The organism is Metabacillus indicus LMG 22858, from assembly GCF_000708755.2.
Taxonomy (GTDB): domain Bacteria; phylum Bacillota; class Bacilli; order Bacillales; family Bacillaceae; genus Bacillus_P; species Bacillus_P indicus.
Genome location: NZ_JGVU02000001.1, coordinates 1 through 57,223 on the forward strand (window position 1 = coordinate 1; position 57,223 = coordinate 57,223).

The window sequence follows — 57,223 nt, forward strand, 5'->3', positions numbered from 1 at the left end:
CCCGCAAGCGCAGCGAGGAGGCTCCAGGCACTCCCCGCGGAAAGCAAGTGACTGGAGCGCAAGGGAACGGGTATATCTTGAATTCATTTATGAAAACAGCCAGGCTCCCGTTCCTTCCCGCGGTAATCCTGAAGCGAAGAGGAACGGGTATAATCAAAAACAACAATCCATTAAAGACATTTTTCTGTTAAAATAAGAGAATGTATGCTGAATTCAGCAAAAACAGATAGAATAAAGGAGTTTTTCAGATGGAAAAAGTATTGATCTTTGGTCATAAAAACCCGGATACAGATACGATTTGCTCTGCAATTGCGTATGCTGATCTTAAAACAAAGCTTGGCATGAACGCAGAGCCTGTCCGCCTTGGAGAAATCAACGGCGAAACAGAATTTGCTCTGAATACATTTGGAGTTGAAGTCCCTAGACTGATCGAAACAGCTGCAAATGAGACAAGCCAGGTCATTTTAGTCGACCATAACGAACGCCAGCAAAGCGTCAGTGACATTGACCAGGTTCATGTCCTTGAGGTCATTGACCATCACCGCATCGCTAACTTTGAAACAAGCGATCCGCTTTATTACCGCGCGGAGCCTGTAGGATGCACAGCTACAATCCTGAACAAAATTTACAAAGAGAACGGCGTGAGCATTCCAAAAGAAATTGCGGGCCTTATGCTTTCTGCCATCATCTCTGATTCATTATTGTTTAAATCACCGACCTGCACAGAGCAGGATGTAGCAGCTGCGAAAGAACTTGCTGCTATTGCCGGCGTTGATCCGGAAGTATACGGACTTGATATGCTGAAAGCAGGTGCTGACCTCAGCGGCAAAACAGTATCTGAACTCATTTCTCTTGATGCAAAAGAATTCTCAATGGGCGATTACAAAGTTGAGATTGCACAGGTAAATGCGGTAGATCCTAACGACATTCTTGTTCATAAAGAAGAAATCGAAGCCAAGGTTTCAGCTGTTATCGCTGAAAAAGAATTGGACTTGTTCGTATTTGTTGTAACAGATATCTTAATCAACGATTCCGTTGCAATTGCCCTTGGCCGTGAAACACGCGCGGTTGAACAGGCATACGATGTTAAGCTTATTGATAACATGGCGGTGCTTAAAGGCGTTGTTTCCCGTAAAAAACAGATTGTACCTGTTCTTACAGAAGTATTGACAAACGCACTTTAAATTTCATAAGAAAAACGGCCTGCACCGCAGGCCGTTTTATTGTTTTTAGCAGTAGCCAGGTCCAGGACCATAACCAGCGCCGCCGACAAAAGAAGCACCAATGATAATCAGCAAAATAAACAATACGATAATTAGCGCGAATCCATTATTGTATCCGCCGCCGCATCCATCTTTACTCATGGTTGTGTCTCCTCCAATCATGAAATCGTGAGCTTTTCTCTTGCTCAAATTTAGGGTATGCGGAAGGGAGAATTATGTTAGCCTATTTATCTGCTGCACACTGATCTCTCTGACGGAGAGAAAGCGGAGAGATATTGGAGAAACAGCACAAAAAAGACCGGAGAAAAAGATCTCCGGCCTTGAATTCAGCTACTTATTAAATAAGCTTTTGACGCCGTGGAAAATTAAAACGAAAGAAAAAACTAAGATTGCTAAAACGCCAACGACTGTCGTAAAAGGTGCTAGGCTTGCAAGGAATGTTCCGGCAAGCGGAAGTTCAACTAGAGCAAAGCCTGCAAGAATGGCTGCAAGGAATAAGAAAATTAATCGATCCATCATTATCCCCTCCTTCCTAATACAGTATATGTAAGCGTTTTCTTAATAGTATAGGTCACATGCACATTTTCTTTAGAATCCATAAAATATAAGCACAAAAAAAGCCCGTTTTTCATACGGGCTTTCTCTGCTGGCGGTAAACTTATGAGATTTTTGTAATTGTCAGGTCTAAACCAGCGATTCCGCTTTTCGTGGTGTCCAGCTCCATCAGCCAACTCCTCCGTCAGAACAAAATCCCCCAAAAAGGCGGGAACCGGACTTTTTGGGGGATTTCTTTTCTGCCTGTCAGGTCTAAACGGTCGGCTCCGCTTTTCTTATTAACCGTTTATAATCTTCCCGCCATTCACATGAATCATCTGTCCGGTGATGTAGCTTGAGTCGCTGCTTGCAAGGAATACATAGCTTGGTGCAAGTTCATCAGGCTGTCCGGGGCGTCCCATTGGCGTATCCGCGCCGAACTCTGAAACTTTTTCTGCATCAAACGTTGAAGGGATAAGCGGTGTCCAGATTGGACCAGGAGCTACTCCGTTTACCCGGATGCCTTTTTTCACAAGAGACATGGAAAGGGATCGTGTAAACGTTGTAATAGCGCCCTTAGTGGCCGAATAATCAATCAGCTGTTCGTTTCCTGCATAAGCTGTGATGGATGACGTGTTGATGATGCTGCTTCCCTGCTTCAGGTGGGGAAGGGCTGCTTTTGTCATATAGAAAAAAGAGAAAATATTGGTTTTGAATGTGCGTTCAAGCTGCTCTTTTGAAATTTCCTCAATACCGGCCTGCGGATGCTGCTCGGCCGCATTGTTGACAAGAATGTCTATTTTACCGAACTTGCTGACGGTTTCGTTTACGACCTGTCCGCAGAAAGCCTCGTCTCCGATATCTCCGGGAATAAGCAGGCACTGTCTGCCTTCCTGCTCCACAAGGCGCTTTGTTTCATTTGCATCATCATGTTCATCCAAATAGGAGATGACAACATCTGCGCCTTCTCTTGCAAAGTGGACGGCAACTGACCGCCCGATGCCTGAATCACCGCCTGTGATGATCGCTGTTTTATCCGAAAGCTTTCCGCTGCCTTTGTATTGATGGCTGTCAAACTCGGGTTTAGGATTCATCTGATCTTCATGCCCGGGCTGCACATCCTGATGCTGCGCAGGCATCGTTTTTTTTGTTTGGCTGTTTTGACTCATTTACAATCCCTCCAGGTTTTTATCAAGTTTAGTATGGTGAAAAATCCGATAAGTATGTTGGATATGCTGTTTATATTCCCTGTCAGTCCTTGATAAAACACTTGTTTTTGCGCAAAAAAAAACTGAGACAGAAGTCTCAGTTTAAAACGTTGAAATAACGTGCTTCAGGATGGGCAACGACTATGGCTGTAACAGATGCTTCAGGTTCCATCATGAAGCCTTCTGTCAGATTCACTCCAATGTCTTCAGGACGTATCAGATCAAATAATTTGGCCTGGTCATCAAGGTTTGGGCAGGCCGGATAGCCGAATGAAAAACGCTGGCCCTGATACTTGGCTGAAAAGCGCTGATCCATTGTGAAATCCGGAGGATCAGGGAAGCCCCACTGATCACGGATCAGCTGGTGCGTCCGCTCGGCAAGACCTTCAGCAAGCTCAAGGGCGAGTGCCTGAACAACATGGCTTTTCAAATAGTCGCCCTGTTCCTTAAATCGGTTTGCAATCTCTCTGACTTTCTTTCCTGCCGTAACAGCAAAGAAGGATACATAGTCTCTTGTGCTGCTTTCAGGTCGAACGTAGTCAGAAATGCAGCGGTGCGGCAGTTTTGACTGTCTTGGAAAATCAAAGGTCTGCAGCTTTTCTTCTGTTTCCGGATCCAGAATGTGCAGAGAATTTCCCTCTGATACAGCAGGGAAGAACTGATAAACCGCAGCAGGTTCAAACCATTTTTCCGCTTCTCCCTGCTTCAGGAGCACATCAATGGTTTCTTTTAGAGCAACCGCCTTTGGATCATTGTTTTTCAGCATTTCCTTTACTTTTCCCTTGAGGCCGAGGTGATGGCCGATCAGCATCTGCATGTTGATATAAGGGATGAGGTGCTGCAGATTGAAATCTTTAATGATATGGCGTCTGCAGTCCTCAGGCACAAAAACAGGGGACGGTGCAAGCTCTGCTCTTTTTTCAAGCAGTTCTGTCACTGCGGCAGTCGGTTTCTTTTCAGAAAACTGTTCAGACCGCACTTCTTTCTTTTTAAACTGGGCCGGGTCGACTCGGATTCGGTTTGCAAGTGAAAGGCCGTCCATCGCATCCTTGGCATACACCACCGGTCCGCTGTATTGCGGAGCAATCTTTCCGTCTGCAAACTTTCTGGAAAGGGCAGCGCCGCCGACCAGGATCGGAACAGAAATGTCAGCTTCACGCAGATCCTGTGCGGTCAGAACCATTTGCTGGGCTGACTTCACAAGCAGGCCTGAAAGTCCGACAATATCCGGTTTCTCTTTTCTGACAGCTGTAATTAAATCCTGCGGGGTCACTTTAATTCCGAGATCCACTACTTTGTAGCCGTTGTTGCTCAGGATAATATCCACAAGGTTTTTCCCGATATCATGCACATCGCCTTTAACCGTTGCAAGCAGGATTTTTCCTTTTCCGCTGTCATCCTTTTTCTCCATATACTGCTCTAAAAAGGAGACCGAAGCTTTCATCACTTCTGCACTTTGAAGAACTTCGGCGACGATCAGCTGGTTTGTATTGAACAGCTCTCCGACTTCAGCCATTCCAGCCATGAGCGGACCGTTAATGATATCAAGAGGTGCATCATATTCCTTAAGGGCGATTTCAAGGTCTGAAATCAGTCCTTCTTTTGTGCCCTCTACAACATATTGGGCGAGACGCTGCTCAAGCGGGAGGGACTGTACAGGTTTTTTGGCTGTCTTTTTCTTTCCCCGGTAATGATTTGTAAAAGCGGCCAGTGTTTCGTCATTTGTGTTAAAAAGAAGAGTCTCCGCCATTTTAACTTCTTTTTTCGGAATGGAAGCAAAACGCTCAAGCTTTTCCGTGTTGACAATCGCATAGTCGAGACCCGCCTGTGTACAGTGATACAAATAGACGGCATTCAGCACTTCGCGTCCTACAGGCGGAAGCCCGAAGGATACGTTGCTGACGCCAAGCATAGTAAGACATTGCGGAAGGCGCTCTTTAATCAGGCGGATGCCCTTAATCGTTTCTTCAGCAGAACCAATATACTGCTCGTCTCCTGTGCCCACAGGGAAAACGAGGGGATCAAAAATAATATCTGACGGACTCAGGCCGTGCTTTTCAGTAAGCAGTTCAAACGAACGGACCGCAATATCAAGCTTTTCCTCAGCTGTAAGAGCCATGCCCTTTTCGTCTATGGTTCCAACAACAACGGCGGCACCATATTTATGAATCAGCGGAACAACTGCGTCAAAGCGTTCTTCGCCGTCTTCCAGGTTAATCGAGTTGATGATGACTTTTCCCTGGGAATAAGATAGTGCTTTTTCAATGACAGCTTCATCGGTTGAATCGATGACAAGCGGCGCCTTTACTTTTTTGGTCACTTCTTTTATGAATGCTTCCATATCTTCAAGTTCATCGCGGTCAGGGTCTGCAAGACAAATATCAATGACATGTGCTCCGTTTTTGACCTGTGCTCTTGCAATTTCAGATGCTTCTTCAAATTTCCCCTCGGCAATCAGACGCTTAAATTTTCTTGATCCAATAACATTTGTCCGTTCCCCGACAAACAGGGGTCTCATGGAGTCGTCATAAATAAGCGGATCAATACCGGAAACGGTATGTGCCGGATCACGTTCCGGGACGGTGCGGGGATTCAGTTCGCTGACTGCATCTGCGATAGCCGTGATATGTGCGGGTGTGGTTCCGCAGCAGCCGCCGACAATATTGAGCCAGCCCTGTTCCGCAAAACCTTTCACTTTCTGCGCAAGCGAACGCGGTGATTCATGATATTTTCCTTCCTCATCAGGAAGGCCGGCATTCGGATAACAGCTGACAGCTGTATGAGCCATTCCGGACAGGGTCCTGATATGGTCTGTCATAAACTCAGGCCCTGTCGCACAGTTCAGGCCGACAGAAATAGGCTTCATATGTTCAAGAGAAATAAAGAAAGCTTCAATGTCCTGTCCGGCAAGGGTCGTGCCCATTGGCTCAATCGTGCCTGATACCATAAGGGGAATTTCTTTTCCGGTCTTTTCAAACGCACGCCTGATACCTAAAAAGCCAGCTTTTACATTCAGCAGGTCCTGGCTCGTTTCAAGGAGAAGCAGATCGGCTCCGCCTGCAAGCAGTCCAAGTGTCTGTTCTTCATAGTTTTCAATCAGTTCCTCGAATGTGGCTCCTCCCGTTACAGAGAGCGTTTTTGTTGTCGGTCCCATTGAACCGGCTACAAAGCGGGGCCATTCGGATGTTGAGTATTTTTCAGCTGCTCTTTTCGCAATTTCAGCCGATTTTTTATTCAGTTCGAAGGCAAGGTGCCCAAGATCGTATTCATCCAGAACGATTTTCGTAGCTCCGAACGTATTTGTCTCAATAATATCTGCTTTTGCTTCAAAATAAGCTTCATGGATCGATTGAATGACCTCAGGTGCAGTTATAGTCAAATATTCGTTGCATCCTTCGTAGGCTTCTCCGCCGAAGTCATCTGCAGAAAGATTTGCGTCCTGAATCATGGTGCCCATCGCCCCGTCAAGAACGAGGATTTTTTTCTCAAGCTGTTTTCTTATATCAGACATGCGTAATCTTCCTTTCGGTGGCCTCAGACTCTTTTTTATGGATATAATTCGTTAGCTCCACTGTCAGTTCATAATTCAAAAACGGTGTGATCAAGTAAATGCCGTTGAACAGATCAAACGCAGCATCAATCAGGTTTTTGGCAATGGCCAGACCCTCCTGATAGGATTTTTCCTTATCATCTCCGGCATTGGCCATTTTTTCGCGGATGCTGTCAGAGAGGGTGATGCCAGGTATCTCATTATGAATAAATTCAGCATTCCGGCTGCTTGTGAGCGGCATAATGCCGATATAAACGGGTACAGTTAAGTGTTTTGTTTCTTCATAGACATCAATCAGCTGTTTTTCGGAATAAATCGGCTGGGAGATAAAATAATCAGCTCCGCACGCCATTTTTTTCTCCAGCCTTTTGACGGCTTTATCAAGATACTTCACATTCGGGTTAAAGGCGGCGGCTACAGAGAAGTTCGTCTTTTCGCCAAGCGGTTTTCCTGAGTAAGAAAGCCCGTCATTAAATTGCTTAATCAGACTGATCAAATCAAAGGAAGAAAGATCATAAACAGAAGTTGCCCCCGGGAAATCCCCGATTTTGGACGGATCTCCTGTTATGGCTAAAACATCTGTTAATCCAAGGGTGTGCAGCCCCATTAAATGTGACTGCAATCCGATTAAGTTGCGGTCTCTGCATGTGATATGAATCAGTGAGCGAATCCCGTGAGTCTGCTGGACAATGGATCCCATGGCTGCATTGCTGATTCTTGGTGAAGCAAGGGAATTATCCGCAAGTGTTAAGGCATCGATTCCAGCCTCCTGCAGGGCCTTTGCTCCTTTCAAAAATTTATCAATCCCGAGCTTCTTCGGCGGGTCAAGCTCTACAATGATGGAGCGTTTTTCTTTGACAATATCCTGCAGCGGAGGATACTTTCTCTCTGCAGCTGAGGCAATAGAGATTTCTTCTTTCCTTGCTTTCACCTTCTTTTCAGTCACCGGAGGCAGTCCTTTAAGAGCAGAAGCCATTGCCCTGATATGATCAGGAGTCGTTCCGCAGCAGCCGCCTATTAATCTCGCACCCTGATTTCTAAAAGCAAGTGCGCTTTCAGCGAAGTATTTTTCACCGGATCCGTAAACAAGTCTGCCTTCCTCGATAGTCGGTAGGCTGCTGTTTGGATAAACGGACAGGAAGGCCTTTTCTGGAAGAGGAACTTCCTCCAGAGATGAGAGCATATGATACGGCCCAAGCCTGCAGTTCAGCCCGACAACATTCGCCCCGAGTTCCTCAAGCTGAGACAGGCCGTCAGAAAGAGGAGTGCCGTCCTGGAGAACGCCGATTTCATGGAGGGAAATGTTCGTTATGATCGGCAAGTCTGTTTCTTTTCTTGCAATCTCGAGAACGGTCTTCATTTCTTCAAGATCATAATACGTTTCAAGCAGGAGGCCGTCGGGTTCTTCGTTCAGCAGAAGATAGAGCTGCTCCCTGAAATTTCGCCGCAGGTCTTCTGGCGAATAAGCCCCCTTTTTAAAAGCACGGACCCCGCCGATTGTGCCGAGAACATAGGCTGAGGTGCCTTCCGCAGCTTGCTTTGCAATCTGCACAGCCTTGCGGTTAATGGCGCGCACCTCATCTTCAAGCCCGTATCTGGACAGCTTGATATAATTGGCCCCGTACGTATTTGTCTGAATGACATCAGCGCCGGCATCAAGATACGCCTTATGAACATTCAGGATGTCATCCGGTTTTGACAGGTTCAGTTCTTCAAAACACCGGTCCACACCGTGGGAATAAAGCAAGGTGCCCATTGCTCCGTCCCCGATCAGAATTTTTGTCTGCAAGTCTGTTAAAAGTGCCAAAGCTATAAACCTCCTAAAATACAGCTGATAATGGAAAAAAGAAAAAAGCCTTCCAAGAAGAAGACTTTTGAGTATGCGCGGCTTCTTCTTATCGTCCGATGGATGCATCGCTGGAATTAGCACCTTGGATTGCGCCAGGTTGCTGAAGCTTCGACGGGCCAGTCCCTCAGCTTCTCTAGATAAGAATCGAAAAATATGAAATTGGCTAAATGATATTATATCTAATTTACATGTTTTTTTCGGGAGATTCAAGTGCGAAAAGTAAAAGTTTTCTGAATTGATGAGGAATTCTTGCCCCAGTCCGGATAAAAAAAGACCCAGCAGGAAAAACTGCTGAGTCCTCTCGTTTATCTGAAATTAATGAATTGAACATCGATCGGCAGATCCGCACCGCGGACAGCTGCAATCACCTGCTGCAGGTCGTCTTTGCTTTTGCCGGTAACGCGGACCTGATCATCCTGAACCTGCGTTTTCACCTTAAGTCCTGCATTTTTTATGATCGCGTTAATCTTTTTCGCATTGTCCTTATCAATACCCTGGACAAGCTTTGCACGCTGGCGGATGGTCCCGCCTGATGCGCCTTCAATTTTTCCATAGTCAATATTGCGCGTCGCCACGTTGCGCTTGATCAGTTTTGAAATGAACACATCCTTCAGCTGATCCATTTTAAACTCATCATCAGAAACTAAAACAAGCTCCTCTTTTTCAAGCGTAATGCTGCTTTTGCTTCCTTTAAAATCATAGCGTGTGCCGATCTCTTTCATCGTCATCGTGATGGCATTTGTTACCTCAGGCATATCCACCTTCGACACAATATCAAACGAACTGTCCTTGGCCATAAGAATCCTCCCAAAAGTTTGTATTATCCTTAGATTATAGTAGAATGTACATGATATAACAACTAACGGCAGTTCAGCTGCAAAGGAAGGAACGAACAAATGAATCCCGGAACGTTTATGACGCTTAAAATAGATGAAAAAGTAGATTACGGATATTATTTAACAGATGGAGAAGACCGAGTGCTGCTTCACAAAACGGAAATCACTGAACCGATTGAAGAATTGGACGAGGTTGAAGTGTATCTGATTGTTGACCATGAAGACCGCCTTGCGGCAACGATGAAAAAGCCGACGATATCAGAAGACCGGTTCGGATGGGTAGAAGTAGTCAGTGTCAGGGAAGACATGGGGGCATTCGTCGACATTGGCCTTTCAAAAGATGCACTTGTCGACAACGATATTCTCCCGGCTTACGTCAGTGTATGGCCAAAAGACGGCGACAAACTCTACTGTTCCCTGAAAGTGACGAAAAACGGAAGATTCTTCACAAAGCTTGCAACGGAAGATGTCATGCAGGAAAACATCGTCCCGGCTGAAGGAGTTCGGAACAATCAGGCCGTTACAGGAAGAGTCTACCGAATCATCATTGCAGGAACTTTCATCATAACTGAAGAAGGCTACAAAGGATTCATCCACTCCTCCCAGCGCAAAAGAGAGCCGCGTCTTGGCGAACTTGTAACTGGACGAGTTGTTGATGTGAAAGAAGACGGCACCCTTAACGTTTCTCTCCTTCCGTTCAAACATGAGGCATTGGATGAAGATGCACAAGTGATCTGTGATTACATGGAAGAAAGAGGAGGAGCCATGCCCTTCTTTGACAAGAGCGACCCGGATGACATCAAAGAACGCTTCAACATGAGCAAAGGTGCATTCAAGCGTGCGCTCGGCTCACTCATGAAAGCAGGCAAGGTTTATCAGGAAGACGGCTGGACCTATTTTAAAAAAGAACAACAGTAAGCGCATATGCGTTTGCTGTTTTTTTATGGGCAAAATTTGATTTTGGGCTTTTGCCGGGAGGAGGGGAATTGTTTTATGATGGATTTGAAAAAATGAAATTGTCTTATGATGATACTTGAAAAATGAAAGGGGATGTTTATTAGTTGAAGGACTTAAAAGAAAACCGGGAATTGCTAGTATACCGGAGTTTGAACGCCAGATCCGTTTTGGATGAAGAAGCTCTCACCTGCTTGCGGCAGCTTGAAAAAGGGTTCCAGGGAGAAAAGTATTTTGAGCAGTGGCTTAAGGAGAATGGAGGGGATGGCATAGTGTTAAGCGATCTGCTCTTTGAAATTGGCGGATCTTTCGTACAAATTGATTCCCTGTTTATTAAACCTGATAAAATGTACGTGTTCAACGTAAAGAACTCGGAAGGTGATTACTTCGCAGAAGGAGAAAGGTGGTCGACCCCGGCCAAAAAAGAAATGAAAAACCCTTTGCTTCAGCTCAAAAGAAGCGAAGCCTTGCTCACTCGGCTTCTCCAGGACAAGACCATTAAGTTCTCCCTCGAACCATTCGTTGTCTTTGTAAATCCCCGATTCCACCTTTACAACGCACCTCTTGACCAACCCATCATTTATTATCCCCAGCTGAACCGCTTTGCGGAAAAACTCAATCAAAAGCGGGGCAAGTTAACCGGCTTTCATGACATGCTCGCGAAAAAACTTCTGGATTCGCATGTGGAAGAATATCCGTTTTTGAAGCTTCCGGGGTATGGGTTTGAGGGGCTGGAAAAAGGTATTATATGTCCTCAATGTCTATTGCTGTATACCCTCTTTAATAAAAGGAATTTTATATGCTCTAATTGTAAAACAACCGAACCGCTTCTACCTGCAGTATTACGGGCAATAGGAGAATTCAGGCTTCTCTTCCCGGAAAAGAGGATCACTACAGATCAGATTCATGAATGGTGTAAGTTTGTTTTATCAAAAAAGACAATACGAAAGATTCTGTTCGCGCATTTTAAACACATAGGGCGCGGGAGGTCATCTCACTTTGTAGATAAATAAGATTAGTGACATTGAAAAAAGGATTTTTCCGTTTGATGGTTCCGATCACAGAGATAAGTGCTGTCAAAAAAGAAAATCCGCTGCTTGATGGGTCCGATCTCGTAGATAAGTGCCATCAAAACAGAAAATCCTTAGTTTGATGGTTCCGATCACAGAGATAAGTGCCATCAAAACAGAAAATCCTTAGTTTGATGGTTCCGATCACAGAGATAAGTGCCATCAAAACAGAAAATCCTCCGTTTGATGGTTCCAATCTCGTTGATAAGTACCATCAAAACAGAAAATCCTCCGTTTGATGGTTCCAATCTCGTTGATAAGTACCATCAAAACAGAAAATCCACCGCTTGATGGTTCCGATCACGGAGATAAGTGCCATCAAAACAGAAAATCCTTAGTTTGATGGTTCCGATCACGGAGATAAGTGCATCAAAAGTAAAATCCACCGCTTGATGGTTCCGATCTCGTAGATAAGTACCATCAAAACAGAAAATCCACCGCTTGATAGTTCCAAACTCAGAGATAAGTACCACCAAAAAAATACCACCACTCAATACTCCCCCTTAAACCCCCCTTCCCCACCAAAAAAATAAACTTTCACCAAAACCCGTCGATAACCTCCTAGTAGAACTATTTAAGGAGAGAGACATCAATGAAAAAAATACTGATCATGATAGCGTCCTGTATGCTGCTTGCCGCCGGGTGCGGGAAGAGTGAGGCAGTCAGCAGCGCGGATCAAAAAATAAAAGTGGGGATTATGCTCTCGGATGTGGGGCTTGGGGATCAGTCCTTCAGTGATTCGGCGTTTGCGGGTCTGGTCAAGTCCCGTGATAAACTTGGGATTCTGTTTGATTACCGGGAGCTCGAAAAAACGGGCACTTATGAAAAAGGACTTACCGAGCTTGTTGAAGAGGGGAATGATCTTGTCGTTGGACTTGGGTTTATGGTTCAGGAAGATTTAGAAAAAGCGGCAAAGAAGTTTCCGGAACAGCAGTTTATGCTGATTGATGCGGTTTCCGAGCTCGAAAATATTACGTCCGTTACTTTTAAAGAGGATGAAGGGAGCTTTCTCGCCGGAGTTGTTGCAGCGATGGCTACAAAAACAAATACAATCGGTTTTATCGGCGGCGCTGATGTTCCGCTTATAAACAAGTTCGCTGACGGATTTGCAGAAGGGGCAAGAACGATCAAGCCTGAGATTGTCATCTACACGGAGTATGCAAATGATTTCGGGAATGACATCAAGGGCGGGGTAATGGCAGACAGCATGATCAAGAGAAAGGCGGATGTGCTTTATGCAGCAGCCGGTTTTACGGGCGCAGGTGTTTTAAAGGCCGCCCAGGACAGCGGGGTATATGCAATTGGTGTTGACAGTGATCAGTATTTTTATGCGGAAAAGGCTGTTGTGACGTCGATGATGAAAAATGTGGATATCGGCATTTTTCAGCTTCTGAAAGATTATGTGAAAAAACAGGAGCTTCCTGATGGGCATATTGAACTTGGTGTGAAGGATAATGGGGTTCAGCTGGCTCCGATCCGTGTACTGAGCCTGACCGAACAGCAGCAGAAAACGCTTGATCAATGGAAGCAAAAATTAGCAGAGAGCAACTAGGAGGATCACCGTGTCATTAAAGAAAAAATTATTGTTCAATTCTGTCGGCATTATCATACTTGCTACCTTTATGATTGGCTTTATCGTCTTTAACATGCTGATGATTCAAAAAACAAACCAGAATGAAGTTCCTGTGCTTTTGAACGTTGAAAAACTGCAGGGGGAGTTAAACGCATCTAAACAAAGCTTAAACAATTTCGCCTTTTCTCTATCCGATGCACACAAGGAGGAGGCGCTGCAGTCGCTGAACAGGACGGAAAAGCTTTTAGACAGCCTGAATCAGACCTTGCAGGATGAAAATGGGAAGAATGCTTTAAAAAAGGCATCAGCCAAATTCGATGAACTCAAGCAGAAAACGCTGCCTGCACTTGAAGAGAAAAATCAGGCAGAAGTGAAACGCCAGGCTGTTAGAGTGGACGGGATCTCAAATGATATTTATTTTGTGAATCTCCATGTTCATGACAGATACACCTTTATTCAAGAAGAAGTAAAGGGACAGATTGAGTTTGTCATTTTGTCGGCGGCCATTGGAACGGCCCTTTTAATTCTTGTTTCAAGTGTTCTTGTGATCAGAATGACTTCGTCGATTACGAAGCCACTAAAAAGCATGTCAGCACAGGCGGCGGCTATTGCACAGGGGAACCTTGCCGTGCAGTCTTTGACCTATAAGGGGAAAGATGAAATCGGGGCATTAAATGATTCGTTTTCAAGTATGGTAAATCAGCTGAAAGGGCTGATTCTATCCATTGACACTGTAAGCAAACAGGTCGATGGATTTGCTGAAACCCTTGACGGTGAAACACGTATCTTAAGTGAAATCAGTGGACAGGTCGTTTTATCAACAGATGAACTGTCTGCCGGCTCCCAATCGATTTCTTCTGATCTTCAGGATGCTGTTTCTCTGATTGAGCGGATGGATGCAGGCTTCAGCGAAAACGTCATCCGCTCCCAAAAGTCTGTAAAATTTGGAGAAGAAGCGGCAGGCGCTATTCAAGCGGGGCAGGGGGCAATCAGCACCCAGAGCGATTTACTTAAAGAAAATGGCGTCATTATGAATCTGATCAACCAGTCCACAACAACCTTTTTAGGCTATATGACGAAAATCGAAGATATGACGAAGGTAGTCTCAAGCATTGCCGATCAGACCAATCTTCTTGCGTTAAATGCAGCAATAGAGGCTGCCCGAGCAGGGGAAGCGGGAAAGGGATTTGCCGTAGTGGCAGCAGAAGTCAGAAAGCTTGCAGAAGAATCTACGAATGCCACCTCCCAAATCTTTGAAATGGCAAGCCTGATGCAATCCGGTATTGCAAACATTTCTGAATCTGTAGCAAAAGGGGTTTCCCTTGCAGAAAAGCAAAAGACGGGCATGGACATCACGACACAGGCTTTTGATGCGATTGATGAAAAAATGAAGAATATTACCCTGGAACTGATTGGCCTTGAAGCAGGTGTGAATCACTCGAAAACACTAGGAGGGAATGTTCTGCAAAATGTTGAAAGCATCAGCGCTGTAGTGGAGGAAACGGCAGCGGGAAGCGAGGAAATTTCAGCTTCAACTGCTGAGCAGCTTGCTGCTTTTGAAAAAATGGCTGAAGGGGTTTCAGAGCTGAGAAAGCTGACCTTTGATCTCAAGCAAACAGTAACTCAATTTAAATTAAATTAAAAAAACAGCAGCGGATCCTCCCCCGCTGCTGTTTCCATTTCTGATTACAAGTGATCTGTTTTCTTAGAATATTGACGTTCGCCTTGTTGGCGGCTTTTTTCGCGCATCATGTTTTTTTCATGCTGCTTGGCATTGTTGTCTTTTGCTTTTTTGTCGTTATCGCTTGTATGGGACATCATCAAAACTCCTTTAAAAATGATACGTTTAGGATGCCCCCTGAGAAGAAAAATATTATGAGATCTGTTTGTTTAAGAAAAAGATGGCGATTGTGCCGGGGCCTGAGTGTGCTCCAACGGAACAGCCGACCGTGTTGATGTAGATTTCTTTAGGCTGGAATTCAGCCTGGATCATGGACTTGATTTCATTAGCGGAATCAAGGTCATCGCCATGGCTGATGCCGATTGTCTGATTGCTTAAGTCTGTGCCGCGATCTTTCATGATTTCGATGACACGCCGGAATACTTTTTTTCTTCCTCTGATTTTCTCAAGAGGAATCAGTTTTCCGTCCTCAACGTGCAGGAGAGGCTTTATGTTCAGCAGACCGCCGACAAATGCGGACGTTTTGCTGATGCGGCCGCCCCTTGCGAGATACTCGAGATTATCGACTGTGAAAATGTGTTCTGTATGCACGCAGAAGTCCTTTACAGACTCTGCGATTTCGTGTAGAGTTTTTCCTTTACCGGCGAGTTCTGCTGCGTATTTTACAGCAAGGCCAAGTCCCAGTGATGCACATTTAGAATCGATAATGACAAGCTCAAAATCTGGATATTCTTCTCGGACCTCATTGCCGATCATGACCGCAGTCTGATATGTGCCTGAAAGCTCTGAAGAAAAGGCTACATACAGAGCAGGCACTTTCTTTTGGGCAAGAGAGGTAAAGATCTCTTTGACATCCAGAGGGGAAATTTGCGTTGTTTTCGCGACTTTTCCTTCTCTCATTGCATCGTATACTTCCTTCGGTGTAATGGTCAGAAGGTCGCGGTAATCATGCTCATCAATATGTACGCCCAGCGGAAGCAGCGTGACTCCGTTCTTTTCGTAAAACTCAAGCGGCAGGTCGCTTGCGCTGTCTGCGAGGATGTGAACCGTCATTTTTGCACCTCATTTCACGTGATTTTTCCAATTTGCGTGAGAATAGTCTCATTTTGATTGATCTTATAGTAAAAGTAGCACTTAGCCAAATAGAAGTAAAGAACAACGAAAGCCCTGAAAGACAATATTTGTATTGGTCTGCAAGAAAAAAGGGTAAATCAGAAATACTATTAATATCTTATAGCCCGGGAGGATTTTCTGCAAATGGTTTATGAAGAAGTCAAAAAAGGAATAATTGTGATTTTCGGCGCGTTGCTGAACGCTGTCGGCCTTAACCTGTTTATGATTCCTGCGGATGTATACGCCAGCGGATTTACAGGGATTGCCCAGCTTTTATCAAGCGTTTTGATTGAATATACGCCGCTTAACATATCGACCGGGGTACTGCTGCTCCTGCTGAATATTCCTGTAGCGATTTTAGGCTGGCAGAAGGTAGGAAAATCATTTACGCTCTACAGTGTGCTGAGCGTCGCAGCGACAACCTTCTTTCTGTCGATTGTCCCGCTCTATCCGCTGTCTGAAGACATCCTGCTGAATGCCGTATTCGGTGGCGTGATTGTAGCAATCGGAGTCGGAATCACGCTTAAATACGGGGCATCAACAGGAGGTCTTGATATTGTTGCCATGATTCTTTCACGCATGAAAGACAAGCCCGTGGGAACGTATTTCTTCATTTTGAACGGAATCATCATCTTTACAGCCGGTTTGCTTTACGGGTGGGAAAAAGCACTCTATACCCTTGTCACTCTTTACGCTTCAACAAGGGTCATCGATGCGATCCATACCCGTCATGAAAAACTGACGGCCATGATTATCACGAAAAAAGCTGATGACCTGAAAAAGGCAATTCATGCTAAAATGGTAAGAGGCATCACGATGGTTCCTGCTAAAGGGGCCTTTACTAACGAACAAAAGGACATGCTGATGATCGTAATCACGCGCTATGAACTTTATGATTTAGAAAAAATCATTAAGGAAGTGGATCCAAAGGCATTCACAAACATTCTTCAGACAACAGGCATCTTTGGATTCTTCCGCAAAGAATAGGAGAAACGCGCAATGAAAAAACTTTTGTTCATTCTTGGCTTTTTGATTCTTGCAGGCTGCGGCCAAAGTGCTGAACAGCCGGAAGAAAAAGAACAAGCGGAAGAGGTGTCGGGTGATATGGAAGAAAAAGATGTCGAGCTTTCAGTTGAAACAAAAGAAGAATCAGGTGTTGTCCAAATCACCATGACGGTTAAAAACAACTCAGATGAAGAAAAAAACTTTGAATTCTCGTCCGGACAAAAGTACGAAATCATTATTACCGATCCGAACGGGGCAGAGGTCTACAAATATTCTAAAGGCAAAATGTTTACACAGGCGCTGCAGTATCTAACCATTCCTCCGGGTGAAAGCAAAACCTACCAGGAGACATGGGACATGAAATCAGCAGGAAGCCTGCAGGCGGGAGACTATACAGTAACCGCTCAGTTTGCCGGAAAAGCTGAAGGAGAAAAGCCTCTTCAGGAAGTCAAAACCTTTACAGTTTCAGAATAAAACGGCTGCGGTTTATCCGCAGCTTTTTTTGTTCTTTCAGCACTTAAAATCCCCGGAATACAGATTCCGGGGACCGCCATCATACCTACATGTTCTTCAGTTCATCCTGAAGTTCGCTGAGCTGTTTTTGCTCTGCCGGTGAAGCGTTGGCAAATGCGGACATAAGTGCATTTTCGGCTTTTGCTTTAGAATCTGCGTCTACGCTTTCGCCGCCATGCTGCTGAGCCCCGCCTTGCTGACCGCCATGCTGAGAGCTGTAGTTTTGATGTTCATTGTGATTTGCACCGTAGCTATGGGGTCCATTTTGCTGAGCTCCTTGCTGCGAGCTGTACTGATTTTCTTCAGAACGGTGTTCATGACCATGGTCATGACCCATTTTGCCGGTTAGAACTTCTCCGGCTTTTTCGACTGCTTTGCGTGCTGCCTGAAATAGTTGGTTACCCATAATTTAAAAGCCTCCTAAAGAGGATTTTTCTGCCATTTGAGCTTTGCGCTCTTCTGACTCAGCCATTGTTGTATGATAAGGGAAACGTTCATCATGTTTCGAAACGGAATCTTTACCTTGCTGAACAAAGCGTTTAGATTTATTACTGCTCATGCGAAATTCCCCCTAAGATGAATGGTTGACGCTGCTGCTGCGTCCTCATTATTTTGTCTCATGCGGAGGCGTTTTATGGATGGAAAACTTCACTAAAAAAAGACGCCTTACAGAGATAGGGCGTCTTTTAAGTATACGGCAATGCCGTCTTCTTCGTTTGTTTTCGTTTCGCGGTTTGCGACTTCTTTCAGTTTCGGGATGGCATTACCCATTGCCACTCCCTGTCCTGCGTATTCCAGCATTTCAAGGTCGTTGTCTTCGTCTCCGAAGGCAATAATTCTTTCTGCGGGAATCGAGTAGGAATCGGCAATGATTTTCAGGCCGACGGCTTTGTTCATGCCGCGCTTGATTAATTCGATGACGTGCCAAGGAGCTGCCCAGCGTCTGTGGTCAACAAGCTCTGCATGCACATCCGACAGATAGGTGCGGATGTTTTCCACTTCCTCTTCTGATGCATGAATCAGAATACTTGTCACATCATCACCGAGATTTTTGCGGAGATCTCCCACTGTAATGTCGGATGTATTCATTGTAAATACATCGAGTAATTTTTCGTCATGATAGTGAAAATAAACATGATCGATTATTTCGGCCAGGATGTTTTTCACGTTGTGCTTTTCACATACTTCAACAATCTGTTTGACAGTTTCCACATCCAGCGTAGTGTGAAAAGCTCCCCATTGATCGTCTTTCGGGTGATGGACAAATGCCCCGTTGAAATTGACAACAGGTGTATCAAGCTCGAGCTCTTCATAATACATGGAGCTTGCTCTGTATGGGCGGCCTGTTGAGATGCAGACGATATGTCCCGCTTCTCTCGCTTTTTTTAAGATTTCTTTTGAATAGGCAGAAATCGTTTTATCATCCTTTAATAAAGTACCATCTAAATCGAGTGCAATTAAATGAGGTAGTGTCGTCATAGAAGCTCCTTTATTTTATGATTGGAGGGACGGCTGAAAAACAAAGTCCCCTTACAGTGTATCTTTTTTCCAAGATTATTGTCTACATGTTACACTTATGTTTAGAAAAGAAAAGAAGTCTCAAAAAGGAGGTATACCTCATGATCGCTGTTGAAAAAATGACCATTGATGGAATTCCCGTCCTGCACATCGCAAGGGATGCGGATAAAAATAAAAAGACGCCGTTTGTACTGTTTGTCCACGGCTTTACGAGCGCAAAGGAACACAACCTTCACTATGCCTACCTTCTTGCGGAAAGAGGAATTCGCGTCGTTCTCCCTGATGCTCTTCACCACGGTGAACGAAGCGGAAAACTTCAGGGCACGGAGTTAAATATGCAATTTTGGAGCATTGTAATAAATGAGATCAAGGAACTCGATGTCATAAAGAGTCATTTTGAAAAAAACGGCCTGATTGATCCTGAAAACATAGGCGTTGCCGGAACATCGATGGGAGGCATCGTCACTCTTGGGGCTCTGACTCAGTACGAGTGGATCAAAGCTGCAGCAAGCCTGATGGGCAGCCCTTATTATGAGCAGTTTTCCCGTCAGCAAATACAATATGTACAAAAAATGGGCATGAAGGTCCCTCTTACAGATGAAGAGCTGGAGAAGCATTTTCTCAGCCTCCAGGAATATGACCTCAGCCTGCATACAGAAAAGCTTGCATCACGGCCTCTGCTTTTCTGGCATGGCAAAAAGGATAATGTGGTGCCGTTTGACCCGACATACACATTTTTCAAGGAAATTCAATCTGCTTATGAGACAAAACCGGAATATCTGAAATTTATTGCCGATACGAACGCCGATCATAAAGTATCGCGCGAGGGACTGATAGCAACGGTAGACTGGTTTGCTGATTTTCTTTGCGAAAGCAAATAAGTTTAGGCCGGTCACTTTGTCAGGTATACTAGATAAGAGGAGTGATAAAAATGGATGAAGCATTGAAAGAGAATATATATGGCGCGCTTGAGCTTGTGGTTGACCCTGAGCTTGGAGTCGACATTGTCAATCTTGGTCTTGTGTATGATGTTGACCTTGATGAAAATGGCACAGCGCTCGTCACAATGACATTAACTTCAATGGGATGCCCTCTTGCAGGCACGATTATCGATCAGGTAAAAGCTGCCCTTCGCGATATCCCTGAAATTAAAGAAACAGAAGTGAACATTGTCTGGAATCCGCCATGGACAAAAGACAGAATGAGCCGAATTGCTAAAATTGCTCTCGGTGTTCAATAAGATGTAAATCCCGGTCCTTTAAGGATCGGGATTTTTTTGATTAAAAATATATAAAAATACAATTGATTTTATTTTTATGCAGTATTATAATGGGTACTAAATCTCACATATGTACGATATAAATTAAAGGGTGATTTCAATTGAAGGTAGGTATAATAGGTGCTACAGGCTACGGAGGGAATGAGCTATACAGGATTCTCTCAAAGCATCCGCATGTAAAAGAATGTATTTTATATACATCATCAGAAGCGGAGAAGGCATACAGGGATTCTTATCCCCACCTGACTGACATCAGCGGGGAAAGCTTGACTGCCATTCACGCTTCAGGAATTGAGTCCGAGGTGGATGTCCTGTTTATGGCATCCCCTCCTGGTGCAGCGGCAGAGCTGCTGCCTGAGATCTGCACGGAAAAGGTAAAGGTTATTGATTTGTCGGGCGATTTAAGATTAAGAGATTCAAAGACTTATGAAAGCTGGTATAAACGAAAGGCAGCAGATCCGGCCATCACCCGGAAGGCGGTTTACGGGCTTTCTGAACTGAATAAAGACGCAATCAGAAAAGCGTCCGTTATCTCAAATCCCGGCTGCTTTCCAACGGCAGCAATCCTTGGCCTTGCGCCTGCGGTCAGCGGGGAATTAATTGATGAATCTTCTATTATTATTGATGCGAAAACCGGGGTTTCCGGTGCTGGACGCAAGCCTGGCGCCGGCGTCCATTATGCCGAGACAAATGAGAATTTCAAGATTTATAAAGTAAATGAACACCAGCATATTCCGGAGATTGAACAGGCTCTGTTAGAAATGAACAGCGCAGTAAAGCCTCTTACGTTTCAGACTCACCTTGTTCCGATGACTAGGGGAATTATGACGACCATTTACGCAGGTGCGAAAAGCGGAAGCTTAAAAGAGTGGCATGATCTCTATAAGGAGTTTTACAAAGATTGCTATTTTGTAAGAGTAAGGCCGGTCGGGGAATTTCCTTCAACTAAGGAAGTATACGGTTCAAACTACTGTGATATCGGAATTGCATTTGATGAAAGAACAGGCAGGATTACCGTTGTGTCTGTAATTGACAACTTAATGAAAGGTGCAGCAGGGCAGGCAGTGCAGAATTTCAACCTGATGAACGGGTTTGATGAAACAGCAGGTCTTGAAATGGCGCCGCTGTATCCATAAGGAGGCTTATCGATGCTAAAAGTAAAAGAGTCCGCTGGGATTCAGAAAATAGAAGAAGGTTCAGTCACATCACCGAAGGGGTTTAAGGCGGACGGAGTACATACCGGCTTGAGATATGCAAAGAGAGATTTGGGTGTCCTGATCAGCGAGGTTCCGGCAAGCTGTGCAGCAGTTTACACACAGAGTCATTTTCAGGCCGCTCCATTAAAAGTGACGCAGGAAAGCACAAAGGCAGAACAAAAGCTGCAGGCTCTGATTGTAAACAGCGCGATTGCAAATGCCTGCACAGGGGAGCAGGGGCTGAAAGATGCGTATGAAATGAGATCGCTGTGCGCGGAAGCATTCTCATTGAAAGAAGAATATGTGGCGGTAGCATCAACAGGTGTCATTGGAGAATTCCTGAAAATGGACTGCATCCGCAGCGGAGTAGGGGCCGTTTCTCCTGCAAAGCTTGGAGCATCTGCTTTTGAAGAAGCGATTTTGACAACAGACACTGTGACAAAGAAAACGGCCTATGAGATTATCGTCGGCGGAAACAAAGTAACCATCGGAGGGTGTGCGAAGGGTTCGGGGATGATCCATCCGAATATGGCCACGATGCTTGCCTTTATAACGACAGATGCAGCAATTGAAAGCGATGTGCTCCAAGGGGTTTTGGGCGAGCTGACGGATGTTTCGTTCAACCAGATTACGGTGGACGGGGAAACATCGACAAATGATATGGTGCTTGTCATGGCAAACGGCCTTGCAGGCAATGCTATGCTCACTCCGGAACATGAAGATTGGGATGACTTTAAGCTTGGACTGAAAAAGGTATGCGAAGATCTAGCAAAAAGCATCGCAAAAGACGGCGAAGGTGCAACAAAGCTGATTGAAGTGACAGTTGAGGGTGCTGCTTCAGATGAGGAAGCGAGAATAACGGCCAAGAAAGTCGTCGGATCAAGCCTCGTGAAAACAGCTGTTTATGGCTCTGATGCCAACTGGGGCAGAATCATCGGGGCAATCGGGCACAGTGATGCAAAAGTAAATCCAGAGGGGATCGGCATCTTTTTAGAAAGCCAGTGTCTTTTTCATAATGGCCAGCCGCAGGCATTTTCAGAGGAACTGGCGAAAAAAGCGCTGGAAAAAGAAACGGTTGCCATTCATATTGATCTCCGGGTTGGAAACGGTGAAGGAAAAGCATGGGGCTGCGACCTGACATACGATTATGTCAAAATCAACGCAAGCTACAGAACGTAAGGAGCGGATTATGGACAGAACAGTGGTGCTGAAATGCGGAGGAAGTACAGTGGATGAGCTGTCAGGTGATTTTTTTGAAAGCCTGCACGAGCTGATCAGTCATGGACACCGGGTTGTCATTGTTCATGGAGGCGGGCCAGCCATCAATGCGGCCTTAAAGTCAATGAATGTGCAGACGGAGTTTATCGGCGGCCAGCGGAAGACGACAAAGCAGGTTCTTGATGTAGCGGAAATGGTGCTTGCAGGACAAATCAACAAACAGCTGGTAAGAGCCCTGCAGCAGCACGGATTTAAAGCAGCGGGCATTGCCGGCTGCGATGGAGGGACTCTGACAGGAGAGCATCTGAATGAACAGGAGCTTGGGCACGTAGGCCAGATTACAGCCGTCGATGACCATCTTATTGAAACACTGCTGAAAGGCGGATATATCCCGGTCATCGCACCGCTAGCTAAAACAAAAGATCACGGCACGCTGAATGTGAATGCGGACACGGCAGCTGCGGCTGTAGCAAGTGCACTTGGGGCAAACCAGCTTCTGTTTGTCACAGATGTAGAGGGCATTATGAAGGAACAAGTCGTCATCCAGCATACAACTCCCGATGAAATAGCAGAAATGATCGGCACAGGCATTATCAGCGGCGGAATGATTCCAAAGGTCCAGGCTGCCATAAAATCACTTTCCCAAACGCTGAAAGAAGTGATGATCGTCAGCGGAAAGAGGAAGTTTGCATCTGAATCATCCATCTTTGGAACAAAAATAACTGCCGGCAAGGAGGCTGCATTAAAATGACTCATTTATTCCCTACATACGCCCGTTATGATGTTGAAATAAAAGATGCAAAAGGCGCGGTCGCAGTTGATCAGAATGGAAAAGAATACTTGGACTTTATATCCGGCATTGCCGTGTGCAATTTAGGCCATTGCGATGAGGATGTAAAAAAAGCTGTAAAACAGCAGCTTGATAAGGTATGGCACGTTTCCAATCTTTTTCAAAGTTCAATCCAGGAGGAAACAGCTCGGCTGCTTACTGAAAACAGTTCAGGAGATGCGGTCTTCTTCTGCAACAGCGGGGCAGAAGCGAATGAAGCGGCGATTAAGCTTGCAAGAAAGCATACGGGAAAGTCGAAAATCCTGACATTTAGACAGTCTTTCCACGGAAGAACGTTCGCGACGATGTCTGCGACCGGCCAGTCAAAGATTCATGACGGTTTCGGCCCGCTGCTGCCGTCGTTTGAATACCTTCCGTATAACGATTCGGAAGCATTGGAACAGATTGCCGGAGATGACTATGCAGCCATTATGCTTGAAGTGATTCAGGGAGAGGGCGGGGTCGTTCCGGCAGAGCAGACATTCATGAATGCAGTAAAAAAAGCCTGCACAAGACTTGGAGCCCTGCTGATTATTGATGAAGTGCAAACAGGCATTGGCCGGACAGGCAAGCCGTTCGCCTATCAGCATTACGGTGCAGACCCCGATATCATTACATCAGCCAAGGGGCTTGCCAATGGATTTCCGGCAGGGGCCATGATCGGGAAAAAAGAGCTGGTTTCCTCCTTTCAGCCAGGCTCACACGGAACCACATTCGGAGGCAATCCGCTTGCAATGGCAGCAGCCAAAGCAACACTTGAAAAAATCTTTGACCCTGTCTTCCTCGAAGACGTGAACAGAAAAGCTGAAAAAATGACAGATCTTTTGAAAAATGTCCTATCAGGTGCAGAAGAAGTGGAAGATATCAGAGGAAAAGGCTTCATGATCGGCATTCAGCTGAAACAGGAGGCAGCTCCCCTCATTGCAGAACTCCGGTTGAACGGGCTGCTTGCACTCCCGGCCGGACCGACAGTGATCAGGCTGCTGCCGCCGCTTACCGTAACAGATGAAGAAATGACTGCAGCTGCAGACATTATCGGAAAAACGTTGAGGAAAACGGCTGGAAGCTTGAGCTAGAACATTGGACTGGGATGGTGCCAGGCACCAAACAGGGGAGAAGAGTGCAATCAAAGAACAGAAAATCAGATTTGATGGCACTGAACATTGATTATAGTACCACCAACGAGCAGAAAATCAGATTTGATGGTACTGAACAGCGAGAATAGGACCACCAACGAGCAGAAAATCAGATTTGATGGCACTGAACATCGAGAATAGGACCACCAACGAACAGAAAATCAGATTTGATGGCACTGAACAGCGAGAATGGGACCACCAACGTACAGAAATCCTGTTTTGATGGCACTGAACATTGATTATAGTACCACCAATAAACAGAAAATCAGTTTTCATGGCACTGAACATTGATTATAGTACCACCAACAAACAGAAAATCAGATTTGATGGCACTGAACATTGAGAATAGAACCATCAACAAACAGAAAATCAGTCTTGATGGCACTGAACATTGAGTATAGTACCACCAACAAACAGAAAATCAGTCTTGATGGCACTCAACATCGAGAATGGGACCACCAACGAGCAGAAAATCAGATTTGATGGCACTCAACATCGAGAATAGAACCATCAACAATCAGAAAATCCTGCTAAACGGCACCAACCATCACAACCCTAAATTTTTTTACACACCAACGCATAAATATACTTAAAATTATATAAAAATTCATTTCGAGGTGAACGGAACATGAGCGGCTACCTGCTTCTTGAGAACGGCACAAGCTATAAAGGAAATTTAACCGGCGGGCACGTAGGGGGCGAGATCGTTTTTTATACCGGCATGACCGGCTATCAGGAGGTGCTGACAGACCCGTCCTACCAAAATCAGATTATCGTCTTTACGTATCCGCTGATCGGAAATTACGGGATTAATGCTTCAGACTTTGAAAGTGAAAGACCTCAGATTAAAGGGGCCGTCTTTTATGAATGCTGCGAGCATTTTTCCCATTACGAGGCAGCTTACAGCGTGAAGGAGTACTTGAAGAAATGGAATGTTCCGTTTATCAGCCATGTGGACACAAGGTCTGTCGTCAAACAGATCAGAAAGCACGGAACGATGAAAGCAGAGCTTTCAGCCGTAAAAAAAGATCTTTCTGTCATTCCGGAAAAACATTTGCCGAGCATCAATGAAACTCTGACAACGGCAGGCGATGGGGATGTCCATGTTGCCCTCATTGATTTCGGGTTTAAAAAATCCATTGGGGCTTCCTTTTTAAAGAGGGGCTGCAAAGTGACCACTATTCCTTATACAAAATTACATGAGCTTAGCTCGGTAAAGCCGGATGCCATTGTTTTTTCAAATGGACCAGGAGATCCGAAGAGCCTTGAGATGTATTTGCCGGCGATCAAGAAAGCGACGGAAGACTACCCGTCACTCGGTATTTGCCTTGGCCATCAGCTGATAGCTCTTGCATACGGCGGAGATACGAAGAAGCTGCGGTTTGGCCACCGGGGAGCGAATCATCCAGTTGCTGATCAGGTTAAGGGGAAAGTGTTCATGACCTCCCAAAATCACAGCTATGTCGTGACGTCGCATCAAGAAGCGTTTAAGGTCCGTTTTCTGAATGTGAATGATCAATCAGTGGAAGGCATGCTTCATAAGTCGCTTCCGATTCTGTCCGTTCAGTTTCATCCGGAAGCACATCCGGGACCGGCAGAGAGTGAATACTTGTTTGACGAGTTTTTGGAAATGGTGAAAAAGACAAGGAGAGAAACGGTATATGCCTAAACGACATGATCTTAAAAGCATCTTGGTAATTGGTTCAGGACCTATCATCATCGGTCAGGCAGCGGAATTTGACTATTCAGGAACGCAGGGGTGCATCGCGTTAAAAGAAGAAGGCTATAAAGTCATCCTTGTAAACAACAATCCTGCCACGATCATGACGGATCATGAGTACGCTGATGAGATTTACTTTGAACCTCTGACGGTGAAAAGTCTCACAAAAATTATTGAAAAAGAACGCCCGGACGGCCTGCTTGCCTCGCTCGGAGGCCAAACAGGTTTAAATCTTGCCGTCAAGCTGCATGAAGCAGGCATTCTTCAAAAATATGGGGTGGAAGTGCTTGGAACAAGCGTCGATTCAATTCAAAAAGGGGAAGACCGGGAGAAATTCAGAAAGCTCATGTATGACTTAAATCAGCCGGTTCCTGCAAGTGAAATCGTGACAGACGCAGAGGGAGCACTAGCTTTTGCAGAAAGTATAGGCTACCCAATTATCGTCCGGCCAGCCTATACACTTGGAGGCAAGGGAGGCGGCATTGCAGAGGATGAGAAAAAGCTGAAGCAGCTGATGAAAAGCGGGCTGAATGCGAGTCCCATTCATCAGTGCCTCGTTGAAAAGAGCATTGCAGGGTTTAAGGAAATTGAATATGAGGTGATGAGAGACCGCGCCAATACGTGCATAACGGTGTGCAACATGGAAAATATTGATCCGGTGGGTATTCATACCGGTGATTCGATGGTTGTTGCCCCTTCCCAAACATTGACCGATCATGAGTACCAAATGCTCCGGTCTGCATCTCTGACGATTATTTCAGCGCTTGAAGTAATCGGCGGATGCAACATTCAATTTGCGCTTGATCCTGTAAGCAAACAATACTATGTCATCGAAGTAAATCCGCGTGTCAGCCGTTCCTCAGCTCTTGCATCAAAAGCAACCGGCTATCCGATTGCCAAACTTGCTGCGAAGCTTGCTTGCGGCTATACGCTGGATGAACTGAAGAATCCGCTGACACAGTCAACGTTTGCAAGCTTTGAACCTGCACTTGACTATGCAGTGGTTAAATTTCCGAGATGGCCGTTTGATAAGTTTAAAGATGCGGACCGTGTTCTGGGCACAAAAATGAAGGCAACGGGCGAAGTGATGTCAATCGAACGGAACCTGGAGGCAGCGATTCAAAAAGCAGCAGCTTCTCTTGAGCTCGGAAACATTGGAATCTGGCATGAAGATACGGCCGGTCTATCTGATGTGGAGCTTCTGAGCTTGCTGAAATACGCTACCGATCAGCGCTTCTTTGCCATCATGGAGCTTTTGAGAAGAGGCGAAACCATCCATGTTATTCATGAAGAAACCGGCATGGATTATTATTTTCTGAACATCTTTGCCTCTCTTATCGAGCTTGAACAGCAGCTGAAGACTTCTTCCCTTGATACAATGACACGCGAGTTTTTCACCCGCATCAAAGAAAAGGGCTGCTCAGATGCATATATTGCCCACGTGCTGAATGTAAAAGAACCGAAAGTGTCAAAGGTGAGAAAATCACTTGGCATTACCGCTAAATATAAGCTGGTAGATACATGCGCCGGGGAATTCGAAGCGAGAACGAACTATTATTACTCTGCGTACTTTGGAGAGTGCGAGCTTGAAAAAGAAGCTTCTCCTCAAAAGAAGAAGGCACTTGTACTGGGTTCAGGCCCCATCCGGATCGGGCAGGGGGTTGAGTTCGACTACAGTGCTGTTCAGGGAATTAAAGCCCTGCAAAAGCTTGGATATGAAACCATTATGATCAACAACAACCCGGAAACCGTCAGCACGGATTTTGAAACCGCAGACCGTCTTTATTTTGAACCCCTGACAGTAGAGCACGTTATGAATGTGATTGAGGCTGAGGGCATTGATGTGACGATTGTTCAGTTTGGCGGACAAACGGCAATCAATCTGGCTGCGGCCCTTGAGGCCGAAGGAGCGGTTCTCCTTGGGACAGACTCAGAAACCCTTGATATTCTTGAAGAACGTGAACGGTTTTATCACCTGCTTGACGAACTTGAAATCCCCCATCTGCCTGGAGCGACGGCCCATCACGAGGAAGAGGCGCTCGCGGAAGCTGAGAAAATCGGCTATCCGGTTCTGATCAGACCGTCCTATGTGATTGGAGGAAAAGGAATGCTCGTTCTTGAAACAAAAGAGCAGCTTCAAAAGCAGCTGGAAACAGCAGGGAAGCACGCGTTTCCTGTGCTGATCGACCGTTTTGTCATCGGAAAAGAAGCAGAGCTTGATTTAGTGGCTGATGGAACTGGCATTTTCGTTCCGGCGGTGATGGAGCACATTGAGCCTGCAGGAGTCCATTCAGGTGACAGCATGGCGATTATTCCTTCCCGGTCAATCAATGCAGAACTTAAAGCAGGCATGCATGAAGCTGCTCAGAAAATTGTGCAGAAGCTCCAATATAAAGGCATGATGAATATTCAATTTTTAATAAAAGATGATGAGATTTTCGTACTTGAAGTCAATCCTCGTGCAAGCCGGACTGCACCTGTTGTCAGCAAAGTGATGGATGTGCCTATGATTCGCCTTGCCGCAGAAGCGCTTGACGGAAAAATGCTCTCTCATCATTCCATAGAAGAAAAAGAGTATGTAGCTGTAAAATATCCTGTTTTCTCAAGTCACGCTCTTCAGAATGTTGATTTGCTGCTTGGACCTGAAATGAGGTCAACGGGAGAAGGCATGTGTCTGGCACCGACAATTGAAGAAGCACTCGGCAAAGTATTTGATGAAGAAGGCGGGAAGGAAACAAATGTGTTTTTGGATACGCCTGATCAGCAGCTTCTCAGCCAGATGAAAGACGCAGGAATAACGGCTGTCACAGAAGATTTTGATGAATGGGCCGAAAATGCCCGCAATGGTTTGCTTGTGAGTCTTATGAAGGAACAATCAGCAGATTTAAGGCTGAAAGCATTGGATAAAGGAATTAAAGTGTTCTCAAATCGGGAAACATTTGCCGCTTATCTGCAGGCTGCACAAGATTACAAAGTGTATTCAATAAAAGAATTAACACGAACAGGAGTGAAGGCGTGATGAGTTCAGTGAAACTTGCCCGGGTGGAGTCCTCTTTCTTTGGAAGAGATTGTCTGACCCTGCTTGATTATACAACCGAAGAAATTCTTCACATCATACACGAGGGCATAGAGATGAAAAAAAATCCGATTCAGTCGGTGCTCTCAGGCAAAATCCTTGCAATGATTTTCGAAAAATCATCAACCCGCACCCGTGTCTCATTTGAAGCCGGCATGCAGCAGCTTGGAGGAAATGCTCTGTTTTTAAGCAGCCAGGATCTTCAGCTTGGACGCGGTGAGAGCATTGCGGATACGGCTAAGGTTTTATCGGGTTACGTGGACGCTATCATGATCCGGACATTCCAGCATGAAAAAGTCGAGGAGCTTGCCCGCCACGCATCAATTCCGGTCATCAACGGACTGACCGATACGTATCATCCTTGCCAGGCGCTAGCCGACTTAATGACCATCCTTCAGCTGAAAAAGACATTTAAAGGAACGAAGGTCGCCTACATAGGTGATGGCAACAATGTTGCGCATTCCCTGCTGATCGCATGTGCAAAAGTCGGAATGGATGCAGTCATCGCGCATCCGGAAGGGTATGGGCCAGATCCTGAAGTCATGAAAAAAATCCAGCAGGTCTGTAAACAAACCGGAGCAGCTGTTACGGCTGTCACGAATCCTGCAGAAGCGGTGCAGGGTGCTGATATCGTCTATTCGGATGTCTGGACGAGCATGGGGCAGGAAGAAGAAAATGAAATCCGGCTAGCTGCCTTTGATGGATATCAAATCAACAGCAAACTCATGGCAGGCGCCAAGGCGGACAGCAACTTCCTTCACTGCCTGCCGGCCCACCGCGGCGAAGAAGTTACAGCCGAAGTCATTGACGGCAGCCAGTCAGCGGTCTTCCAGCAGGCCGAAAACCGGCTGCATGTGCAAAAAGCATTGCTGAAGGAGATTCTTGCTGGATAAAAAGGTTTAAATGTGAGCTCAGTCTGCCCGGTTAAGGGCTGACTGAGCCATTTTTTTCTGCAAACACCTGCCGCACACGTATCTTCTCTAGCTGATTTTCTTTTTACAGCCGACAATTCGCTATTTACAGCCAACCTTTCAACATTTACATCCAACAATCGCAAATTAACAGCCGACAATCATTGATTTACTACCAACTTCACCGCTACAGGACTATTACTGCAGACAAAACACCCCCGAATGAAAAGCTCATTCAGGGGTGCTTTCCTCTATCAAGAAAAAAGAGTCAAAATCAAAATAACCGGGCCAACAATAAAGCAATAATAAGCAAAGTACTTCAGATTTCCTTTTTCCATAATGCCCATAAACCACTTCAGTGAAAAATAGGACATGATGAGCGATCCAGCAAAGCCTGCTGCATATGGCATAATGAGCTCATTAAAATGTTCATCTGCCAAAAGATCGCTGATGCCGAGGATCATACCGCCTGCACTGACCGGGATAAACAAAAGGAACGAAAATCTTAGCGCTGTTTCTTGCTTTGTCCCGAGAGCCATGGCTGCTACTATGGTAGCTCCGGATCGGCTGATTCCAGGTATCAGGGCTACAGCTTGAGCAAAACCGATCAAGACAGCGTCCTTAACGGTTAAATCTCCGTCTTTTTTATTGCCGCGCAGATTTCGAATTAAATAAAGGGCAATTCCCGTTACAATCAGGGATCCTGCAGCAAGCCTGACATCCTTGCTTGAAAGGACATCTTTGAATAAAATTCCGAGAACAGCTGCAGGGATTGTAGCGATGATCAGATAAAGAATAAATTGAAAATCCTTTTTATTCTCCGGGTTTCTGTTTACTGCGTAACTGGCGCCATTTACAGACAGCCTGATAAGGTCTTCCCTGTAGATAAGCAAAACAGCAAGTAGCGAGGCAGCGTTAACAAGGAGTTCAAAGCTCAGTCCTTCAATTTTCACGCCAAGAAAGTGCTGGGCAAACACCAGATGTCCGCTGGAGGAGACAGGGATTGGCTCTGTAAAACCCTGAAACAGCCCAAGCAGTAAATATTTCAGTATCAAATAAAAGTCTTCCATAAAGATAAAATCCTCCATTTCCCTTCTTATTTAACTACAGGTAAAAGAAGAGTGTAAAGACAAACTTAACCCGTGTTTTACATGGATTACCCTCGTTTAAACCATACTACAGGTGTATGAAACCTTTAAGGAGGGAATTAATTTGGGGCAGCAGCACCGCTTTAAATCAGGCCAAAAAGCACCTAATAACGGTGTGTATGTAGAAATTGGGGAGACAGGATCAATGGTCAAAAATCCCCGTAAAATAAAGCTTCAGGCAGGAGACCATTTTCCGGAAACGTCAAATGACGACCGTGAATGGACATACCAGCGCAAACCTTGACATCCGGTCATACAAAAAAACCCTACTGTTTTCAGTAGGGTTTTTTGCATGCAGAGTCGAAGTCAGGTATTAATGATGTCCTTCTGCCGATTTGTCAGGAACAATTTCACCCAAGATCAGGATGACAACGGTTACAGCTACAGCGAGGATAGAAGCTGTAACAAAGTTATAGGCGACACCTGTCATAGAAGCAACAACGTATGCCATCATTTGCATTAATAAAAACGTCCAGAAAAAAGTCCAAAAATAGCGCAATCTGTTCACCTCATTCTTCAAACAATTCTATGTCCATATTATCATACATAGATTGAGGAATAAAAGCTTTATTTCTGCTGAACGTGACCATTTGATGAACGTTAATGGATGGCGGGACTGGGTATAAATCCATTCGTTTTATGCTAAGTGAACATACGTTGTATAGAGATTCAAAGTACGACTGAAAGGAGGTGGGCAAAGATGGGCATTACAAAACGGTTTTTTCAGCTTGATTCCGAATGGAGCATTATTCATTATCCGTATCAGCCGAATGGGTTTGGGGTCTATATTTTTGGGGACAAAACTCATTTCGTCGATTCGCAAACAAGCTTCTGGCTTCAGCACTATGGAAGAAATCAGCTGCTTGGCGTCCTTCTGGAAGCGGGTTACACGGTCTTTACGTCCAATTTGTACGGGGCGAATTGGGGAAGTCCGAAAGCACTGCAGCTCGCAATGAGGATTTATCATATTGTCATGAAAAAAGAGATATTAAATGAGCGTGTACACATTCTTTGCGAGGGAATGGGCGCGCTTGTTGCAAAGGAACTTATGAAATCAAGCGATAAAATCAGATCTGCTGCCATGTTTAATCCCTGCCTGAATCTAAACGCCCACCTTGAAAAAGAGAGAGAAAACAAATTTTTCTACAAACGGCTTTCCCGCGAAATAGCCCTGGCATATGACAAGGATCCAAAAGAGGCAGGGAGCATGACATTTGATGAAAGCTTTGATACAGCAGACATCCCGGTTCATATATGGCAGCGGATGAACAGCATCACCTACCCTTATCAGGATCACAGCAAAATGTATGAGGAGCACAGAAGCAAGCATGGAAATCCGATTGATCTCACGTTTCATCTTGCCGACAATCAATACAGATTGCATCACTCGGTCGTGAAATTTTTTAAAGAAAATGAAAAAAATTTGTAGCCGGAATCGTTCCTGCATCAGGAACGATTCTTTTGCGCTGTTTTTAAGCATACGATTACTATAACGCTCTTATAAGGAGGATTCGTAACATGAAAAAAGCGTTCATTGCGGGCACCCTGCAGTTTGTCGGTTTTTCCCTCTGCAGCAGGCTGCTTGAAGAGGGCGTATGTGTTGATGGCATCAGCAATGATTATGAGGATGAGCTCGAACAGAGAGTTGCTGAAGAAAAGCTGATGATGATCGGGAGAAATGCTCTGTTTCAAAGCGTGGAGTCGGTTCCAAAAGAAAAAGAGCATGATCTTATTTTCTGCTGCATTCAGGATCCTGCTGACAAAGAAAGCAGGATTCATGAAAATCTTCTAAAAGAGTGTGCTTCTCTTTCCCTTACTCACAAGATTCCTCTAGTATTAATTTCATCGATGGAAGTATACGGGGAGAATCAGCTTGTCATTGATAAAAACACGGTACCGGTTCCAACAACTATTAATGGAGCTGCTCATTTAAAGCAGGAACAGACATTGAAAAAGCTTTTTAACCAGTCAGGGCTGCTGAAAATCATCCGGTTTCCAGGTCTTTACGGTCCGTGGCAGCCAAATTCGGGCAGCATTCATAAACGCATTGTTGCTTCTTTAACCGGCGGGAGCCCTGTTCAGGATGAAAGAGAGGAAAGAAGAGACCTGCTTTACATTGAAGATGCTGTTAATGCCCTGATTGAGCTGTCTAAACTTGAAACATTTACAGGAGATACCGTTCATTTGTCGTCCGGAAAAGAAAATCAGTGGAGGGAGGCTGCAATGCTTTTAAATGAAAAAAAGGAGAGCGGGATCGCCTGCAAAGTTTCAGAGGACATAAAATATACTGTGCGCAGCAGCGTATCACTAAAAGAGGGATTAAGCGCCCAAACCGAGTGGATCAGGCAAAACCTCTATATTTTTCAGTCCCTTTAGATAAAATCTCTCATTTGCTTGTTTTTTGGGAAATATATCCTTGTGCCGAATGAACCATACAGTCTAAAATATAGAGGAATCTAGACTAGCACAAGCTTAAAGGAGCTGCTTGCCATGCTGAAGAAAAGTATTCTCTTCGCGATGTGCCTTTTTTTTCTGGCTGGATGCGGACAACCCCGTCAGAATGAGCTGGAAAAAGTAGGCTTGCTTGTACCTGATACGATCAGCGATCAGGTCTGGGGAACGAAAGGATACAAAGGACTTTTGAAAATACAATCGCAATACGGGGCCGAAGTTTTTTATAAAGAAGGCATGAATAATGAAGATGCGGTTAGAGAAGCCGTCAATGAGATGAGCGGCAAAGGAGTCAATCTCATTTTTGGCCATGGAAGCGAATATGAAGCCTATTTTGAAGGGCTGAATGAAGAATATGAAGATATCAGGTTTGTTTTTTTCAATGGTGATGCAGATGGAGAGAATGTGACGAGCCTCAACTTTAATGCGAATGCCATGGGGTTTTTTGGGGGCATGATCGCCGGGGAAATGACGAGCACCAATAAAGTGGGAATTCTTGCTGCGTATGAATGGCAGCCGGAAATTGACGGTTTTTATGAAGGGGCTTTCTATCAAAACCCTGATATTGAAGTGAAGATTCAATATGTCGAGAGCTGGGATGATGTGCGGACAGCTCTGAATTATACAGATGAAATGCTTGCCGAAGGCGTGGATGTTGTATATCCGGCAGGCGACGGCTATAATGTACCTGTAATCGAAAGAATGAAAGAAAAAGGCCTGTATGCCATCGGCTATGTGTCCGATCAGTCAGACCTTGGAGAAAATACCGTTCTGACAAGCACAATTCAGCATGTGGACAGGCTTTATGAGCTTGTCGCAAAGAAATACGAGGCCGGAGAACTGGCCAGCGGAAATCTTTATTTTGATTTTCAGGAAAACGTGATTGAAATGGGTACATACAGTCCGAAAGTCGACAAAGCCTTTCAGGAGAAATTAGAGCAGCAAATTGAAACCTACCGGCAAACAGACAAATTGCCAAATCAGCTGTAAAGGAGAAATTTAAAATGAGCCAGGATACTAAAACACTTGAATTTATGCAGATTGCCATGAAATATCTTCCAGAGGCAAAAGCGAAGCTTGATGAAGCTGGAATTGAAATCAGAGCTGAACACCTTCAGCCAATGATGGAGCTTTTAACGAAAGTCATGAACGATGCATACGAACTTGGAAAAAATGAAGCAGGAAAATAAGAAAAAGCGCGGTGAGATAAGCTGCGCTTTTTTATTTGAGCTTCTGTTTGAAATAATCCAGTATCGGTGAAAACTCTTTTACGACCGGCTTTAATTCTTTTATCGAGTCCATAATGTCATCAATCTGCATGAAAATGCTGAAGTAATCGGTTCCGGACTGAGGTTCCTGCTCATCAAGAGCGGGCCTTTTTTCTGTTTCCTCCTGATCTGTGCGCAGCTCACGTCTATCGCCGAACATGAAGGAGTTGAAAAAATCTCCGGACTCATCCGCCTGTCTTTTTTCGCTCAACATAAACACCTCTCTTAGTTTTCCTTACTGACAGTGTATGTTCTGATTCAAAAGCGGAGCGAGGCAAACGCACAGATTTGGATTGAAATTTTGAAAAGAATACGATAAAATTAGTACCAGGTAATAATAATTGATTCTAAAAACAAGCGAAAAAGGAGCTGCATATATGAGTGCTGGAATTATTGGGATTGCACGGTATACTCCGGACCGTACTGTAACAAATGCCGATCTTGAGAAGGTGATGGATACATCAGATGAATGGATCCGCACACGGACAGGTATTGAAGAACGCCGTCTTGCAGATGATGATATGGATACTTCCGATATGGCTTACTATGCAGCTGAAAAAGCGATTGAAAACGCTGGACTGACTGCAGAGGATTTGGATATGATTTTAGTGGCCACTGTAACGCCCGATCAGCCATTTCCTACGGTTGCATGCATGCTGCAGGAAAAACTCGGGGCAAGGAAAGTAGCTGCCATGGACTTGAGCGCGGCATGTGCGGGCTTTATGTACGGACTGATTACAGCTCAGCAGTTCATTGAAACGGGCGCTTATAAAAATGTGCTCGTTGTAGGTGTTGAAAAACTGTCAAAAATTACAGACTGGGATGACCGCAACACAGCCGTCCTTTTCGGAGATGGTGCCGGAGCGGCCGTTGTCAGCAGTGTATCAGAAGGCAAAGGATTTCTTTCTTTTGAGCTCGGTTCAGACGGTTCTGGCGGAAAACACTTATATCAGGATGAAAAAATTGTGATGAACGGCAGGGAAGTTTTTAAATTTGCCGTCAGACAGATGGGTGAATCGAGTGTTAATGTCATTGAAAAAGCGGGCCTTAAAAAAGAGGATGTTGACTTTTTAATTCCGCATCAGGCAAACATTCGGATCATGGAAGCAGCGAGAGAGCGTCTTGAGCTTCCAGTTGAAAAAATGTCAAAAACGGTTCATAAATATGGAAACACCTCAGCGGCATCCATTCCGATTTCACTTGTAGAGGAAATTGAGGCAGGGACGGTCAAGGACGGAGACGTTGTAGTCATGGTAGGTTTTGGCGGCGGATTAACTTGGGGCGCCATTGCTATGCGCTGGGGAAGATAAATTTTCAAAAAAACAAAAAAGGCAGGGTGTATACAGATGACAAACAGGCGAGTTGTTGTAACTGGACTTGGAGCCATTACTCCAATTGGAAGCGATGCAGCGTCCACTTGGGACAATGCAATTAAAGGGGTATCAGGTGTCGGCCCGCTGACGCGGATTGATTCTGCTGATTACCCTGCAAAAGTGGCGGCAGAAATTAAGGACTTTGATGTTGAGAAGTATATGGATAAAAAAGATGCAAGAAAGATGGACCGTTTTACTCAATATGCAGTAGCAGCCTCTTTTATGGCAGTTAAAGATGCAAAGCTTGAAATTACAGATGAGATTGCACCTCGTGTTGGAGTATGGATCGGATCAGGCATCGGCGGGATGGAAACCTTTGAAAATCAGTTTGAAACATTGCTGACAAAAGGTGCAAGACGCGTAAGCCCATTCTTTGTTCCAATGATGATTCCGGATATGGCAGCAGGCCAGGTGTCGATTGCTTTAGGGGCAAAAGGATTTAACTCATGTACGGTAACAGCATGTGCTACCGGCACAAACTCAATTGGTGATGCATTTAAAGTTATTCAGCGCGGTGATTCCGATGTAATGATCACAGGCGGAACAGAAGCACCGATTACAAGAATGGCGTTTGCCGGCTTCAGCGCAAGCAAAGCCCTATCCACAAATCAGGATCCGGCAACGGCAAGCAGACCGTTTGATGCAAACCGCGACGGATTTGTCATGGGAGAAGGAGCGGGAATTCTTGTTCTTGAAGAGCTGCAGCATGCACTCGACCGCGGAGCGCCGATTTATGCAGAAATCGTCGGCTACGGAGCTACCGGTGATGCTCACCATATCACGGCTCCAGCACCTGGAGGAGAAGGCGGCGTGCGCGCAATGAGAATGGCGCTTGAAAACGGCGGCCTGTTACCAGAAGACGTTGATTACGTAAATGCCCATGGCACAAGCACTCCTTATAATGATAAATTTGAGACGCTTGCCATTAAAGAAGTATTTGGAGAGCACGCATACAAGCTTGCCGTTTCATCAACAAAATCCATGACAGGGCACTTGCTTGGAGCAGCGGGCGGTGTTGAAGCCATTCTTTCGATTCTTGCCATCAAAGAAGGCATCATTCCTCCAACCATTAATCTTCATGAAAAGGATCCGGAATGTGACCTTGACTACGTTCCAAACGAGGCAAGAAAAACGGAAGTGAATGTTGCTCTGAGCAATTCACTTGGATTCGGCGGACATAACGCAACGATTATTTTTAAGAAATATCAATGATAATCTGAACGAGGCAAAAGTCAGATAGCAAAGAAATTTCCGGACTATGATTAATAGTTCGGATTTTTTTGTATAAATGATTTTTATCAGAGCCAATGAAACACTCGGTGTAGTGGCGCCAAAAACAAGGTTCAATTTTGAGAAAAAGTGGCATCACTCGTTGTAGTGGCACCACAAACAAGGATCCAAGTGCAGGAAAAGTGGTATCACTCGGTGTAATGACGCCATAAACAAGGGACCAAGTCCGAGAAAAGTGGCATCATTCGTTATAGTGGCGCCACAAACAAGGATTCAAGTGCAGGAAAAGTGGCATCACTCGGTGTAGTGACGCCACAAACAAGGGCCCAAGTCCGAGAAAAGTGGTATCACTCGGTGTAGTGACGCCACGAACAATGGCCCAAGTCCGAGAAAAGTGGCAGAACTTTCAGCGATTACACAAACTGGAATACATTACCGCAAAACGACAGCACACTTCCCATTTTCATTTCCCCTTTCACCCTCCCGCGCGCCTCTTCATAAGATACCGCAGAGGGGAGTGCGGATGTTTTATGACTGTAATCAAGACAAATGAATGGCTCGGAGAATCAACCGATCATCTTAAAATTTGCGGACGGCTGAAGCCGTACTTTCATAATAGCAGCACAAGGGAAATCAGCGGCTATTTGCATTCTTTTGGTATGTACAAAGGGGAAGAAGCAGGTCGACTGCTGTTTGCAGATTTGAAGAAAAACAAGGTGTGGGATATTGTGAGGGCGGATGAAGCACTGCTCAAAAAGGAATGGTCAGGTCCGGATGTGCCTGTATTCATTCTGCCTGCTGATGCGGCCAACAGGAAAATGCGTGATGAATTTGGCGGGAAATCAGGTCTTGCCTTTCATGATAAACTCTTTTTGTTTCTGTCGGATAACAGCAAAAGAGACATTCAGACAATCCTGACTCATGAATATCATCATGTCTGCAGGCTTGCAAAAGACCCGAAAAAGGAAAGGGACTATACGCTGATGGATGCGGTCATTCTTGAGGGCTTGGCAGAGAATGCAGTCAGGGTGAGGATGGGGGAAGAATATGCAGGATCCTGGACGAAGCGCTATACCAAGGATCAGGTTCAGTCTTTCTATGAGAAAATCTTAAAACCCAATCTTGAGCTGAAAAGCGATTCAAGAAAGTTCACTCAAATCATGTTCGGAACAGGCTTTTATCCAAAGATGCTGGGATACGCAGCAGGCTATCATATCGTGAAGGACTATATGGAAAAGACAAAAATAAACATGACAGATCTCTTTTTTGTTTCGTCAGACGAAATAGTTAATAAGTCATTCATAAAACCCAAGTAAGGGTTTTTTTGTTGGTATTTTTTCCTAGTAAAGACAGGAATTTATTAAAAAAATTACAATATTTTAAAAATTCGCTTGCTTTTGTAAAACTTTTGTAATACTATACAAATATATATTTTCTGACTATTCTATGTTTACAAAAAGTTAAGATGATTTATATAATTAATAAGGGAATTCTTTACATCATAGGGCGGTGAAGGGTATTGTCAGTACTGTTGGAAGTTAAGAATCTGAAAACATATTTTTACAAAAAGAAGCAAGCTGTTCCTGCTGTGGACGGCGTTGACTTGAAAATACATAAAGGTGAGACGGTTGCACTTGTAGGGGAATCGGGATCGGGCAAAAGTATTACCTCTCTTTCGATTATGGGACTTGTGCCAAGTCCAGGAGGAAAGATAGTTGATGGAGAAATTCTGCTTAACGGCAAGGATTTGGCCAAGCTTTCCGAAAAGGAATTGTGCAAGGTGCGTGGAAATGACATCTCAATGATTTTCCAGGAGCCGATGACCTCTCTGAATCCTGTTCTGACCATCGGCGACCAGATCACAGAAGTGCTGATGTACCATCAGAAGCTTCCAAAAAATCAGGCTGTCAAAAAAGCAATTGAGCTTTTGAGATTAGTAGGGTTCAGCCGGGCTGATGAAATTATTTATGATTATCCTCACAGATTATCAGGCGGAATGCGCCAGCGTGTTATGATCGCGATCGCGATGAGCTGCAACCCGAAGCTCCTGATTGCGGATGAGCCGACAACGGCACTGGATGTTACCATTCAGGCACAGATTCTGGACCTGATGAAAGATGTCAGCCAGAAATTTGATACTAGTATTCTCTTAATCACTCACGATCTCGGCGTTGTATCTGAAATAGCCGAGAGAGTAGTAGTCATGTATTGCGGACAGGTAGTTGAAGAAGCGTCCGTAGATGATTTGTTTGATGCACCGCTTCACCCTTACACTCAGGGACTCATGGCTTCCATTCCTTCAATAGACGGTGAAATTGAGAAGCTGAATTCAATTCCGGGCAACGTTCCAACACCGGATAATCTTCCTGCAGGCTGCAGGTTTGCACCAAGATGCCCAAAAGCATTTGATAAATGTTTCAGCGCTCTTCCTGAGTTGACGCAGCATTCAGCTCATCGCTCTGTCCGGTGCTTTTTATATGATGACGAGGAGGCTGCCGTTCAATGAAAGTTGCAGATGCAGAAAGAAAGACAGCGCAGCTGAAAAACGATGAAACGATTCTTCAGCTGATAGATGTACAGAAGCATTTTCCGATCAAATCGGGAATTCTTCAAAAAACGGCAGGGTATGTAAAGGCCGTAGATGGAATCAACCTGACTGTTAAAAAGGGAGAAACCATTGGAATAGTAGGTGAATCAGGCTGCGGAAAATCTACTGCAGGGCGGACGATTATCCGTCTGTATGAGCCAACCGGCGGGAAAATTCTGTTCGACGGACAGGATATCTCCCATTTACCCGAAAGCGAGCTCCGCAAAACCGTCCGGAAAAATATTCAGATGGTGTTTCAGGATCCGTTCGCTTCATTAAATCCGAGAAAAACATTAGGTTCCATCATTAAAGAACCGATGAACACCCATAATCTTTACAGAGGAAAAGAAAGAACTGAAAAAGTAGAAGAGCTGCTTGAAAAGGTAGGATTGAATGCATCCTTCATCAACCGCTATCCTCATGAATTTTCAGGAGGACAGCGCCAGAGAATCGGGATCGCGCGGGCCATTGCCCTGAATCCTCAGATGGTCATTGCGGATGAAGCCGTGTCGGCGCTTGATGTGTCGATTCAGGCACAGATTATTAATCTATTAGAAGATCTGCAGGATGAGTTTAACCTGACCTATATGTTCATCTCGCATGACTTGAGTGTTGTGAGACACATAAGCGACCGTGTCGGAGTGATGTATCTCGGCAAAATGATGGAACTGGCTGATAAAAACAGCCTCTACTCTGAGCCGCTGCATCCTTATACCCAAGCACTGCTTTCAGCCGTTCCGGTTCCAAGAAAAGCAGGTATGGCAAGACGGGAGCGGATTGTCCTGAAGGGAGAATTGCCGAGCCCGGCAAATCCTCCGCAAGGCTGCGTATTCCATACAAGATGTCCGGCTGCAACAAGCGCCTGCCGCGAAGCCGTTCCGCAATTTAAAGAAGTAAAGAAAAATCACTTTGTTGCTTGCCATCTTTATTGATGGCAAGATCAGCATACATCATGCTCTTGAAGGGGGGAGATGGCAGAAGCCATAACTTGTCAGTCAAGAAATCTAAAAATTAAAAATTTTTAAGGGGGAAATACGAAGTGAAACAACGTAAAGGTTTATTTACACTGCTTAGCTTACTGCTGGTATTCTCTTTGTTCCTTGCTGCATGCAACAGCGGCGCAGGCGACAAACCAGCTTCAGGTTCTGGCGACAAAGACAAACCGGCTGAAGATGCCGGCGAACCGCAAATGGGCGGAGATTTAGTAGTTGGAACGATTGGCGGACCAACATTGTTTAACCCAATGTATTCTACAGATGCTTCAAGCTCTGATATCGAAGGCTTCATCTTTGACGGACTTGTGTCTTCTGACACTGAGTTCAACCCGACTTTGCACCTCGCTGAAAAAATCGACGTGTCTGAAGACGGTTTAACGTACACAGTAAAAATCAAAGAAGGCGTAAAATTCCATGACGGCGAAGAGCTTACTGCAGATGACGTAGTATTTACATACGGCATCCCAAAAAGCCCTGACTATGTCGGTGAGCGCGGATCTGGTTTTGAATCTTTAGAAACAGTTACTAAAAAAGGCGACTATGAAGTAGAATTCAAGCTTAACAAGAAAGATGCTTCATTCTACCCTGTTTCTCTAAGCTACGGAATCCTTCCTGAGCATATCCTTGGAAAAGTTCCAGTGGGTGAGCTTGGCGAGAACGAATTCAACACGAAATCTCCAATCGGTACAGGCCCATTCAAATTTGTTGAGTGGAAAGACGGAGAATATGTAAAAGTTGAAAAGAACAAAGATTACTTCCTTGGCGAGCCATACCTTGATTCAATCACGTACAAAATCGTTCCTGACCAGGATGCTCTTCTTGCACAGCTTCAAGCTGGCGATGTTCAATTCACAGAAGTTCCAGGTACTGACATTGAAACAGTAAAAAGCACATTCAGCGGCGTAAAAGTTGAGTCTGGCTTAGGTCTTTCTTACACTTACATCGGCTGGAACCAAAAGAACGACCTTTTCAAAGATGTTAAAGTACGTCAGGCTCTAACAATGGCGCTTGACAGAGAATCTATGGTTTCATCTGTTATGAACGGCGACGGTGAAGTAGCTCACGTTCCTGAGAGCCCGCTTTCTTTCGCATACAGCGACGATGTAACAAAGTTCAATTATGATGTAGAAAAAGCAAAATCAATGCTTAAAGAAGCTGGATGGGAAGATACTGACGGCGACGGCATTCTTGACAAAGACGGCAAGAAATTCTCATTCTCTCTAAAAACGAACCAAGGTAATAAAATCCGTGAAGATATCGCGGTTGTTGTACAGCAGCAATTAAAAGAAATCGGTATCGAAGTTAAACCTGAGATCATCGAGTTCTCTGCTTTCATCGAGCAGGTTTCAGCACCAAACTGGGATTTCGATGCAATGATCTTAGGATGGAGCTTGTCTACATTCCCTGATCAATATGACATCTTCCACTCAAGCCAAATTGCTGAAGGCTTAAACATGACTGATTACACAAACAAAGAAGCAGACAAGTTAATGGAAGAAGCGAAACAAATTCTTGATCAAGATGAGTATGCTAAAAAGTATGCTGACATCTACAAGCTTATTGCTGAAGACCAGCCTTACACATTCCTGTACTATCCAAACGTTCACCGCGTAATGCCTGAAAATCTTCAAGGCTACGAGTTTAACGCGAAGTCTGAGTACTACAACATCCACAAATGGTGGTTAAAACAGTAATTAGTTACTGAAACACTTCAAGGAACGTGCAGAGGGAAGGGAGCATCCCTTCCCTTGTTTTTATGAAGAGAAATGTGCACATTTCTTACTAATTTCGAAAATTGAACGAGTCTGTTTGTTTCTGGACCCTGTTTTTACCTATAGAAAATTGAGAAGGAAAGGGGAGATCTAGCTGTGCTTACTTATATCGTCCGCCGAACATTGATGGCTATTCCCTTATTGTTAGGTATTACAATTATCTCTTTTGCGATTATCAGACTTGCACCTGGAGACCCGACAACACTTTTAATGGACCCGACTATCAGTCCTGCTGATAAGGCGAAATTCATGGAGAAATACGGATTAAATGATCCTGTACATGTTCAATACCTGAAATGGCTTGGAAGCATGGTGCAGGGTGACTTCGGGACATCTCTTATCCGTAAAGGTGTGCCTGTAAGCGAAATGATTATGAACCGTTTGCCGAATACGCTGTTGCTTATGGTTGTCTCTACTGTTCTAGCTCTGATCATTGCCATTCCTTTTGGCATTATTTCAGCAGCAAGACCTTACACAAAAGTTGATTACACTGTCTCTGTCACTTCATTCCTTGGACTGGCTACCCCTAACTTCTGGCTCGGGCTGATTTTAATCATGGTCTTTGCTGTTCAGCTCAACTGGTTCCCGACCGGAGGGACCTCAACCTTGAATGCCGAATTCAGCATATGGGACAGGATACACCATCTCATGCTGCCTGCATTTGTTCTTGCCTCTGCCGATATGGCGGGCTTGACGAGGTATTCAAGGTCAAGCATGTTCGACGTCCTGAAGCAGGATTATATGAGAACTGCCCGTGCAAAAGGGTTTAAAGAATCGAAAGTCATTATCAAACACGGCGTGCGCAATGGATTGATTCCGATCATCACCATTTTCGGTCTGATGATTCCTTCCTTTATCGGAGGAGCTGTCGTAGTTGAGAAGATTTTCTCATGGCCTGGAATTGGACTTCTTTTCATCGATTCTGCCTTCCAGCGTGATTATCCGGTTATTATGGCGTTAACTGTTATTTCAGCTGTTTTTGTCGTCATCGGAAACTTAATTGCTGACATTCTTTACGCAATCTTCGATCCGAGAATCGAGTACTAGGAGGGGGAGCACAATGGCACAAACTAACCTTACACCGGAAACTTCTGGTCAGCTGGCGGTTCATGGGATCAAAGCGAACCCTGACACGTTAACGAAAATATTCTTCAGAAAGTTTGCCAAAAACAAACTGGCTGTTGCAGGTGCTGCATTCCTGATTTTTATCATCTCTGCAGCCATTCTTGCACCTGTCATTGCACCATATGCATATGAGACACAGGATTTGACGAAAAAACTGGTTCCGCCAGGCGGAGCTGAAAACTTGCTTGGAACAGACCGGTTTGGACGGGATTTGCTCACACGTCTGCTTTACGGGGCGCAAGTATCCCTTCTTGTTGGATTTGCTTCCGTGCTTGGATCAATTACAATCGGTACAGTAGTCGGAGCTGTAGCCGGTTATTTTGGAGGCATCATTGATGCCATTCTGATGCGATTTGTTGATATTGTTCTTTCAATTCCGCAAATCTTTCTTTTGATTACGCTTGTAACAATCTTTAAGCCGGGTGTAGACAAGCTGATCATCATTTTTGCGGTACTTGGCTGGACGACAACTGCGCGTCTTGTCCGCGGTGAATTTCTGTCGCTGCGCACACGCGAGTTCGTTCTTGCTTCCAAGACGATTGGAACGAAAAGCTTTAAGATTATTTTCTCTCACATCCTGCCGAATGCGATTGGGCCGATCATCGTTTCTGCTACCCTTTCAGTAGGCGGAGTTATACTTGCCGAGTCAACGCTTAGCTACCTTGGTCTAGGAATTCAGCCACCGACAGCAAGCTGGGGCAATATGCTGCAGGATGCACAGAACTTCACCATTCTGCTGAAATCACCTTGGTACCCTCTATTGCCGGGTTCATTGATTCTTCTGACAGTTCTCGCCTTCAACTTTGTAGGGGACGGTTTAAGAGACGCGCTGGATCCAAAAGTAAACGAATAACAAGAAGAACAGCCAAGATATTGTTTCTTGGCTATTTTTTATTGTAAAAGTAAAATAGTTTTTCCACGTCCAGCTCCAGCGCCTAGATCCTCTGTCAGAACAAGGCGCTGGAGCTTTTGGATTTTGTCGAAAGAATTCAACCATAAAATGAACGAATTGGAATATATTTTCTTTTCCCTGCCTATACTGAAAGACAAAAGCATCGGAAGTGAGGGGTAAGAAATGTTGTTTCTTCATGATGTATGGGTGAATTGGTTCGAGGGTGAAGAAAACGGGTACAACGTGTGTCATTTTCACGAATGGAGAAAAGACGACAGTGTTGAGCTTTTGGATCAGGTTCCTCTGTTTAGAGTAAATTCGGTTTTATTCCATTATATTGAAAACGATTTGTCGGAGCTGCCGCAGGGACTGCTTAAGGACGCCTTTCAAAAGGCATATATCAGAAAAAATCATGAACGGATTCAGCTTGATTATTGTTTTGTCGTCACAGACGGCGAAGGAATTCTTGCCGTTGATACAATCGGCTACAGTATTCCTGTCCGCAAAAGCCGGCTCATTCCAAGACAGGAACAGCTGGTATATGAAATGATAAAAGAAGTAGAAGCTGAAGAATATACGTATGAGGCAGAAATTCTTGAAAAAGAATTTCACATCCTCTCTCCAAGTCCATCTCAAATGAACGGGCTGACCCGCAAGGAGAGACAGCTTAAGCAGCTGCTGTTTATGGCCCTGGATCAGCTTCAGTCAACTAAGAATGCAGCAGAGGTGAAATACTGGTATACAGAATGGAATCCGTCTATGTACGAAACCATTCAGGATTTAAGCTTTGAGGATGTGTGGCAAAAGCTTTACAATGAGACTGTTTCAGGCTGGAGCCCGAAACACATGATTCTTACAGAAAACTTGATTAAAGGCCAGCCCTTTTTTGAAAAACTGTGGGATATGGAGCATGAATCAAAAGTAAATTGAGACAAGCTTAAAAGAAGCCAAAATTGGCTTCTTTTTTGTTCAGGTTAAAAAAAGACCGGAATAACCTTGCCAAAGACTTCAATTAACAGGTAAAGAAGCTGAAACAATGGTAAAATAAAATAAAATAAAGTCATTCATTTGAGCGAGGGCATATATGATAAGTGAAAAAGTAAATGTGGAAGAGCTGCAGGATGAAATTATCGAGTTGAAAAGGCAGCTTCGGGAACAAGAAGAACTGATCAGAGAAATTTCTGTTCCGATTATTCCTTCGATCATACCGGAAACCATTCTTGTGCCGATTACCGGGAAGCTTTCATCAGATCGGTTTGATATGATTACATCTAAAATTCTGGAAACATCTCACGCAAATGAAGTTGCCACTGTCATCATCGATTTTACCGCTATATCAGAACGGGAAATCGGGGAGGTTGAACTGTTTGGATCCTATATCCAGCAATTGACGGCTGCAGTAAGGCTCATGGGCATTCAGATTCTGTTCGTCGGTTTTGGCCCTGCTGTCATCCAGCTGTTAATTTCATCTGGCTTATCAAACAGCCAGGACATCAAGACGTTTTTAACCTTCCGAACGGCACTGCAGTACTTAATGATGGAAAAAGGCATGGAATTTGAAAAAATGTAGCAGGTAAAAAAAGGGAGAGAGCTCTTAATGAGCCCTCTCCCTTTTTTATTTTCGTTTTCTTCCAAGACCCATTGCGCTTTCCATCTTTTTAATCATTTTTCCTGCCTGTGCGTTTGCACGCTCAGCCCCGCGGTCAAGGATTTCGTCAAGTTCATCTGATTCAACAAGAGAATAATATTTTTCCTGAATTGGCTGCAGGGCGTTGATCACGGCAGCAGCGGTGTCGGCTTTAAAGTCTCCGTAGCCTTTTCCTTCATATTTTTTCTCCAGGTCTTCGATGGAAATGCCTGAGAGAATAGAAAAGATGGAGAGGAGGTTAGATACGCCAGGCTTATTCTCTTTATCAAATTTCACGATGCCCTCTGAATCGGTAACCGCACTTTTGATCTTCTTTTCAATCACTTTCGGATCGTCCAGCAGTGTGATAAATGCTTTCTGGTTTGGATCTGATTTGCTCATTTTTTTCGTCGGATCTGCAAGGGACATAATTCTTGCACCGATCTTTGGAATGCGCACTTCAGGGACGGTAAAGATGTCATTGTATTTTTTATTGAAACGTTCGGCTAAGTCTCTTGTGAGCTCCAGATGCTGTTTCTGGTCTTCGCCGACTGGAACGAGATCCGTTTTATATAGTAGAATGTCGGCAGCCATCAGAGGCGGATAGGTTAACAGTCCGGCAGAAACGGCTTCTTTGCCAGCTGATTTGTCCTTGAACTGAGTCATTCGCTCAAGTTCGCCGATATAGGCCACACATTGCATCATCCATCCAGCCTGTGCGTGTGCCGGAACCTCTGACTGAATGAACAATGTTGCTTTTTCAGGATCAAGTCCTACAGCTAAATATAGTGCTGCAAGGCTTTTTATGCTCTTGCGGAGCTGCAGGCGGTCCTGCGGCTGTGTGATGGCATGCTGGTCAACAATGCAAAAATAGCAGTCATAATCATTCTGCAGGTCAACAAACTGTTTCATAGCTCCGATATAGTTTCCTAATGTGACATTACCTGTGGGCTGGATGCCCGAAAAAATAGTTTTCATATCCTCACTCCTTCTTAAAATAACGCAAAAAAGCCCATTCGTCCCCTTGACTAAAAGGGACGAATGGACCGCGGTGCCACCCTGATTATTTCTGCAGCAGAAATCACTTAGCGTCTTTTATCGCAAGACGAAACGGCTGATCCTACTTTGAAGTTCAGTCAGCTGCTCAAAAGTCCATTCCGCAGTGTTTATTGTCCGCCTTTCACCAGGCAGCAGACTCTCTGAAAAATAAGGTCACTGTGTACTACTCTTTTTCATCGCATTTACATGTTATTTCCTATATTATAGTGGCTTTCGGACTCGTTTTCAACTGTTCAAAAATAATAAACAGCAAGAGCTGCAAGCATTGTAGCTGCAAGAACCAGTCCGGCAAACAAAAACGGGGTATATTCAACCCGCAGGAGTTCAGAGAAGAGTCTCATTTCCTCTACTTCCTTCTTATCAAGGTCCCGGCCTTTGGATTGAAAGGTCCTTCTGAACCCCTGAGTGATGCCGTCAAAAAATCCGCCTTCAGCAACCAGAAGAAATAGGGAAGTAAAGAGCAGAAGCCCGGAAATGTAAAATGAAATATTGATATAATGCAGCAGGCTGATCTCCTGATAGAAAAGCAGCGAAAGCAGCAAGACTAGAACAAATGACACGGTGAAGGCTGATAAAAATAATTTTCGGTTCATAAATACCCTCTTTTTTCTTTTTATATTACTAAATTACGGGGATGATCAATAGTTTTTTTATATTGAAATATATAAAAAAAATTATTGTGAGAAAAGTAATACTACTCAGAATATTGTCAGTTTCCCTGCAAAATAGTTTATTAGCTATTGTTGTATATTGTATACATTTTTAATTTTACTTACAATTTAAAATCTTTACAAAGGCAGTGCTTCTGGCCATTTTTATGTTAAATGAATGAAATATCATGAAGAAATACTGTGGATAATATAGGTATAAAGGACTATTTTTGCTTTAAAAAAGTCTTAATTTTATTGCATTTGTGTAAATTTTATTAAAAAAATGAATGTACAAAAATTCGAAAGCTTGTATAATAGTGTTTGTAAGAATTTTTTAAAAATAAAAGGGAGGGTAATAAATGAAAAAGTCAAAATTTTCATTGCTTTTAGTCCTTTCGCTTGTACTGAGCGTTTTCTTAACTGCTTGCTACGGCGGAGGCGGATCCAGTTCTTCTGATGGAGGAGACAAAGACAAAGACTCTAAAGAAGCAGCTAATGTGCCTCAGGAGCTGAAAGTACTTGAATCTTCTGAGATTCCATCTATGGACTCAGTTCTTGCAGAAGATACAATCAGTTTATCTCAATTAAACAATACGAATGAAGGTTTATACCGTATTGATGAAAACCAGGAGCCAATCCCGGGTATGGCTGACGGCGAGCCGGAAGCTAACGAAGACGGCACTGAGTACACAATCAAAATCAAAGAAGACGCTAAATGGTCTAATGGAGAGCCTGTAACAGCTAACGACTTCGTTTTTGCATGGCAGCGCGCTCTTAACCCTGACACAGGATCTGCTTACGGTCCATACATGATGATGGGTAAAATCAAAAATGCTGAAGCATTATATAATGGTAAAGCTAAACCTGAAGATCTTGGAGTTAAAGCTCAAGACGAAAAGACACTTGTTGTGACTCTTGAAAAACCGATTCCTTTCTTCAAGTCATTAATGGCATTCCCTACGTTCTATCCTCAGAACCAAAAGTATGTTGAAGAGCAAGGCGAAAATTTCGGTAAGAAGTCTGAAAATTTAGTGTTCAACGGACCATTCGCAATCAATGGATGGGAAGGACCTGCTGATACTGAGTGGACTTTAGAGAAAAACGCTGAGTACTGGGATGCAAAAAATGTAAGTCTTGAGAAAATTACGTTCAACGTATCTAAAGATCCTCAAGCTGCAGCTAATGCGTTCGAAGCTGGAGAAGCTGATGTAACTCCTAAGCTTTCAACTCCTGCTGTTATCGCTCAATATGAAGGTGACGACCGTCTTGAAAGATGGCTAGAGCCGACAATCTTCTGGCTTAAATTGAACCAAAAGAACGAAGCTCTTGCTAACGTGAACATCCGTAAAGCAATTGCAATGGCATTTAATAAAGAAGATTTAACGAACGAAATTTTAAACAACGGTTCTAAACCGGCTAACTATGCTGTACCTGCTGAATTTGTTACACACCCTGAAACGGGCGAAGATTTCCGTGAAGTTAACAAGGACCTTCTGACTTACAACCCTGAAGAAGCTAAAAAACTTTGGGAAAAAGGCTTAGCAGAAATCGGCAAGAAAGAAGTTAAACTTGTGTACCTTGGCGGAGACACTGAAACATCTAAAACAGTTGACTCTTATATGAAAGACCAGCTTCAAAACACGCTTCCTGGTTTAACTATCGACGTTCAAAGCGTACCATTCAGCGTGCGTCTTGACCGTGACAAAACGATGGATTATGACATCCAGGCTGCTGGATGGGGTCCTGACTACCTTGACCCGATCTCATTCTCTGATCTATGGATCACAGATGGCGGAAACAACAGAATGGCTTATTCAAACGAAAAATATGACAAGCTCTTAAAAGACGCTCAAACAACACTAGCTAACGATCCTGCTAAACGTTTTGCTGCTCTTCAAGAAGCTGAAAAAGTACTATTAGAAGAAGATGCGGGTATTGCTCCAATGTATCAGCGTGCCTCAAACCTTCTGATCAACAAAAAGGTTGAAGGCTTTACGTACCACCTTGTAGGACCTGAGTACAGCTACAAGTGGATTAAAATCACAGACGCTGAGTAATTTTTAGTTGCAGTTACCAGAAAAATGATTATAATCAAAAAGAATAAGAAGAGAGTATATACGATATACTCTCTTTTTACCTGCTAAAGAATTGTCGAATTATGTAGATGATTCTGAATTTTTTATATAGTTCCAGGAGGTGCACACATGGTCAAATATTTAGGGCAACGCATCATTTATATGTTAATTACATTAATATTAATTGCCTCTTTCACATTTTTCCTAATGAAACTGATCCCCGGTACTCCATTTAACAGTGCCAAGCTTTCTGACTCGCAAATTGAGATTATGAAAGAAAAATACGGGCTGGACGAACCTGTACCAGTGCAGTATATCACCTATATGACCAATATTGTAAAAGGTGATTTTGGAGTATCTTTCCAATTCGACAACACTCCGGTATCTGAGCTTTTAGCTGCTCGTATCGCCCCTTCTGCAACCCTCGGATTTCAGGCAATGTTTGTGGGAACAATTTTTGGTATTTTTCTTGGTGTCATTGGAGCTCTCCGCCAGAATACCTGGATTGATTATGGTGCAACATTTTTCGCTGTTATCGGTAAGTCGATCCCGTCGTTCGTTTTCGCGGGACTGCTTCAATACTATATTGGTGTTAAAGCCGGCTGGCTCCCTGTTGCCTTCTGGCGCGGACCTGAGTACAGCATTCTGCCGACAATCGCTCTTGCGATGTTCCCGATTGCGATTGCTGCACGTTTTATGAGAACGGAAATGATCGATGTTTTAAATTCTGACTACATCACGCTTGCTAAAGCAAAAGGTGCAAGCTACTTTGAAATTGCGTTTAAGCATGCGCTCAGAAACGCGCTGATTCCTGTTGTAACGGTTCTTGGACCGCTTGCAGTAGGTTTGATGACAGGATCTCTTGTCATTGAAAAGATTTTCTCTGTACCGGGTCTTGGAGAGCAGTTCGTTAAATCGATCACTGTAAATGATTATCCGGTCATCATGGGTACAACCTTGCTGTTTGCATTCCTTTTTGTCGTCATCATTCTTGTTGTCGATATCCTTTACGGCATCATTGACCCACGAATTCGTTTAGCGGGAGGTAAAAAATAATGGCAGAAAAAGAAATCAGCAAAGAATTGTTCCAGCCCGCTAAAATTGATTCCTCTAAGAGTGAAGAGATTAACAAACCAAGTTTAAACTACTGGCAGGACGCGTGGCTTCGCGTCAAAAAGAATAAAGCTGCAGTAGTAAGCATGATTGTCATTGTATTATTGGCGCTGCTTGCTTTTATCGGGCCTGCTGTCAGCGGATATGATTCAGCCCGCCAAAAAGCAACGCACTCCAATCTGCCGCCGCGCATACAGGGACTTGAAAATGTGAGCTGGCTTCCATTCGACGGGACAAGAACCCTTAACAATGGGGAAGAAGTAAATGTTTATGAACAAAAACAAATTAAAGAGTACTACTGGCTCGGAACAGATAACCTTGGACGCGATCAGTTCACGCGTATCTGGAAAGGAACGCAGATTTCTCTTTACATCGCCTTCCTTGCAGCCTTTATTGATATGGTGATAGGAGTTGCCTATGGAGCTATATCAGGCTACTTTGGCGGCCGCATTGACAATGTCATGCAGCGTATTATTGAAGTGCTGATGGGAATACCGAACCTTGTTGTTGTTATTCTCATGATCCTGATTTTGAAACCTGGTATCATCTCAATTACTGTAGCCCTGACCATAACTGGTTGGGTCGGAATGGCGCGGGTTGTGCGTGCGCAGGTTCTGAAACTTAAAAATCAGGAATTCGTTCTTGCTTCCAGAACGCTTGGTGCAAGTCATTCAAAAATTATCTTTAAGCATTTGATCCCGAACTTAGTCGGTGTCATTATCATCAATACGATGTTCACGATTCCGAATGCGATCTTCTTTGAAGCATTCCTGAGCTTTATCGGTCTTGGACTTCAGGATCCGCTTGCTTCACTTGGAACACTGATTGATGAAGGATTCAAATCGATGAGAGCATTCCCGTATCAAATGATTTATCCTGCGATCGTAATCAGTGTCATTATGGTTGCATTCAATATGATTGCTGACGGACTGCGCGATGCGCTTGATCCGAAAATGAGAGACTAGAGGGCAGGTGAATAGACGATGGAAAAAATACTTGAAGTAAAAGACTTGCACATCTCCTTCCATACATTCGGAGGAGAAGTACAGGCAATCCGCGGAGTTGACTTTGACCTGAAAAAAGGAGAGACACTTGCTATTGTTGGTGAATCCGGGTCAGGGAAATCGGTTACGACTAAGTCAATCATGCGTCTGCTGCCTGAAAGCAACTCTGAAATTAAAAAAGGCCAGATCCTTTTTAACGGAAAAGATCTTGCTAAACTGAATGACAAACAGATGCAGAAGATTCGCGGAAAAGACATCTCTATGATTTTCCAGGATCCGATGACCTCTTTGAACCCGACTATGATTGTCGGTAAACAGATTATGGAACCAATTGTAAAACACCAGAATATGAGCAAGTCACAGGCAAAAGAAAGAGCGATTGAGCTTCTTCGTCTTGTTGGAATTCCAAAGCCAGAGCTTCGGTTCAAACAATATCCGCACCAATTTTCAGGCGGTATGAGACAAAGGGTTGTTATCGCAATTGCTCTTGCCTGCAATCCTAAAGTCTTAATTGCGGACGAGCCGACAACAGCTCTTGATGTTACGATTCAGGCGCAAATTCTTGAACTGATGAAGGATCTTCAGAAGAAAATTGATACATCCATTATTTTCATTACGCATGACCTTGGGGTAGTGGCAAACGTTGCTGACCGGGTTGCTGTCATGTACGGCGGCAAGATAATTGAAATCGGCACGGTCGATGAAATTTTCTACAATCCGCAGCATCCATATACTTGGGGATTAATCAGTTCGATGCCAAGTCTTGATTCTCAGGATCAGGAGCTTTATGCGATCCCTGGAACGCCTCCGAACTTGCTTAACCCTCCAAAAGGAGATGCATTTGCTGCCCGTAATGAATATGCAATGCAGATTGACTTAGAAGAGCAGCCGCCAATGTTTAAAGTGTCTGATACGCATTATGCGGCAACATGGCTGCTTCACCCGGACGCTCCAAAAGTAGAACCGCCGGCAGCTGTAAAACTGCGCCAGCGCAAATTCCCTGAAATCAAGGAGGGAAATTAACACATGCAAAAAGAAAAACTTCTTGAAGTGAAAAATCTGAAACAGCACTTTAATGTAGGGAAATCGAATGAAGTGAAAGCTGTTGACGGTATTTCGTTTGACATTTATAAAGGTGAAACACTTGGACTTGTCGGAGAATCCGGATGCGGAAAATCGACAACGGGCCGTTCAATCATCCGTCTGTATGAAGCAACCGGCGGTGAAGTGAAGTTTGGCGGTGTCAATGTCCATGGAAAAAAATCAAAAGCGGATCTGAAAATCTTTAACCGTAAAATGCAGATGATATTCCAGGATCCTTATGCCTCACTTAACCCAAGAATGAAAGTTTCTGACGTTATTGCCGAGGGAATTGATATTCACGGTCTTGCAAAATCAGATAAAGAGCGCATGGAGCGGGTATATGAACTGCTTGAGACAGTAGGTTTGAACCGTGAGCATGCGAACCGCTATCCCCATGAGTTCAGCGGAGGGCAGCGCCAGCGTATCGGAATCGCCCGCGCGCTGGCTGTAGATCCTGACTTCATTATTGCCGACGAGCCGATTTCAGCACTTGATGTTTCGATTCAGGCTCAGGTTGTCAATCTGATGAAAAAGCTTCAGCAGGAAAAAGGTCTTACGTACCTGTTCATTGCCCATGACCTTTCCATGGTCAAATACATCAGTGACCGCATTGGTGTTATGTACTTCGGAAAGCTTGTAGAGCTTGCAGATGCTGAAGAGCTTTACAACAATCCGATTCATCCTTATACACAGGCCCTATTGTCTGCGATTCCGCTTCCGGATCCGGATTATGAGCGCACGCGCATCAGAAAAAAATATGATCCTGCCCAGCACCAGTACACGGCAGGAGATGAACCGCAGTTCCGCGAAGTAAAACCAGGACATTTCGTTATGTGTTCAGAAGCGGAATTCAAACAATATCAGGCAAAATATACGAACTAATCGTGTTGAAGTGACCTCTTTTAAAGGGGGTCGCTTTTTTTGGGTCCATGGGAAATCGTGTATAAAAATTAGCAAATCCTGTTGGAATTTGTAAAAATAAGTCTCATTACATGTATGAACCTCCATACATGTCATTTATAATAAGAAGAAACTAGCCAAAGAGGGGTGGTAACATGGCTTTTTATAAGAAGGTTTTGCCTGCCGCTTTGCTTGCATTCATACCTGTATTAGCAGGGGGACATCAAGCGCAAGCGGAACCTGTTTTAACCGCATCCGTTCATGAATCTAAAGAAATTGTTCATCAGCTGAAAGAGCTTCCTGAAGACATGCCCCGTTTTCTGTTTGATTCAGGTCTCGTGTTTCAATACCCTGATGCAATCAGAGGGATCTATGTGACAGGCCATTCAGCAGGCGGCAGCAAGTTCAGCCAGCTCATAAACCTGATTGATCAAACCGATTTAAACGCTATGGTTATCGATGTAAAAGATGATTTTGGGAATCTGACCTACATGCCTGAAAAAACGTCGCCCTACTACGGGATCAGTAAACAGTACATAAAAGATCCGGTTGCTATGCTCGAACAGCTTCAAAAAAAGAACATCTATCCGATTGCAAGAGTCGTTGTATTTAAGGACTCAGTTCTAGCTCAGCAGAAACCTGAATGGTCATTTCAGGACGGCAGCAGCGTATGGAAAAATGGCAGGGGTGAATCATTTGTTAATCCTTTTATGAAGGAAGTATGGGACTATAATGTAAACATCGCCATTGAGGCAGCTAAACTAGGATTCCAGGAAATACAGTTTGACTATGTACGTTTTCCGGAAGGATTTGAAAACAAAGATGCAGCCCTTACCTACAGCCAGGGCGAATATGGCCAGTTAAAGCAGGATAATGTTCAAAAAAGGGTAACAGCGGTTACGGACTTTGTAGCGTATGCAAAGGAAAAATTGAAGCCGTACGGCGTAAAGGTTTCTGTTGATATCTTCGGATACACAGCAACCCTTCCGGAAGCACCGGGCATCGGTCAGAACTTCTCAAAAATTTCAAGCCATGTAGATGTCATCTCCTCTATGATTTATCCGAGCCACTGGACGTCCTATTTCGGCATAGAAAAGCCCGATCTTAAACCATATGAGCTGATTACAGAATATGCAAAGCTTGAAAAGATAAAACTGGCAGAGCTGAAAAACAGTCCGGTCTCAAGACCATGGCTTCAGGACTTCACCGCCTCTTGGCTTGGCTCCGGCAATTATAAAAAGTACGGAAAAGAAGATGTAGAAGCCCAGATCAGGGCACTTCAGGATCAGGGAATCAATGAATATCTCTTATGGAACGCCGGGAACAATTATACAAAGGGCGTTGATTATACTCCGTAAAAAAACCGGCCAGGTAATGGCCGGTTTTACTCGTTTTAACCTATTGTTTCCGTCCGCCGACTTTTCTCCAGCCAGCCTGTGTTTTCAGGGTGTGATCCACGTTTTCATTCTTCTTTTTGCCGGCAAAGATGGTTTCTCCAATTCCGTTTGCCATGACTCCCATAAAGGCGGTAATTCCGATAACGAGTGCTGCCACAATCAGAAAATCCATTGCATATTCAGCCAAATCCATCACCATCCCATTATTTACTATATTTTTATAGTAGCTCATGTTTAACACTAAGGAAAGAGGGTATATCTAATTTAGAGAGAAACGAACGTTAATGAACAGCAAGGAGCGGGTCAATGAACTGGTATGAGAAGCTTAATCAATACTTTCCTGTTGAGGAAATGAAATCAAAAGAACATATGGAAACTCTTCTGAAAGAGCGGGGTGATATTTACCATAAAGATGAAGGAGAACATCACGTTCTCATGTATGCCGAGCTTGATGATTTTATCTTCATTGATTACTTATTTGTTGCCAAGACAGCAAGAGGCCAGGGACTTGGCCATAAGCTGATTGCCAAACTGAAAGAACTTGGAAAACCAATACTTTTAGAGGTGGAACCTGTGGATGAAGATGTACTTGATACAGGCAAGCGGCTGAAATTTTACCAGAGAGAAGGCTTTCAGCATGCAAAAGCGATTGGATACAGAAGAAAATCCCTCGCCACGAATGAAGTCAATCCAATGGAAATTCTGTACTGGTCACCTGATGATGCAACCGAAGAGAAAATCTATGAAGCGATGAAAAAGACGTATTTGCTTATTCATACTTACAAAGATAAAGAATTCTACGGGAAAAAATATCAGGATGTTCAGGATGTCCTGTCGATTAACGACCGTGATGATTCAAAAGACATTTTTGAAGATCTGAATTAATTGAGAATCCGGCTGTCCACTTGCGAATGACAAAACCTGCAGAACGCAGGAATTGGCGAGTGTAAAGAGAGTTTTACCGTCACTTTACGGAATTGTAACTGTTTTGTCAAACATTTGTATTTAAAAAGTGTATACTTACTTACTTTTCTATAGTATAATCCTTTATAGATATTACTTATTTAAAGTAATTTCAATCTAAATACAATTCATTTTACTTATATAGCAGTATGCTCATTTACACATAAAGGAGTGAAAGGTTTATGGTAACGTTATATACATCACCAAGCTGTACTTCTTGTCGTAAAGCTAAAGCATGGTTGGAAGAACATGAAATTCCTTATACAGAGCGCAACATTTTCTCAGAGCCTTTGTCAGTAGACGAAATCAAAGAAATTCTGCGCATGACAGAGGATGGAACGGACGAAATCATTTCAACGCGCTCTAAGATTTTCCAGAAATTGAACGTGAACGTTGAAACGATGCCTCTTCAAGATCTGTATGATTTGATCCAGGAGCATCCGGGACTTTTGAGACGCCCGATCATTATTGATGAAAAGCGTCTGCAGGTCGGATACAACGAAGATGAAATCAGACGAT

General features: G+C 44.2%; 57 protein-coding genes, 1 riboswitch and 1 other annotated feature (1 of these 59 cut by a window edge). Of the genes, 40 read left to right on the top strand and 17 right to left on the bottom strand.

Going from position 1 to position 57,223, the window contains the following annotated elements; translation table 11 throughout:
* Positions 1–196 (top strand): hypothetical protein (locus AZ46_RS22265; RefSeq protein ID WP_029282719.1); only part of this gene is annotated, 196 nt, incomplete at its 5' end.
* Between the two features lie 52 nt (positions 197–248).
* A complete protein-coding gene (locus tag AZ46_RS00010; protein WP_029282717.1) occupies positions 249–1,184 on the top strand; it encodes a manganese-dependent inorganic pyrophosphatase in 936 nt (311 codons plus the stop codon).
* Between the two features lie 45 nt (positions 1,185–1,229).
* Here AZ46_RS00010 and AZ46_RS21125 read toward each other — a convergent pair whose 3' ends face one another.
* The 6 genes from AZ46_RS21125 to AZ46_RS00040 all read right to left on the bottom strand — a co-directional run bounded on the left by AZ46_RS21125 (position 1,230) and on the right by AZ46_RS00040 (position 9,161).
* The gene (locus tag AZ46_RS21125; protein ID WP_081870098.1) at positions 1,230–1,364 is read right to left on the bottom strand and encodes a YjcZ family sporulation protein; all 135 of its coding nucleotides are present in this window, start codon (positions 1,362–1,364) and stop codon (positions 1,230–1,232) included.
* A 189-nt stretch (positions 1,365–1,553) separates the two neighbouring features.
* Positions 1,554–1,739: a hypothetical protein gene (locus tag AZ46_RS00015; protein ID WP_029282716.1), complete on the bottom strand. Its 186-nt coding sequence runs from the start codon at positions 1,737–1,739 to the stop codon at positions 1,554–1,556.
* Between the two features lie 317 nt (positions 1,740–2,056).
* A complete protein-coding gene (locus AZ46_RS00025) occupies positions 2,057–2,926 on the bottom strand; it encodes an SDR family oxidoreductase (protein ID WP_029282714.1) in 870 nt (289 codons plus the stop codon).
* A 136-nt stretch (positions 2,927–3,062) separates the two neighbouring features.
* Positions 3,063–6,476, bottom strand: coding sequence for a methionine synthase (gene metH / locus AZ46_RS00030; RefSeq protein WP_029282712.1), 3,414 nt, complete (start codon positions 6,474–6,476; stop codon positions 3,063–3,065).
* Entirely contained in the window at positions 6,469–8,322 is a 1,854-nt protein-coding gene (locus AZ46_RS00035) for a bifunctional homocysteine S-methyltransferase/methylenetetrahydrofolate reductase (protein ID WP_029282710.1), read from the bottom strand. Before AZ46_RS00035 ends, metH begins: the two co-directional genes overlap by 8 nt.
* Before the next feature lie 85 nt (positions 8,323–8,407).
* Positions 8,408–8,508, bottom strand: a riboswitch (SAM riboswitch).
* Between the two features lie 161 nt (positions 8,509–8,669).
* Positions 8,670–9,161: a YajQ family cyclic di-GMP-binding protein gene (locus tag AZ46_RS00040; protein ID WP_029282708.1), complete on the bottom strand. Its 492-nt coding sequence runs from the start codon at positions 9,159–9,161 to the stop codon at positions 8,670–8,672.
* 99 nt (positions 9,162–9,260) lie between these two features.
* Between AZ46_RS00040 and AZ46_RS00045 the strand changes: the two genes are divergently transcribed.
* The 4 genes from AZ46_RS00045 to AZ46_RS00065 all read left to right on the top strand — a co-directional run bounded on the left by AZ46_RS00045 (position 9,261) and on the right by AZ46_RS00065 (position 14,439).
* The gene (locus tag AZ46_RS00045; protein WP_029282706.1) at positions 9,261–10,118 is read left to right on the top strand and encodes a CvfB family protein; all 858 of its coding nucleotides are present in this window, start codon (positions 9,261–9,263) and stop codon (positions 10,116–10,118) included.
* 143 nt (positions 10,119–10,261) lie between these two features.
* Positions 10,262–11,167, top strand: a complete 906-nt coding sequence (locus tag AZ46_RS00050; RefSeq protein ID WP_029282705.1) for a nuclease-related domain-containing protein — start codon at positions 10,262–10,264, stop codon at positions 11,165–11,167.
* Between the two features lie 649 nt (positions 11,168–11,816).
* A complete protein-coding gene (locus AZ46_RS00060) occupies positions 11,817–12,776 on the top strand; it encodes a BMP family lipoprotein (protein WP_029282700.1) in 960 nt (319 codons plus the stop codon).
* A gap of 10 nt (positions 12,777–12,786) precedes the next feature.
* Positions 12,787–14,439 carry a methyl-accepting chemotaxis protein gene (locus AZ46_RS00065; protein WP_029282698.1) on the top strand — a complete coding sequence of 551 codons (1,653 nt, stop codon included), beginning with the start codon at positions 12,787–12,789 and terminating at the stop codon, positions 14,437–14,439.
* A 44-nt stretch (positions 14,440–14,483) separates the two neighbouring features.
* On the opposite strand, the gene AZ46_RS21130 is transcribed toward AZ46_RS00065, so the two are convergent.
* Together AZ46_RS21130 and AZ46_RS00070 are read right to left on the bottom strand one after the other, a co-directional pair.
* Complete coding sequence (locus AZ46_RS21130) at positions 14,484–14,615, bottom strand: DUF3941 domain-containing protein (protein WP_081414021.1); 132 nt, start codon at positions 14,613–14,615, stop codon at positions 14,484–14,486.
* A 55-nt stretch (positions 14,616–14,670) separates the two neighbouring features.
* Positions 14,671–15,531: a DegV family protein gene (locus tag AZ46_RS00070; RefSeq protein ID WP_029282696.1), complete on the bottom strand. Its 861-nt coding sequence runs from the start codon at positions 15,529–15,531 to the stop codon at positions 14,671–14,673.
* Between the two features lie 204 nt (positions 15,532–15,735).
* Between AZ46_RS00070 and AZ46_RS00075 the strand changes: the two genes are divergently transcribed.
* Complete coding sequence (locus tag AZ46_RS00075) at positions 15,736–16,578, top strand: YitT family protein (RefSeq protein WP_029282694.1); 843 nt, start codon at positions 15,736–15,738, stop codon at positions 16,576–16,578.
* A 12-nt stretch (positions 16,579–16,590) separates the two neighbouring features.
* Positions 16,591–17,070, top strand: a complete 480-nt coding sequence (locus AZ46_RS00080) for a BsuPI-related putative proteinase inhibitor (RefSeq protein ID WP_029282692.1) — start codon at positions 16,591–16,593, stop codon at positions 17,068–17,070.
* An 85-nt stretch (positions 17,071–17,155) separates the two neighbouring features.
* On the opposite strand, the gene AZ46_RS00085 is transcribed toward AZ46_RS00080, so the two are convergent.
* From AZ46_RS00085 to AZ46_RS00090, 3 genes are all read right to left on the bottom strand, one after another.
* Positions 17,156–17,515, bottom strand: a complete 360-nt coding sequence (locus tag AZ46_RS00085; RefSeq protein WP_029282690.1) for a DUF3813 domain-containing protein — start codon at positions 17,513–17,515, stop codon at positions 17,156–17,158.
* A 3-nt stretch (positions 17,516–17,518) separates the two neighbouring features.
* On the bottom strand, positions 17,519–17,668 hold the full coding sequence (locus AZ46_RS22105) for a hypothetical protein (protein WP_168713755.1): 150 nt from the start codon (positions 17,666–17,668) through the stop codon (positions 17,519–17,521).
* Between the two features lie 107 nt (positions 17,669–17,775).
* Positions 17,776–18,588 (bottom strand): Cof-type HAD-IIB family hydrolase, encoded by an 813-nt coding sequence (locus tag AZ46_RS00090; RefSeq protein ID WP_029282688.1) that lies wholly within the window; start codon positions 18,586–18,588, stop codon positions 17,776–17,778.
* Positions 18,589–18,728: 140 nt separating this feature from the next.
* Here AZ46_RS00090 and AZ46_RS00095 point away from each other — a divergent pair, with 140 nt between their 5' ends.
* The 9 genes from AZ46_RS00095 (at position 18,729) to argF (ending at position 29,974) form a co-directional block, all read left to right on the top strand.
* Positions 18,729–19,508: an alpha/beta fold hydrolase gene (locus AZ46_RS00095; RefSeq protein WP_029282686.1), complete on the top strand. Its 780-nt coding sequence runs from the start codon at positions 18,729–18,731 to the stop codon at positions 19,506–19,508.
* A 50-nt stretch (positions 19,509–19,558) separates the two neighbouring features.
* The gene (locus tag AZ46_RS00100) at positions 19,559–19,867 is read left to right on the top strand and encodes a metal-sulfur cluster assembly factor (RefSeq protein WP_029282683.1); all 309 of its coding nucleotides are present in this window, start codon (positions 19,559–19,561) and stop codon (positions 19,865–19,867) included.
* Between the two features lie 140 nt (positions 19,868–20,007).
* Positions 20,008–21,042 carry an N-acetyl-gamma-glutamyl-phosphate reductase gene (argC, locus tag AZ46_RS00105; RefSeq protein ID WP_029282681.1) on the top strand — a complete coding sequence of 345 codons (1,035 nt, stop codon included), beginning with the start codon at positions 20,008–20,010 and terminating at the stop codon, positions 21,040–21,042.
* Positions 21,043–21,054: 12 nt separating this feature from the next.
* On the top strand, positions 21,055–22,281 hold the full coding sequence (argJ, locus tag AZ46_RS00110; protein ID WP_029282679.1) for a bifunctional ornithine acetyltransferase/N-acetylglutamate synthase: 1,227 nt from the start codon (positions 21,055–21,057) through the stop codon (positions 22,279–22,281).
* 10 nt (positions 22,282–22,291) lie between these two features.
* Complete coding sequence (gene argB / locus AZ46_RS00115; protein WP_029282677.1) at positions 22,292–23,071, top strand: acetylglutamate kinase; 780 nt, start codon at positions 22,292–22,294, stop codon at positions 23,069–23,071.
* Positions 23,068–24,225: an acetylornithine transaminase gene (locus tag AZ46_RS00120; protein WP_029282674.1), complete on the top strand. Its 1,158-nt coding sequence runs from the start codon at positions 23,068–23,070 to the stop codon at positions 24,223–24,225. Before argB ends, AZ46_RS00120 begins: the two co-directional genes overlap by 4 nt.
* A 688-nt stretch (positions 24,226–24,913) precedes the next feature.
* Positions 24,914–25,954, top strand: coding sequence for a carbamoyl phosphate synthase small subunit (locus AZ46_RS00125; RefSeq protein WP_029282673.1), 1,041 nt, complete (start codon positions 24,914–24,916; stop codon positions 25,952–25,954).
* Positions 25,947–29,024, top strand: a complete 3,078-nt coding sequence (locus AZ46_RS00130) for a carbamoyl phosphate synthase large subunit (RefSeq protein WP_029282671.1) — start codon at positions 25,947–25,949, stop codon at positions 29,022–29,024. The genes AZ46_RS00125 and AZ46_RS00130 overlap by 8 nt, the downstream gene beginning before the upstream one ends.
* A complete protein-coding gene (gene argF / locus AZ46_RS00135) occupies positions 29,024–29,974 on the top strand; it encodes an ornithine carbamoyltransferase (RefSeq protein WP_029282669.1) in 951 nt (316 codons plus the stop codon). The genes AZ46_RS00130 and argF overlap by 1 nt, the downstream gene beginning before the upstream one ends.
* Positions 29,975–30,246: 272 nt before the next feature.
* Here argF and AZ46_RS00140 read toward each other — a convergent pair whose 3' ends face one another.
* Positions 30,247–31,062, bottom strand: a complete 816-nt coding sequence (locus AZ46_RS00140; protein ID WP_029282667.1) for an undecaprenyl-diphosphate phosphatase — start codon at positions 31,060–31,062, stop codon at positions 30,247–30,249.
* A gap of 142 nt (positions 31,063–31,204) precedes the next feature.
* Here AZ46_RS00140 and AZ46_RS00145 point away from each other — a divergent pair, with 142 nt between their 5' ends.
* Complete coding sequence (locus AZ46_RS00145) at positions 31,205–31,384, top strand: YjzC family protein (RefSeq protein WP_029282665.1); 180 nt, start codon at positions 31,205–31,207, stop codon at positions 31,382–31,384.
* Positions 31,385–31,453: 69 nt separating this feature from the next.
* Here AZ46_RS00145 and AZ46_RS00150 read toward each other — a convergent pair whose 3' ends face one another.
* The gene (locus AZ46_RS00150) at positions 31,454–31,639 is read right to left on the bottom strand and encodes a YjzD family protein (RefSeq protein WP_029282663.1); all 186 of its coding nucleotides are present in this window, start codon (positions 31,637–31,639) and stop codon (positions 31,454–31,456) included.
* A gap of 201 nt (positions 31,640–31,840) precedes the next feature.
* Between AZ46_RS00150 and AZ46_RS00155 the strand changes: the two genes are divergently transcribed.
* From AZ46_RS00155 to AZ46_RS00170, 4 genes are all read left to right on the top strand, one after another.
* The gene (locus tag AZ46_RS00155) at positions 31,841–32,569 is read left to right on the top strand and encodes a hypothetical protein (RefSeq protein WP_029282661.1); all 729 of its coding nucleotides are present in this window, start codon (positions 31,841–31,843) and stop codon (positions 32,567–32,569) included.
* A gap of 89 nt (positions 32,570–32,658) precedes the next feature.
* Complete coding sequence (locus AZ46_RS00160) at positions 32,659–33,516, top strand: NAD-dependent epimerase/dehydratase family protein (protein WP_029282659.1); 858 nt, start codon at positions 32,659–32,661, stop codon at positions 33,514–33,516.
* 114 nt (positions 33,517–33,630) lie between these two features.
* A complete protein-coding gene (locus AZ46_RS00165; RefSeq protein WP_029282657.1) occupies positions 33,631–34,581 on the top strand; it encodes a BMP family ABC transporter substrate-binding protein in 951 nt (316 codons plus the stop codon).
* Between the two features lie 14 nt (positions 34,582–34,595).
* On the top strand, positions 34,596–34,781 hold the full coding sequence (locus tag AZ46_RS00170) for a ComZ family protein (protein ID WP_029282655.1): 186 nt from the start codon (positions 34,596–34,598) through the stop codon (positions 34,779–34,781).
* A gap of 31 nt (positions 34,782–34,812) precedes the next feature.
* On the opposite strand, the gene AZ46_RS00175 is transcribed toward AZ46_RS00170, so the two are convergent.
* On the bottom strand, positions 34,813–35,070 hold the full coding sequence (locus AZ46_RS00175; RefSeq protein ID WP_139015471.1) for a hypothetical protein: 258 nt from the start codon (positions 35,068–35,070) through the stop codon (positions 34,813–34,815).
* Between the two features lie 166 nt (positions 35,071–35,236).
* On the opposite strand from AZ46_RS00175, the gene AZ46_RS00180 reads away from it, so the two are divergent.
* The 10 genes from AZ46_RS00180 to AZ46_RS00225 all read left to right on the top strand — a co-directional run bounded on the left by AZ46_RS00180 (position 35,237) and on the right by AZ46_RS00225 (position 46,403).
* On the top strand, positions 35,237–36,169 hold the full coding sequence (locus AZ46_RS00180; RefSeq protein ID WP_029282651.1) for a beta-ketoacyl-ACP synthase III: 933 nt from the start codon (positions 35,237–35,239) through the stop codon (positions 36,167–36,169).
* 36 nt (positions 36,170–36,205) lie between these two features.
* On the top strand, positions 36,206–37,444 hold the full coding sequence (fabF, locus tag AZ46_RS00185; protein WP_029282649.1) for a beta-ketoacyl-ACP synthase II: 1,239 nt from the start codon (positions 36,206–36,208) through the stop codon (positions 37,442–37,444).
* Positions 37,445–37,992: 548 nt separating this feature from the next.
* Positions 37,993–38,778: a DUF2268 domain-containing putative Zn-dependent protease gene (locus AZ46_RS00190; protein WP_029282647.1), complete on the top strand. Its 786-nt coding sequence runs from the start codon at positions 37,993–37,995 to the stop codon at positions 38,776–38,778.
* Between the two features lie 203 nt (positions 38,779–38,981).
* Entirely contained in the window at positions 38,982–39,968 is a 987-nt protein-coding gene (locus tag AZ46_RS00195; RefSeq protein ID WP_029282645.1) for an ABC transporter ATP-binding protein, read from the top strand.
* Positions 39,965–40,981, top strand: coding sequence for an ABC transporter ATP-binding protein (locus AZ46_RS00200; RefSeq protein ID WP_035206457.1), 1,017 nt, complete (start codon positions 39,965–39,967; stop codon positions 40,979–40,981). The genes AZ46_RS00195 and AZ46_RS00200 overlap by 4 nt, the downstream gene beginning before the upstream one ends.
* A 107-nt stretch (positions 40,982–41,088) precedes the next feature.
* Positions 41,089–42,738, top strand: a complete 1,650-nt coding sequence (locus AZ46_RS00205) for a peptide-binding protein (RefSeq protein ID WP_029282641.1) — start codon at positions 41,089–41,091, stop codon at positions 42,736–42,738.
* A 174-nt stretch (positions 42,739–42,912) separates the two neighbouring features.
* Positions 42,913–43,863: an ABC transporter permease gene (locus AZ46_RS00210; RefSeq protein WP_029282639.1), complete on the top strand. Its 951-nt coding sequence runs from the start codon at positions 42,913–42,915 to the stop codon at positions 43,861–43,863.
* Positions 43,864–43,876: 13 nt separating this feature from the next.
* On the top strand, positions 43,877–44,794 hold the full coding sequence (gene opp4C, locus AZ46_RS00215; RefSeq protein WP_029282637.1) for an oligopeptide ABC transporter permease: 918 nt from the start codon (positions 43,877–43,879) through the stop codon (positions 44,792–44,794).
* A gap of 222 nt (positions 44,795–45,016) precedes the next feature.
* Positions 45,017–45,763 (top strand): YjbA family protein, encoded by a 747-nt coding sequence (locus AZ46_RS00220; RefSeq protein WP_029282635.1) that lies wholly within the window; start codon positions 45,017–45,019, stop codon positions 45,761–45,763.
* Between the two features lie 154 nt (positions 45,764–45,917).
* A complete protein-coding gene (locus AZ46_RS00225) occupies positions 45,918–46,403 on the top strand; it encodes an STAS domain-containing protein (RefSeq protein WP_029282633.1) in 486 nt (161 codons plus the stop codon).
* 45 nt (positions 46,404–46,448) lie between these two features.
* Here AZ46_RS00225 and trpS read toward each other — a convergent pair whose 3' ends face one another.
* The gene (gene trpS / locus AZ46_RS00230) at positions 46,449–47,438 is read right to left on the bottom strand and encodes a tryptophan--tRNA ligase (protein ID WP_029282631.1); all 990 of its coding nucleotides are present in this window, start codon (positions 47,436–47,438) and stop codon (positions 46,449–46,451) included.
* Positions 47,439–47,490: 52 nt separating this feature from the next.
* Positions 47,491–47,705, bottom strand: a binding site (T-box leader).
* Positions 47,706–47,752: 47 nt separating this feature from the next.
* The gene (locus AZ46_RS20860) at positions 47,753–48,112 is read right to left on the bottom strand and encodes a DUF3899 domain-containing protein (protein ID WP_051826957.1); all 360 of its coding nucleotides are present in this window, start codon (positions 48,110–48,112) and stop codon (positions 47,753–47,755) included.
* Positions 48,113–48,528: 416 nt separating this feature from the next.
* Here AZ46_RS20860 and AZ46_RS00240 point away from each other — a divergent pair, with 416 nt between their 5' ends.
* The 6 genes from AZ46_RS00240 (at position 48,529) to AZ46_RS00265 (ending at position 55,702) form a co-directional block, all read left to right on the top strand.
* The gene (locus AZ46_RS00240; protein WP_029282627.1) at positions 48,529–50,226 is read left to right on the top strand and encodes a peptide ABC transporter substrate-binding protein; all 1,698 of its coding nucleotides are present in this window, start codon (positions 48,529–48,531) and stop codon (positions 50,224–50,226) included.
* A 147-nt stretch (positions 50,227–50,373) separates the two neighbouring features.
* Entirely contained in the window at positions 50,374–51,300 is a 927-nt protein-coding gene (opp3b, locus tag AZ46_RS00245; RefSeq protein WP_029282625.1) for an oligopeptide ABC transporter permease, read from the top strand.
* Entirely contained in the window at positions 51,300–52,322 is a 1,023-nt protein-coding gene (gene opp3C / locus AZ46_RS00250; protein WP_029282623.1) for an oligopeptide ABC transporter permease, read from the top strand. Before opp3b ends, opp3C begins: the two co-directional genes overlap by 1 nt.
* A gap of 18 nt (positions 52,323–52,340) precedes the next feature.
* Positions 52,341–53,384 carry an ABC transporter ATP-binding protein gene (locus AZ46_RS00255; RefSeq protein WP_029282621.1) on the top strand — a complete coding sequence of 348 codons (1,044 nt, stop codon included), beginning with the start codon at positions 52,341–52,343 and terminating at the stop codon, positions 53,382–53,384.
* Between the two features lie 3 nt (positions 53,385–53,387).
* Positions 53,388–54,326: an ABC transporter ATP-binding protein gene (locus AZ46_RS00260; protein WP_029282619.1), complete on the top strand. Its 939-nt coding sequence runs from the start codon at positions 53,388–53,390 to the stop codon at positions 54,324–54,326.
* 173 nt (positions 54,327–54,499) lie between these two features.
* On the top strand, positions 54,500–55,702 hold the full coding sequence (locus tag AZ46_RS00265; RefSeq protein ID WP_029282617.1) for a putative glycoside hydrolase: 1,203 nt from the start codon (positions 54,500–54,502) through the stop codon (positions 55,700–55,702).
* A gap of 40 nt (positions 55,703–55,742) precedes the next feature.
* Here the strand turns inward: AZ46_RS00265 and AZ46_RS00270 are convergent, their stop codons facing one another.
* A complete protein-coding gene (locus tag AZ46_RS00270) occupies positions 55,743–55,934 on the bottom strand; it encodes a hypothetical protein (RefSeq protein ID WP_029282615.1) in 192 nt (63 codons plus the stop codon).
* Positions 55,935–56,047: 113 nt separating this feature from the next.
* On the opposite strand from AZ46_RS00270, the gene AZ46_RS00275 reads away from it, so the two are divergent.
* On the top strand, positions 56,048–56,626 hold the full coding sequence (locus AZ46_RS00275; protein WP_029282611.1) for a GNAT family N-acetyltransferase: 579 nt from the start codon (positions 56,048–56,050) through the stop codon (positions 56,624–56,626).
* A 260-nt stretch (positions 56,627–56,886) separates the two neighbouring features.
* On the top strand, positions 56,887–57,223 hold the 5' portion of the coding sequence (gene spxA / locus AZ46_RS00280; RefSeq protein ID WP_029282609.1) for a transcriptional regulator SpxA. Its footprint extends 59 nt past the window's final position; the window shows 337 of its 396 coding nt (coding positions 1–337); the start codon lies at positions 56,887–56,889; its stop codon lies off the right edge, out of view.

Bases quoted from the DNA above. Each gene is read 5' to 3' on its own strand.
- AZ46_RS20860 (WP_051826957.1), bottom strand. From the start codon at position 48,112: ATGAACCGAAAATTATTTTTATCAGCCTTCACCGTGTCATTTGTTCTA.
- AZ46_RS00255 (WP_029282621.1), top strand. From the start codon at position 52,341: ATGGAAAAAATACTTGAAGTAAAAGACTTGCACATCTCCTTCCATACA.
- AZ46_RS00120 (WP_029282674.1), top strand. From the start codon at position 23,068: ATGACTCATTTATTCCCTACATACGCCCGTTATGATGTTGAAATAAAA.
- AZ46_RS00155 (WP_029282661.1), top strand. From the start codon at position 31,841: ATGGGCATTACAAAACGGTTTTTTCAGCTTGATTCCGAATGGAGCATT.
- AZ46_RS00080 (WP_029282692.1), top strand. From the start codon at position 16,591: ATGAAAAAACTTTTGTTCATTCTTGGCTTTTTGATTCTTGCAGGCTGC.
- AZ46_RS00275 (WP_029282611.1), top strand. From the start codon at position 56,048: ATGAACTGGTATGAGAAGCTTAATCAATACTTTCCTGTTGAGGAAATG.
- argJ (WP_029282679.1), top strand. From the start codon at position 21,055: ATGCTAAAAGTAAAAGAGTCCGCTGGGATTCAGAAAATAGAAGAAGGT.
- AZ46_RS22105 (WP_168713755.1), bottom strand. From the start codon at position 17,668: ATGAGCAGTAATAAATCTAAACGCTTTGTTCAGCAAGGTAAAGATTCC.
- AZ46_RS00160 (WP_029282659.1), top strand. From the start codon at position 32,659: ATGAAAAAAGCGTTCATTGCGGGCACCCTGCAGTTTGTCGGTTTTTCC.
- AZ46_RS00190 (WP_029282647.1), top strand. From the start codon at position 37,993: ATGACTGTAATCAAGACAAATGAATGGCTCGGAGAATCAACCGATCAT.
- AZ46_RS00095 (WP_029282686.1), top strand. From the start codon at position 18,729: ATGATCGCTGTTGAAAAAATGACCATTGATGGAATTCCCGTCCTGCAC.
- AZ46_RS00220 (WP_029282635.1), top strand. From the start codon at position 45,017: ATGTTGTTTCTTCATGATGTATGGGTGAATTGGTTCGAGGGTGAAGAA.
- AZ46_RS00100 (WP_029282683.1), top strand. From the start codon at position 19,559: ATGGATGAAGCATTGAAAGAGAATATATATGGCGCGCTTGAGCTTGTG.
- AZ46_RS00025 (WP_029282714.1), bottom strand. From the start codon at position 2,926: ATGAGTCAAAACAGCCAAACAAAAAAAACGATGCCTGCGCAGCATCAG.
- AZ46_RS21125 (WP_081870098.1), bottom strand. From the start codon at position 1,364: ATGAGTAAAGATGGATGCGGCGGCGGATACAATAATGGATTCGCGCTA.
- AZ46_RS00010 (WP_029282717.1), top strand. From the start codon at position 249: ATGGAAAAAGTATTGATCTTTGGTCATAAAAACCCGGATACAGATACG.
- opp4C (WP_029282637.1), top strand. From the start codon at position 43,877: ATGGCACAAACTAACCTTACACCGGAAACTTCTGGTCAGCTGGCGGTT.
- AZ46_RS21130 (WP_081414021.1), bottom strand. From the start codon at position 14,615: ATGTCCCATACAAGCGATAACGACAAAAAAGCAAAAGACAACAATGCC.
- argB (WP_029282677.1), top strand. From the start codon at position 22,292: ATGGACAGAACAGTGGTGCTGAAATGCGGAGGAAGTACAGTGGATGAG.
- opp3b (WP_029282625.1), top strand. From the start codon at position 50,374: ATGGTCAAATATTTAGGGCAACGCATCATTTATATGTTAATTACATTA.
- fabF (WP_029282649.1), top strand. From the start codon at position 36,206: ATGACAAACAGGCGAGTTGTTGTAACTGGACTTGGAGCCATTACTCCA.
- AZ46_RS00270 (WP_029282615.1), bottom strand. From the start codon at position 55,934: ATGGATTTGGCTGAATATGCAATGGATTTTCTGATTGTGGCAGCACTC.
- AZ46_RS00225 (WP_029282633.1), top strand. From the start codon at position 45,918: ATGATAAGTGAAAAAGTAAATGTGGAAGAGCTGCAGGATGAAATTATC.
- AZ46_RS00200 (WP_035206457.1), top strand. From the start codon at position 39,965: ATGAAAGTTGCAGATGCAGAAAGAAAGACAGCGCAGCTGAAAAACGAT.
- AZ46_RS00140 (WP_029282667.1), bottom strand. From the start codon at position 31,062: ATGGAAGACTTTTATTTGATACTGAAATATTTACTGCTTGGGCTGTTT.
- argF (WP_029282669.1), top strand. From the start codon at position 29,024: ATGAGTTCAGTGAAACTTGCCCGGGTGGAGTCCTCTTTCTTTGGAAGA.
- AZ46_RS00075 (WP_029282694.1), top strand. From the start codon at position 15,736: ATGGTTTATGAAGAAGTCAAAAAAGGAATAATTGTGATTTTCGGCGCG.
- AZ46_RS00240 (WP_029282627.1), top strand. From the start codon at position 48,529: ATGAAAAAGTCAAAATTTTCATTGCTTTTAGTCCTTTCGCTTGTACTG.
- opp3C (WP_029282623.1), top strand. From the start codon at position 51,300: ATGGCAGAAAAAGAAATCAGCAAAGAATTGTTCCAGCCCGCTAAAATT.
- AZ46_RS00040 (WP_029282708.1), bottom strand. From the start codon at position 9,161: ATGGCCAAGGACAGTTCGTTTGATATTGTGTCGAAGGTGGATATGCCT.
- AZ46_RS00085 (WP_029282690.1), bottom strand. From the start codon at position 17,515: ATGGGTAACCAACTATTTCAGGCAGCACGCAAAGCAGTCGAAAAAGCC.
- AZ46_RS00060 (WP_029282700.1), top strand. From the start codon at position 11,817: ATGAAAAAAATACTGATCATGATAGCGTCCTGTATGCTGCTTGCCGCC.
- AZ46_RS00090 (WP_029282688.1), bottom strand. From the start codon at position 18,588: ATGACGACACTACCTCATTTAATTGCACTCGATTTAGATGGTACTTTA.
- AZ46_RS00070 (WP_029282696.1), bottom strand. From the start codon at position 15,531: ATGACGGTTCACATCCTCGCAGACAGCGCAAGCGACCTGCCGCTTGAG.
- metH (WP_029282712.1), bottom strand. From the start codon at position 6,476: ATGTCTGATATAAGAAAACAGCTTGAGAAAAAAATCCTCGTTCTTGAC.
- AZ46_RS00045 (WP_029282706.1), top strand. From the start codon at position 9,261: ATGAATCCCGGAACGTTTATGACGCTTAAAATAGATGAAAAAGTAGAT.
- AZ46_RS00260 (WP_029282619.1), top strand. From the start codon at position 53,388: ATGCAAAAAGAAAAACTTCTTGAAGTGAAAAATCTGAAACAGCACTTT.
- AZ46_RS00015 (WP_029282716.1), bottom strand. From the start codon at position 1,739: ATGGATCGATTAATTTTCTTATTCCTTGCAGCCATTCTTGCAGGCTTT.
- AZ46_RS00125 (WP_029282673.1), top strand. From the start codon at position 24,914: ATGAGCGGCTACCTGCTTCTTGAGAACGGCACAAGCTATAAAGGAAAT.
- AZ46_RS00180 (WP_029282651.1), top strand. From the start codon at position 35,237: ATGAGTGCTGGAATTATTGGGATTGCACGGTATACTCCGGACCGTACT.
- AZ46_RS00130 (WP_029282671.1), top strand. From the start codon at position 25,947: ATGCCTAAACGACATGATCTTAAAAGCATCTTGGTAATTGGTTCAGGA.
- AZ46_RS00170 (WP_029282655.1), top strand. From the start codon at position 34,596: ATGAGCCAGGATACTAAAACACTTGAATTTATGCAGATTGCCATGAAA.
- trpS (WP_029282631.1), bottom strand. From the start codon at position 47,438: ATGAAAACTATTTTTTCGGGCATCCAGCCCACAGGTAATGTCACATTA.
- AZ46_RS00265 (WP_029282617.1), top strand. From the start codon at position 54,500: ATGGCTTTTTATAAGAAGGTTTTGCCTGCCGCTTTGCTTGCATTCATA.
- AZ46_RS00165 (WP_029282657.1), top strand. From the start codon at position 33,631: ATGCTGAAGAAAAGTATTCTCTTCGCGATGTGCCTTTTTTTTCTGGCT.